Source organism: Solibacillus sp. FSL W7-1464, from assembly GCF_038004425.1.
Classification (GTDB): domain Bacteria; phylum Bacillota; class Bacilli; order Bacillales_A; family Planococcaceae; genus Solibacillus.
The window spans coordinates 686,371-744,041 of sequence record NZ_JBBORC010000001.1; the positions used below are offsets into that span (position 1 = coordinate 686,371).

Genomic DNA, 57,671 nt, shown 5'->3' on the forward strand with positions numbered 1-57,671 from the left:
CCTATATTTGGACTAGGAGATTGTAATGTTTTCGTTACGTAATATCATTAAATTAAAATACTTGTTTATTTCAGTCATTGCCCTTGCCTTTGTACTTTCAACGCTTATCAGTGTTTACAGCAGCTACAAAGGGAATATGAAGTTAATGCAAGAACAGACACTGGAAAATAATCGGGTATACGCGCTGAAATTAGCGGAAACAGTAGATAAGTTTATTATTAATTCAACAAACACGATGCGTTATAGTGCAGCTGAGCTTGCCTATGACTTTGATAATATAAACAAATTGCAGGAAACAGCAAACCGTCTGTATTTACAAGGGGATACATTTAGTTCTGTCCTCATCGTTGATACGGAAGGCAATATTATGGTGAATGCACCGGAATCACTCGGTGAAGCTGGAAAGAAGGTTCTCTCCACAAAGAGACTGGAAAATTATGATAAGCATGAACCTTTTATTTCGGACCCATATGTTTCGCCGACTGGACGTAAAGTAATTGTTATTTCCATGCCTATTTATGATGAACTGGGCGCATTTAAAGGGGTTTTAAGCGGCACTATCTACCTGTATGACTCCAATATTTTTGAATCGCTTCTAGGTGAACACCCCTATGAAAATGGGTCTTATGTGTATGTTGTCGATAACAAAGGGAAAATTATTTATCATCCTCAAAAAGAAAGATTGGGGGTAGATGCTTCCACAAGCGAGGTAGTTGTTCAATTATTAAAGGGAAAACATGGTGGGTTAGTAGCTGTTAATGCATTTGATCAGCCGATGCTCGCGGGTTATAGCCAAAGTGAAGCAACACGGTGGGGGATTATTGTCCAAACACCGTATGATGAAGCGCTTAGTATGGTAGGTCAACAAGTGGTAAGTATATTTAAAATTGGTTTGCCTTTCATTATATTCTCTACGATTTTCGTGTTTTTATTGGCCAGTCATATTGTTCGTCCCCTAGAAAAAATAGCGGAAATCTCGGAAAACAGTGTGAAAGATCAGGAGATGAAGAAGCTGAAGGGAATCCGGGCCTGGTATTACGAAGTGAATAAAATACAAGAAGCGCTCATCCATAGTTTTTCGGTTTTACATGGTAAAGTGAATACATTGAAGGAAGAGACATCAATCGATTCACTAACTAAGCTATTGAACCGCCATACTTTTGAAAAGAAAATGAAAGTGCTTACAGAGCAGCAACAAAACTATACACTCGTCATGTTGGACGTGGACTGGTTTAAATCTATTAATGACACATACGGGCATCTTGCAGGGGATGAAGTACTGCAAGTTTTAGCAAGCAAACTAAAAGAATCCTTACAGGAAGGAGATTTGGCTTGTCGTTACGGGGGAGAAGAATTTATTCTTGTCTATGCAGAAACAACAATTGAAGATGCTTATGAACGCGTTGAATCGCTTCGGAAAAATGTTCAGCAAATAATCAGTCCTGAAGGGAAAGCTCTCACATTTTCGGCTGGTGTTGCGCATTATCCGCTACATGGTGAAGAACTAAAAGATATTATTGCAAAAGCGGATGAAGCTTTATATAAAGCGAAAAAGAACGGGCGAAATCGTGTGGAAGTAACAAAGGCATAATTTAAAAATCCAGTCTCTCTTTATAATGAAGAGGGACTGGATTTATTACTTTAATAGAAATTAATCGTAAAGTAAGGACTCTTTCTGCTGCTGTACTCCAAACCGACTATGGCATGGTTATAAGCAGGCTGTAAAAGGTTATCGCGGTGTCCTTTACTATTCATGAAGCCTTCATGGGCATAAATTACATTGTAGTGACCATACGAAATATTTTCGCCCGATATTCTAAGTTCGGATTTACTCATACCGCCGCTGATCATACGGTCATATGGTGTAGTACCTGTAAGACTTGTATGAGAGAAATAATTATTGTCGATCATATCTTTACTATGTTTACGTGCGATCGCAGCCCATTGCGGTGAATGGGTAAGCGGATGAACACCTTCAGCAGCACGTGCCTGGTTCATCAGCTCGACCATCAGCTGTTCGGAATGTTTTTGCGTATCCGATATATCACCGTAAAAGCCATCTTTGTTCACTTCATAGTCTTTTTGGACATAAAGGATGGAGCGAATGACATTATTTTTATGAATATCATAGAAAAATGTTACGTAATAGTCACCTATTAAATAGAAATTATATTCTTTGGATGCTTGTGTATTGTATACAATATTTCCGCGACGTACATTGGCATTTTCCGTTCCGTACTTTGCTTTAACATCGTTTGCATTATTTTTGCCGATTTGCAGGTCTTGTGCACCGGAGAAGCTTTTTCCTTGTTTCGTCATGTACCGTGCGACAATCTTATTGTTATCGGCACCTTCTAATTCAAAATCAAGATTTTTTCCGGTCTGCTTCCAGGCAAAGTCATATTCACTATTATAGGTAGCCACTGCCGATTCAGGTGTTTCAACAGATGGTGGTGTTGGTTGGCTGCCGACTTCACCTGTGTTTTTATAATTCAGCGCACGGTAGATAAAAGTTGCCATTTCCGCACTTGTAACATTATTGTTCGGTAAAAACTGCTGGCGTTCATTGCCGATCGTAATACCGTAACTAGCTAATATATTGACATAGTCATAGTACCAGCTGGATTTTGAAACATCTTTAAAGTTGTATATTTTACTGCCTTTTAGTTTGAAGCTTTCTACTAGAATTTTAGCGAGATGCGAGCGTTTTACTGCTTCATTTGGATTGAAATTGCCGATATCATCACCGTCGAAAATACCGGTTTCATATGCCCATTTAATTTCCTTTGCAAATGGAGTTGAATTTGTTACATCTTTAAAGTTGCCGTTATATGTGCGTTCTTTTGGAATTGCTAAGCTCGAATCATTGGACAGTATAGTATGCAAAATTTTAGAAGCTTCTGCTCGGGGAACGGGTCTGCTGTAATTGAATTGATTGCCGGATTTATAGTCGTACACGTTTAAATCATTCAAATACTGGATGGCTCCTGTATGGGAATTGCGGCTATTTTCAACGTCATAAAATGTCTTTTTGGCAAAGACGTCATCACTCGCTATGAATAATGCGGAAGCGAACAAAGTGGTTGCAAGGAAACTTTTTGTTAATCTCTTTTTCAAGTGTTTCGACTCCTTTAATTATATTGTCCGTGACTTATTTTCTCGTTTTTGACTATACCCGCACAAAAAGGCATCAAAACACGTTATTAGTAAACAAAATAAAACGGCGGGAAATGATCTTTTCCCGCCGTTTATAATTTTCTATTTAATTAAATACCATAGAGCGTCTTTCCAAGTCGCATCAACATATTCCCATTCAAATGTGCGTAAAGGGTACGGTCTGAATGTTGGAGCGAACAAGTTTTTCTCATCGCCATCGATGAGAATTTGCTGTGGAGCGATTGGTGCTGTAAATACTGCCGCTTTTTCTAAATCTTCGTTCTTCTTCATGTCATTCTCTTTAGAATCTTCAAGTTGAACGGTTGTGAGGCGCGGTTCGGTAGGTACTGTTTCTTCTTCTACAATGTTTTCTTCAATCGGCTCTCCATACATGAATTCACTATGTACGATTTCCGCCTTATGCTTGAAAAGAAGATCCACTGGCTCTAACTTTGTTTTCCCGTTTTCATCTACTGTATAAATCAGATTTACTGACTCGTCATGCTCATATTTTACAAGCCACTCTTCATCTACCTGGAAGCTGCCATTCGCTTCAATTGTCGTAATTGTAGCTTGAGCAAGTGTACCGATCGGTGTTTCCATTAAGAAGTCGGCAGGTTCAATACTTACTTCATAAACAGTATCGTCCGGCTTTACTTTATCGTTCTTTTTCATTTCATTGAATGCGATGGAATCACGTGCTGGAATTTGCTGCTTTTCCAGTACATTTCCTTCGATAACAAGTTCGTCTTCTTTGCCCTCATTCAAAATCATAGAAGCAGGTTGACCAACTTCGATTTCTTTCCAGTCTTTATGTTCTACATACGTCACAAACTTCTTTTCAAGTGACTGAATTTGGAAGATGATCGAATCACCTTCAAGAATTACCTCTTTCACAATCCCGTCAACAGGTGTTGTTAATGAATTATTATTACTAAGCTGCGAAATCATACTGTCCAAAATGCTGATTTGACGTTCTGTTTCCGCAATCGAACGCTGAATAATAGCAATACCTTCAGCTGTTGGCGTATTTTGCTCAATACCAAGCTCCAGCGTTAAATTGATATTCCAAATGTCATTGTCACCCAGTGTTGTCGAATCGGTTGCTGTACTTGGTGAGGAAGTGCTGCCTTCGTCTTGTAAATCCGAAACAATTCTATCCAATTCAGAAAGCTCGTTTACATACGCATTGCGATCTGTTTCAAGGCGGGTAATTTCACGCTCCGCTTCTTCCGGCTTATAAATAGCCAGCTCTGTTAGAGTATTAACACTTTGCCCTTGTGTAACGAGGACTTCGCTAATGGACTGTACAGGAGCAGCGATGAAATGTTCGTATTTAGATGCGACCACTGCATCTGTTTCAAGCAATTTTTCATGATAATCGGCTTCTGCAAATTGCACATTATTAATATAGTACTTTTTTAGAATGATGTTATTATCTTTTAATAGTAGATAACCATTCACCAATACAAACAAAAAGGCAACTGCGCTAAAAATTTTCACTTTGTTCATCGTACGCATTATAGACCAAGCCACCCTTCGATCCATGTTAAAACAGGAAGAATGCTATAGAACGCAACAAGCGATGCCAATACAATCTGAATAAGGATTAACTTAAACAGCAAAGCTTTCGGCCGGTCTGTCCAATTCGATAAAAATATGTATTGAATCCATACCGCAATTATCGATGCGACTGTTAACTGGTTCAGGAAGAACAATAAATAGTCATGATAATATACGTATGCCATCATAGGTGCCAGCGAAAACATTGTGAATGGTGTAGAGAATCCTGCAATCGCAAAAATTATCACCGTCAGCAATTTTTCAAGAACAAAGAAAAAGATGACATAGAGCTGTATTTTCCGAATCCGGCCATAATCAATATTTGTCAGTAAATGAATCACATATGTAATGACATAATAATGAATTACAAAAAATAAAATGCCGGCTAAAATCGCACCGATTAAAGACATAAGACGTGCGAAACTATATAAATCTCCTTGGCCATTTACCAGCAGTGCTGTTAAATCGGCTGTATTCATCCCCCAGAAGTTACGCGCGATAAAAAACAGCAATGTAAAACCAAAAATAGCTAGCAAACTTCTACGATACCCTCTAAGCCTTTGATCTTCGCCACGTTCAAGATTATGTATGAGTTGCGATGGGTGCGAAAGATGATGCCAAAACTTGTACTCGAACATAAATTCACCTCAATAATTTTATTAACATATGAATAATACCCTAATTTGAAGAAAATAACACATATATTAACACAGTTTAATAGATATATAAATTTATTATAATCCTAATTGCAAAGTAAATGTAAAGAGTATGTAAAAAATAAGGAATAGTCTATTTGAGGCGAGAGAGAAGTGCTACTTTTAAGAAAGAAATTAAAATGGGTTAACACATTAAATATCTGTTAAGGAGTTTGCGATGAAATCAATAAAGAAAAATCGAATTGTAACACTTGCCGAAATATTTTTAGTCTCAACACGTTTAGGACTGACATCTTTTGGAGGGCCAACTGCTCATCTAGGTTATTTTCATGAAGAATATGTACGAAGAAGAAAATGGATGGATGAGAAAAGCTATGCAGATTTAGTTGCGCTGTGCCAGTTTCTTCCGGGACCGTCGAGCAGCCAAGTCGGAATTGGTATTGGGATTATGCGCGCCGGTTTATTGGGCGGCATTATATCCTTTATCGGGTTTACATTTCCTTCAGTAGTGGCGCTCATTGTATTTGCGTTATTGCTTACAGGGGGTGATATTGGAAGCGCCGGGTGGATTCATGGTTTGAAGATTGTAGCGGTGGCGATTGTCGCACATGCTATTATCGGGATGGCGAAAAGTCTGACGCCCGATTTGAAAAGAAAAGCCATTGCGATTTTTGCATTGCTTGTAACGCTTCTTTGGCAAACTGCTTTCAGTCAAATAGGGATTATTTTAATCGCCGCTTGCCTCGGCTACCTTTTGCTGAAGCAAGAAAAAAATGAGTCAGGAGTACAGTCGCGCTTTCCAATTACGAAATGGGTTGGGGGATTTTGTCTCCTATTGTTTTTCGGCTTATTGCTAGCTTTGCCAATCCTGACAATGGCGACAGGTTCTTATTGGATAGCGATGTTTGATAGTTTTTACCGCTCGGGTTCTTTCGTATTTGGCGGGGGACATGTTGTGTTGCCGTTACTGGAAAAGGAATTCGTCCCAACAGGCTGGATGAGTGAAGAAGCATTTTTAGCAGGATACGGTGTCACACAAGCAGTGCCAGGCCCTCTCTTCACATTTGCTGCTTACTTAGGAACAGTAATGAATGGCTGGCAAGGAGGAATCATTGCGACAATAGCAATATTTTTACCCGCGTTTCTTTTAGTAATCGGTTCATTGCCGTTTTGGGATCAATTACGGAATCAACCTGAAATTACAGGGGCTATTATGGGTGTGAATGCGGCTGTTATTGGTATTTTAATCGCTGCGTTATATTCTCCAATCTGGACAAGCTCCATTAAAGAAGCAAAGGATTTTGCATTAGTTGTGATTTTATTTAGCATGCTCGCTTACTGGAAAATACCGCCATGGATTGTTGTTGTTACCGGGGCTGTAGCAGGATTAGTATTTTTATAGAAAAGTGTAATTTGTTTCGTAAACGGCAATTGATCGAACTGCATGGTATTTCCGTAAACGTGTGGTAACTTACACCTGCAAAAACAAAATGTAGTAGAAGAACCTGTAGTGTTATGTCATGCATTATTTCATTTCCTTTTAAATAGAAGGAACTATAGAGAAAAATAATCTCCAATAACTAAACATTGACCAAATTATGGATGTAAGTGAATATAAAGTATTGATTTCCAAATAATAATGATAAAAATATAATAATTGTAATGTTTTTATCATAAAAAAGTAATATTAATAACATTCATTTCTATAAATGTATGTTATAATTTAAATTGAATTAAGAAATTCTACATAATAGATTCATAATTCAACTAAAAGACGCTATTCATATAAAAAATAGGGTAAGAGAAATTAAACCAGTTTTTAATTTGGTTTAATGGAGCCGTCCCGTAACGGTCACTAAAAGGTTTATCTTAGGAGGAAATAATAATGTCAAAACAAAATAAGTTTTTCGCAGTAGCAACAACAGCTGCATTAGTAGCTTCAGCAATCGTACCAGTAGCATCAGCTGCTGAATTCAAGGATGCTAATCAAATTGCACCTTGGGCAAAAGAAGCGGTAGAAACATTAGCTGATAAAGGTGTAATTGGTGGAAATCCAGATGGTTCATTTAATCCTAAAGGTAATGTAACACGTGCAGAAGCAGCGAAAATGTTTACAATGGCTTTAAATTTACCAGTTGTAGGAACTGAGTCATTTACAGATGTTAAAGACGGCCAATGGTTCCAAGATGTTATCATCGCAGTATCAAATGCAGGTATCGTTGATGGTATGGGTAACGGTCTATTCGTGCCAAATGGTAAATTAACACGTGCTGAAGCAGCGAAAATGATTGTGAAAGCTTACGGTTTCGAAGGTGAAGCAGATCTTTCTAAATTTGCAGATGCTAACGCAGTTGCTGGTAAATGGTTCGAAGCGCCACTTTCAACAGCAGTAGCAGCAGGTATTATTGCAGGTAAAGGTAACCTATTAGCGCCAAACGATTCAATTACTCGTCAAGAATTCGCAGTAATGTTAACTCGTGCTATCGATACGGCTCAAGAAGATAACGCTGAAGAATTATTAGCGGATGTAGAAAAAGCAACAACTGCTTTAGATACAGCAGTAAAAGCATTAAACACAGAAGTTAAAGCAGAAGAAGTTGATGCAGCTAAAGCAGAAGTGAAAACTGCTAAAGAAGCAGTTACTGCATTAGAAAAAGCTGTAGCGGATGCAAAAGATGTAATCACAACTGAAGCATCAGCAAAAGCAAAAGCTGCAATCGAAACGGCTAAAAAAGCAATCGCAACAACTGAAGCTGCTATTGAATTAACTTTAGCAGATCCAAAAGTATCATCAGTAGAAGCGATCAACGCTACACAAGTTGAAGTTAAATTCAACAAAGCGGTAGATGCAAAATCAGTATTCGCTGATGGAAAAAGTGGAGCATTCAAACAAGGTGTAATTACTATCCGTTCAATCGATTCAGTTACAGACGGTACTCTTTCAGGTGAGTTAAGTGCAGATGGAAAAGTATTAACTGTAACATCAACTCAATTATTGGAAAAACGCTATGATGTAGTTGTAGATAAATTAACTACAACTGCAGGTGAAACTGTTGAGAAATTCAACAAAATCATTTCTATTAATAAAGACGTAACTGCTCCTACAGTACTTGGTACTGAATTAGTAACTGCTAACCAACTGAAAATTAAGTTCTCTGAGCCAATGGCAAGCGCTGGTTCTACAACTTTCAAATTAGCAGATGGTACTGTAGTAACTGATATCACTGGTCAAGGAACTTTAGTTGACGGTGGTAAAGCAGTAATTCTTGACTTAAGTGATGTAGATGTACCGGTTTCTAAAGATATCACAGCTACAATTATTGGTGCTGCTGATAAAGCTGGTAACTTATTAAATCCTAACCCTGCTACAGTTACGTTCCAAAAAGGTGCGAAAGATGGAGTAGCTCCTACTGTATCTTCAGTATCACAAACTGGTGCAAAAACTTTTGAAATCAAATTCTCTGAAGCTGTTGTAGGAAAACCAACAGTAGCTATTGATAGCCAAACTATTAATGCCGCTAATGTTGTAATTGACCCTAAAGATGCTACTAAAGTAACGGTAACTACTGCTTCAGTTCTTGAAGGAGATAAAATTGTTACAATCTCTAACTTTGTTGATGGTTCTGGAGAAGTTGGAGCTGCAACTAACCGTGTAGTGAAATTTGTTAAAGATACTGCTGCACCACAACTTGTTTCAACTGCTGTTGTTACTGATGCAACTGATAAAGCTGAATACCTTGAATTCACTTTTGATAAAGATGTAGTTTTAACAAATGCAACTGTTGATGCAACAGGTTCATATGTTAAGAACTATGTTACTAATTCAATTAATGCTACAGACATCACAGCAACTGCTGTTAATTACAAAGATGCTGCTAGCAAAAAAGTTATCCGCGTGAAACTTGCTGATTTATTAGGTAATAAGAGTGTAGAAGGCGCACAATACTCTCTAGACTTAGCATTCTCAGGTGTTGCTAATGAAGCTGCTGTAGCAACTACAGCTGGTAAGACTACATTCACACGTGGAACAGATGGAACTCTAGCAAACACTGATGTGATTGCACTTGCTGCTGATAATGCAATCGTTCAATCAGCAACTGATAACAGCACATTAGTCGTTAATTTTGATAAAAATGTTGATGCTGCATCTGCAACTAATGTAGCTAACTATATTGTTGGCGGAGCAGTTGTTGAGTCTGCTACTGTTAGTGCTACAGACTTAACAAAAGTAACTCTAAAATTAAAAGCTGATTCAAACACATTTACAGGCGTACGTAATGTAACTGTACAAAATGTTAAAGCTGCTGGTTCAACTGTTGCTATGACTACAACTACGAAGATTATTGACCTTAAAGAAAACGTAGCTCCAACAGTTACTGCTCAACTTCAAGCAGACTTAAAAACGATTAAGCTTACATTCTCTGAAAATGTATTCCAAGCTTCAACAAACACTGCTGACTTTGGTGTATTCGTAGGTACTGACGCTTATAAGTGGGATAACGATTCAGTTGCAACTACTCCATTAGTAGCTTTTGAGACAGATTCAACTCTTACTACTGATGTAGCTCTAGCTGCTAATACAGTAAATATCGTATTACCAACTACAGTTACTGCTGAACAATTAAGCAAAGGTCTAACATTAAAAGCACTTGCTACAATGGATGTTAAAGATGCGGCAGGAAACAAATTAAATGTACCGGCTTCTCTTGTAGTTTCAAATAACTAATATCTTTTTGTTCTTAATACTGTACCTTTCACTCAATGAAATTTTTCGAAGATGAAAGGTTAAAAGAAAGCTTTGTAGAGAGAAATATCTCTACAAGGCTTTTCTTTACACTAAAAACAGATGAAAATAGGGGAATTGATAATTTATAAATAATTATCCTGAATAAATAAGGACAAGAAAAAACAATTTAAAAAAGAACTGGTTCTTGAAAATCAGTTTTACCAAATGGATTGGTGCAAGAGCAAAGAATCATTGAGCTTTAAGTAAATTTCTATTCAAAAGCTTTCTTGAAAATTACTTAAAAATATAAAAAATGGAAATAGTTCTACAATTTCTACGCATCTTTTAGTAAGAATATGCTATGATGGGGAAGTAATTTATAGAGTGAAGGGGCGTTACAATGAAAAAATGGTTTACAGTAGTATTATTAGCACTATTTTTAACAACTTCAATCAATACTGAACAATCGTTTGCAGCAACAAATAAAAATATCATCGAGCAAAATAAAGTGACGGTTGTAATTAACGGACGCGTAGTTACTTTTAAAGATCCTATATTAAATCATTCAGGCTCGCTGCTATTGCCGATGCGGGATTATTATGAAGAAATTGGCGCAGAGGTTAGCTGGGATGCGAAAGCTAAAAAGGCGGTTAGTGTAAGAAATGGTCAAGTAATTGAATTGACGATCAATTCTAAAACAGCACTTGTAAACGGTGCGCGTACCCAAATGTTAGCGGCACCGATCATTTATAAAGATCGTACATATATTCCAATGCGTTTTGTCAGTGAAAACTCTGACGGGAAAGTTTATTGGGATCAACAGAAAAAGCTTGTAGAAGTTGTATTAAACGAGCAAGTTCATGACGGTCAAAGTCCGGGAGCAGGTGAGGATGATCCAATTATTATTCCGCCTCTACCCGATTTAAAACATACGCTGTATATGAACAGTACGAAAATTACAATGAATCATGAAGTCATCACCAAAGATGGTCGGATGTATATCCCTTCTACGTATTTTACGGATTATTTACAGGGCACATCCCAATCATGGCTGGCGGAAGATCGTCTGGAACTTTCGGTATCAGGTTTAAACTTTGTTTTTACAGACAACAGCAATAATATTTTTGTCAATAATGAACTGTATAGTGGCAGTGAAAAACCATTTATTCGAGCAGGCGAAATGTATGTACCGGTGAAATTCATCGTAGACTCTTTTAGAAATGGTGGTTCACTTCGCTATATTAATGAGTCAAAAACAATTTATATTTCGTTATACGACTATATGATGACAAGTGATTTTTTACCGAAATCTTATGGGGCTTTAAATGTGCCTCAGTTAGTTGAAAATGCAAAATTAGATGGAAATCGCGAGCTTTTTGTGAGTGATAATCCAGAAGAGTTAATTCCGACAATTATTCAAAACAACAATGAAACATTGGCGGAATATAAAGTTTCCAATGTTACATCGGTTAAAGAGCATCGTGTATATGGCTGGCATATTAATAAGCTGGGTGAGCGTGCAACAATCGGTATTACGGTACAAAATACATCGAATTATTCGATCCGAGTAACAGGTTCAAAAGGAGCATCTCAAACATCAAGCAACAGCTGGAGCACTTTTGATGTTGGACTGCCATTATCGGATGCAGTATTGACAGGGACAATGCGTAATGCAAAAAATCCAACAATTACGATTGCCCCTGGTGAAACAGCGGTAGTTGAATCCTATTCAATCGGTAATAAATATTTATTAGGTTTCACACATGATCTTGATGTGCGTTCTGTAAGCGGACAACCAGTAAGCTATACGTTACGTACAGTTCTTAGCTTGGATGAAACGGCAAAATTAACAGCAATTCATTCACCAGCTGTTGCCATTAATCAATATGCAATGCATCCTCGCGGGGTTTGGCCAAGTTCATCAATTAAAGCAACGTTACCGGCTTATACAGTTGATAGCGCACAAGTTGGCTACAATATTTCGAACGGGAAAACGGATAACTTATTAACAGCAGAAAATTCGATTGATAAGATGAACGGCACAGTTGGCAATCCAGGGCATTTCGGAATGCTTTACAAAGTCGATGTTCCAATTGTGAATCCTGCAAATGAAATAAAAAATATTGCGATTAAAATTACAGGACGTGGCGGTTTATATAGTGGTGCCGTTAAAATGAACGGTCAATCCTATTTAATCCCTACATTAAAGCCTGGTCAAGAATATGTAGAATTACCTGTTTACCAAACGAGTGGCGCTAATGACGTCATTCATCTGGAAATTATCCATGCAGGTGGAAGTAACTTACCAGTAGCGATTTATGTAGAAACAAAATATTAGTTCCAAACAGGCGGGGAAGTTCCTCTGCCTGTTTTTGTTTGCACTTTTTAATAAAAGTCAGGTATTTATAGAAACTTCAACAATTTTTATTACACCTTTATTTCAAATCTCTGAAAATAAACTTTTACGTTTCATATTATGATATATTCGTGAAAGAAACGTAATGTTAAATAGTAGAGGAGCGAATAAAATTGTTAAAGAAGATAGTAGCCGCTAGTGCCGTGTTTGTAGGTATGCAGGGCGCAGCATATGTTGCAGAAACTTCAGCAGCATTCGATGAAAAAATAGAAAACAAGCAAACGAACGTATCTCCGGGTGTTTTATATACAAAAGAAAAATATGAATCAGCAAATACTACAGAAGCAGTAAATTTTTTAAGTATTGATTTGGCCAATAGTTATACGGCATTAGAAATAGGGATGCCGAATCCGATTAATTCATTAAAAACAACATCAGCGATTTCGAAAATACATAATTATGAAGGGCATCGTGTTGTCGGTGCAACGAATGCATCGTATTTCTTGGGAAATGGCTATCCAGCGAATTTACTTGTAAACAATAATGTCATTGTCAATTATGGTATTTTAGGAGAAAACAATAATAGTCCTACCCAAGAACCGGTTGCATTTGGTATTTCAAAATCGGGACAAGCGATTGCAGATTATTACAAAACGGATCTATCGTTTACTGTTGGAGGCCAAAAAGTAGCAATCGATCGAATCAATAATGAGCGTGCTACAGGTACAACGGTACTTTATACAGCGAGTCAAGCATCAACAAATACGAATAATTGGGGGCTTGAAATCGTCGTTACGGGTGCTTCAAAAGATACAAAGTCGCTCAGCTTCGGTGATTCAATTACAGGGACAGTTATGAGTGTTTCAGAATATGGTCAAGCCGGCAATTCCAGCGTTCCACAAGATGGCTTTGTCCTTTCCGTGCAAGATAAAGCGGTGGCGGAACAGTTGAAGGCATCAATTGAAATAGGTGCACCGGTTCAAGTGGATTTAAAGATCGATGAAAAATGGATGGATGCCAAGTTTATTTTAGCGGCAGGTCCGTTACTTGTAAAAGATGGCCAAGTTAATATTTCCATGCCTAACAATGCCTCATTTGCTACAACACGCAGTGACCGTACTGCAGTAGCAATCGATGCAACAGGGAAAAAGGTATTTCTGGTAACGGTAGACGGGCGACAAGAAGGTCATAGTAATGGCGCGACATTAAAGGATTTGGCGAATTATTTGATTTCAAAAGGAGCAAAATATGCGCTGAACTTAGATGGCGGAGGTTCGACGACTATGGTAGTACGTGAACCGGGTGGTGAGGCTCCAGTACTGGTAAATCGTCCTTCCGGCGGTAGTGAGCGCCGTGTTTCTGCAACATTGCAAGTAGTAAATACTGCTCCTGCTGGTCAATTAAAAGGGTTCTCCATTACAGGTTTACCTAGCTCGATGACAGTGGGGACTTCAGCTGCAGCCAATGTTTCACTAGCATACGATGAGTTTTTAAATCCGGCAGCAATTTCAGCGGCTGATGTAAAATGGTCCGTTGAAGGTGGTATCGGTCAATTTAATGGTTCCAACTTCACAACGACAAAAACCGGCTCAGGTAAAATTATTGCTACTTACAATGGCATTCGCTCAGAGTTTCCGATCCGCGTAACAAAAGAGCCGGAAGTTGTAGAGGTAATCGATTCGTTTGATATTACATCGGGTTGGGCTGTTTCAACAGCGAAGGCAAAGGCAACAATTAGTCAAGCTTCAAAAGCGGAGCCGTTCCGAGAAGGAGCATCATCGATAAAGTTGAACTATGACTTCACATCGAATGAAACAGGTACAAAGGCAGCCTATGTTGTAGCGCAAGCACCGAAAACAATGGAAGGCTTACCGAAGCAAATCGGTGTATGGGTATATGGCGATGCAGCGAAGCATTGGTTACGAGGGGTTATTATTGATGGTAATGGTGAAAACCATACGATTGATTTTACACAGCAAGGGCAATTAGACTGGACAGGGTGGAAGTATGTTACTGCAACAGTGCCGCAAACGTTATCATTACCAGTCAAATTTGACCGGATTTATGTAACGGAGCCAAATTCGAATAACAACAACAAAGGCATTTTATACTTCGACCAATTGCAGGCAGTTTATAAAGATGGTTATAAAGAGCCGATTTATACGGATTTAAAGCCGACACATTGGGCAAGTTCAACGATTGAATATTTAAATACTCGTGAATTAACAAAAGGTTATCCAAATGGTACATTCAAGCCGGAAAGTACGATCACACGTGCTGAGGCCGCAACGATTATTGCCCGTGCACTAGGAATTACAAAAACTAAAACACCTGCATTTACAGATGTAAAAGCAACACATTTCGCGTATGATGCGATTGCAGCTGTAGCTGAAAAAGGAATTTTGACTGGGCGAGAGGCAAATCAGTTTAGTCCGGACGGTCAATTAACACGTGCTGAAATGGCAACAATTTTAAAACGTGCGTACAATTTAACAGGAACAACTGAACTACCGTTTAAAGATGTCCCAGCATCACACTGGGCGTATGAAGCAATTCAGACGGTCTACCAAAATCAGCTGACAGGCGGCTATCCTGATAATACATTTAAGCCGAATAATCGCATTACCCGCGCTGAATTTGCAACATTCTTAACGAAAGTACTTCAAAAACAATAATCAAAAGGGGAGCAGTAGGGGGCGTTGAACAGAAAATTCTAACAACGCTCCTGCTTCTTGTTATTTAAGGACAACGAAGGGCAAGGAATTAACGGCATTTAGGGAGTATGCAACATTTTAACACGTAATTGGCGCATAGAATTATTACAAATGTAGTATATAATTTATTACATTTTTGCTAAAATGAAGCATATGAAGGCTGAAGGAGGATTAGAACGTGTTTATAAAAAAAATCAGCATACTAGTAGCAGTATTTCTCTTCTCGTTTTTAACAGTACAAAGCACACAAGCAGCAACAATTTCCTTTAAGGATCTTTCTTCCTCGCATCCGCAATATGAAGAAATCATGTATCTTGTTGAGCTTGGCGTGTTGGAGGGTTCAATGGAAAATGGGAAGCGTGTATTTAAAGCAAATGAGCAAATTACACGCGGACAAGCAGCAAAAATGGTTGTCATCGCCATGAAAAAAACGCCATTAGTTGTGCAAAAATCATCGTTTTCAGATATTGATTTGAAAACAAATGCAACATTGTCTGGATATGTGGAAAGAGCAGTCGCTTTAGGATATATGAGTGAATATTCTAAAGGAGAATTCCAACCGAAAACTGCGCTGACACGTAATGAAATGAGCGTTGTTCTATCAAAGGCATTTAATTTAGATGTTGAAAAAACAGCGAACTTACCGCTACCATTTTCCGATGTAGCAAAAACGGATCCCTACTATAAATATATTTCCGCTATCTACTATAACGGGATTACAAATGGAACAGTTGCCGGAAGTAAAGTTACATATAGTGCAAAGAGTCCTGTAACACGATCACAGTTTTCTTCGTTTGTTGCACGTGCAATTTCGGGGAAATACCGTTTAGCTTTACCGGAACAACCGGCTGCAGCAGTAAAGCCAAATGAAGCGGAAGCCATTGATAAAGTTATCGTAGCCGTCGACGGGTTAAACGTTCGATCAACAGCAAAGAGTGAAAGTCAAACTAATATTTTAGGTAAGCTGAATACAGGTAAGGAGCTTCCGGTATTCGAAGATCAGGGCTATTGGCTGAAAGTTGCCTATAATGGACAATTTGCTTTTGTAGCAAAGGAATATACGAAGAGTGCTACCGAAAATCAAGAAGTACCAACGCCTGAGGTTGAAAAACCAGCAGAGCAACCTGCACCGCCTGCAGAAACAGAAAAGCCGGCAGAGCAACCTCCTGTTATTGAAAAACCGGCAGCACCAGCTTCGACAGTCGGTATTGTAACGGTAAATAACTTAAATATTCGTGAAAAGAATTCAGCCAGCTCGAAGTCGCTTTTAAAAGTAAATCGTGGGACAGCGGTTGATGTGTTGTCAATTAACGGCTACTGGGTAGAAGTTTCATATAAAGGTACAGTAGGTTATGTGGACAAACGTTATTTACGTTTGAAAAATACGTCAGCCAATCCAGTGAAAAATCGTATTATCGTTCTGGATGCAGGGCATGGTGGAAAAGATCCCGGCGCAGTAAGCGGAAAAGCCATTGAGAAAGAAATTGTTTATAAAGTAACGCAATTAGTGAAACAAAAGCTTGGTGCAGATGGTGCCAAAGTACTTGTAACACGTGCAGGGGATACATACCCTTCATTAGATGATCGTGTCCGTTATACATCGAACAACTATGGGGAGATGTTCATTAGTATCCATGCAAATTCTTCAGTGAATACATCACCAAAAGGTACAGAAACGTTTTATAGTATTACGTCAAATGACAATGAGAAAGAAGATCTGATCCTTGCTACAAATATTAATAACCAAATTGTAAAAAATGCAGATATGAATAATCGTGGGGTTAAACGTCAAGATTTCAAAGTAATTAAAGGCTTGACGATACCGGCAGTTTTAGTTGAGCTGGGATTTGTAAGTAATGCAGAAGATCGGGCAAAATTATTAGATGATGGCTATATTGAACTCTATGCTCAATCGATTTACAACGGCATTGTGGAATATTATGCACAAAACTAGTAAACGATCATTTGTTTTTAGTAAGTTTTCTTGATTAGGAGAGATGGTGCATGAAACGATTATTGCTAGCAGGTGTAACAGTCGCCGCCCTCATGCTCCCTGTTTCTTCACTAACAAAAGTTATGGCAGCTCCGTTGTTTACGGATGTCCCTAAAACACATTGGGCAGCCACAACGATATATGATTATGCAAGTAAAGGGTATATGAAGGGTTATGAAGATGGCAAATTTAAGCCGAATCAGCCAACGACACGTGGAGAAGCGGCAGTTATTATGGCACGGACAATGGGGATAAAGTTGGTATCAACGAAACGTCCGGAATTTATAGATGTACCAGAAAATCATCCATATTATGCGGCAATCGCAAAATTAACGGAAATGGGTGTTTTGGAGGATGGCCCAAATTTTTACCCGAATGCGCCTTTAAAACGCTCTGAAATTTCCAAAATGATTGCTTTGGCATATGGGGTGGAAGTAGACAATCGGAATAAATCTAAATTCCATGATCTACAACAAGACTTTTGGGCAAAAAATTATATTGAATCTTTGGCAGATGCGAATATTGTAAAGGGTGTGACCGCCAAGGAGTTTGCGCCCAACCAGGATGTAACGCGTGCCCAGATTGCTTTGTTAACCAAGAGAGGGATGGCTTTTAAAAATCAAATTGACTCTTTTGAACAGGCTTATGATCTTTTACAAAAGGATTATATTTCAACGGTAAATACTCATAAGGGTGAAGAAAAAAAGATTTTAGAACTCGTAAATGAAATTCGGACAAAAAAAGATTTACAGCCGGTGGAACTCGATCCATTCTTAACACAACTTGCGATTATTAAAGCAAAGGATATGGTGAAGCACAATTATTTTGAACATTATTCTCCTGTTTATGGGTACCCGTGGGATTTGGCTACATTATTTGGTTATGAATATGTGAGTTTTGCGGAAAATATTGCCCGGAATTTTATAGGAACAGAAGAGGTAGTCAATGCTTGGATGGCATCACCAAAACATCGAGAAAATATATTGGATGCTAAGCATGCATATATGGGAATCGGATTCGAGAAGGCAAAAAATGGAAAGTTTTACATTGTTCAACATTTCGCAAGGAAATAGTTTGGAAAATATTAGTGATTAATATTACAAACATATTACGCATGTGAAGTGAAATGATAATTAATTGTCGATAAAACGCTAAAATTCTGTTTAAAAGCAGAATTCTAGCGTTTTATTTATTTAATAGAATCATTTAACTGTTACACAAGTGAAAAATCACAGGACATTACTTTATGGTACCCTATTTATAGGTTAAAGAAACATAAAAAAATCATTTTTATATTTTTGTTTCAGCTTTATTAGCGGATCTTTTAAAGATTCACGCAAAGAAATTAGCCCCGGCGAACTGTCACGGATTTTAATTATACATAAATTTGGACGCAAATGCGCAAAGGGATAATGGATTTAAGAGCAAGGCCTATTTTGAAGGGAGTTTCTATTCAAGTGAAGAAGAGATTTTTATTGCCGATTTTTGCGTCTTTCATGATCTTTACAGGCGTAACGACGGATACATATACAGCAGAAGCAGCATCCGTTTCAAATTTAACAGCAACAGCGTCTAAATATATTGGTGTACCATATGTCTATGGAGGTACATCTGCACGTGGACTTGATTGTTCAGGGTATACAAAATTAGTGTTTAAACAACTTGGCTATAGCTTGAACCGTACAGCAGCGGCTCAATACAAGCAGGGTACATCTATTGCTAAAGCAGATTTACAAGAAGGCGATCTAGTCTTCTTTAATACGACTGGCGGGGTTTCACATGTTGGAATTTCATTGGGCGGCAGCAAGTTTATTCATGCTGGGACAAGTACTGGAGTTACAACAGCTAACTTAAATTCATCTTATTGGGCAAAGAAATATGTTGGAGCAAAACGCATTGCCAACTTCAACTCAAATCAAGTAGTGGCATCGGTTAATAATGCAGAAGTAAAAGAAGCAGCAATCGATTTTTCAGTATATGCTTCACGCGGTGAAGTGGCAATTCAGTTAGCAGATGCTTTAGGTTTGGATACAACAGTTACGGACACACCGTTTCCTGACGTAAAATCAACTGCGAAATATGCTGGAGCTGCAAAGGCTTTAAATGAAATTGGTGTATTTGAAGGAGATGAAAACGGGAAGTTCAATCCTGGTTCTCCATTAACACGTGCAGAAATGGCTAAAGTTTTAACAACTGCATTTAATTTACAACAACAAGCAGCAGTAGCCCCATTCAACGATGTTCCATCATCACACTGGGCACATAACGATATTTCCATTTTAGCATCGAATGGTATTACTAGCGGTATTGGTGATGGTTTATTTGGAACTAATAACTATGTAAAACTTGTTGATTTAAGTGCATTTATTGACAGAGCTCAAAACTAATTACTTTAATATATATAATAAATGGACAATAGAATTGCACATTTAATAGAATTTAAACGTTACCCTATAGGATAGGCATTTTAAAAAGGCCATCTTATAGGGGATTTTTATTGGTTAAAACATCTATAAAAATATTTATTCTATAACTTAAAAAAAAGCAGGAGCTGTTTTCCGTATCCGGACAGCTCCTGCTTTCATTTAATTTGCTGTAAATTTCGTTACTAAGTCTGAGCGTACCCAAACATATTGGCTTGGTGGATTTGCGTCTGATAAAAGTTTGTACCACACATACCCGTCAGAAGCCGAAGTTTGGTCCACGATAACTACAGGATAGCCGAACGATTTTGTCTCACCGACATTTTTGGCTTTGTACGTAAATGCTTTTGCTGAAGCTGCTGTTGCATCGGTACGTGCATTGACAATACCGCCGTTATCAATGACAAATGCTAACTCAGCGCGTTTGTAATCTTTCATACCGAATCGGCTATCAAGACGGTACATATGCCCGGCGATTTTACTGCCCCAGAATGGATCTGATGCATAGTGTACGTTCAATCCGGAAGTTTTATTTCCCGGTGCCGCTCCTTTAGCATAACCGCCTGTTTGTGGCACATAGTTTAAGTTTACATATAAGTTTAGGAATGCTAAAACACTATCATCACGAGATGCAAATGCTGTCCCTAATGCCGTGTTAGAATCATAGACGCGAATGCCAAAAATATTATTTTTCTGTAAAGCATTTGCGCTAATACCGTAATCCCCTTCATGCATCGCTGCTGCTAAAATAAAGAGCGCATTTACATGATGAGAAGCTTCTACTTGCTTTAACAGTTTTCCCATACCGATTAAACGTGATTCTGTTGTAGCTTTCGCATAACGAGATAAACCTGTTGCCTGACGTTCCTCTAACATTGTCATAATAATTGAATCTAATTCTTCAGCTGTATAGTTGGATGGCTGACGGACAGAAGCAAATTGGAAATAAGAATAGTACGTTCCTGCTTTTGTTGTTAATAAAAAGTCGCTGTAAAAATTCACTCCATCTTGGCTGTAATAGTTCACACCAGATTTCATAAAGGATGGAGCAGCGCCGATAACATAATCCCCTACATATTTTTGCGTAATGTGATTGAATACTTTATGTGTTAAAAAACCGCCCGCTACATAATAATAGTTTTGCCCTGTCACAAGACTGGAAGGGGTAAGGGTCACTTCTTCGATTTTTGCATAGCCTTTCGTATCGGCCAAGCGTACTATCGCATATTTATCGTTACTAGAATAGTATTTAAACTCACTGCCTTCAGAGGCATAAGTAAGGGCCGTTCTAAAGTTGGAATCTGAATAAATTGTAACGGTATTACCAGGTGTATCTGCAGCGGATGCAATCCCGCTTGGCATTTGAATAATTTTATCGCCTTTAAAAATCAGATTAAGTGAAGCGGCATTTTTCGCTTTTTCAGCTTGATCATATGTCATATAAATCGTTGGGTTTTTTGTGATAACTCCATTTGAAATTTTACCAACATAATAACTTGATAAGTCGGGTGTAGGAGTCGGAGTTTCATTTTCATCTGACCCATCCAAGCTATATGTATCAATCGTTGTTTGCATACGATATAAAAAGGCTGCGGCTTGTGCGATTGTTGCAGGGTTTTTTGGTTCAAAATAAATCCCCTTCGCAGTTAAGGAACCGGCAATGATGTTGTAGTAAACATTCGCTGCAACTGAAACTTTAAATTCATTACGAATTTTATTGTTATCCTTGAATGTTAATGGTGCCCCGTTTAGAGGAACCTTTGCATACACAAGCGTTCGTTGCAGCATGGCAGCCATTTGCTCGCGTGTGATGCGGTCATTAGGACGGAAAGTACCATCTGGATAACCACCGATGATCCCGGCTTGTGCAGCTGCCTGAATTTCATTTGTGCTTTCGCCAGTTGCTTTTAAATCTTTAAATGTAACTGTAGTTGAAGGTGGTAAATTTAATGCACGTGTTAAATACGAAGCAAATTCGCCACGTGTAATAGCCCGGTCTGGATGGAAATTCCCATTTGCATCTGGGCGAATAACATCTAAATCAGACCAATATAAAACCCCATGTGATAGAGGGTGGTTCTTTAAATCATTGGCGTAAGACGTTGTTTGCGTAGTAATTAATAATGCCATTACTAAAGTAAATGTAAGGACCATCATTTTTTTTATCATATTTTCACTCTCCTCCTTTATTATTCTAGCAAGTAATGCAGCTAAATAATAGAAGAAATGTGTACTATTTCATAGATTTGGCATAATAGTTGTTAGAAATACAGCGATTTTTCCAATTACAGAATTTAAATTACTTATGAATAAAATAATCGAACTGCTAATAATGTGGGAAAATGTTATTTTTATAACAGAAACCTTTATTTTGGTATAATTATAATATATAATGGTGTGAATTAATTGGAAAATATTATCTTTATTCAGTCAAAACTATTTACTGAATGAGGATAAGGTCTCTGGCGGCGGATGTCACAGATTTCAAAGAGAATTCCTAAAGAGGAAATCAAGCCGAAACGTGTTGTGCCAGCTGGCAATGGCTCACTAGCTACGTTCGGTGGGATTTTGGAAATCTGGATCCAATTACGCCGAGGCGTAATTGATTAAAGTACTAAACATCTAAAATAGAGATAGGGTGGAGAAGTATGGCAAGAGGACGTCGAGTAAATTCTTGTGGAGAGAAAAGCAAAAAACTACTGTTGAAAAAAGCGATTGAGTTATTTTCAAAGCATGGCTATCATCAAACAAAAATTAGCGATATCGTAAAAGCGGCTAGTTTAACACAGCCAACTTTTTATTTATATTTTCAGAGCAAAGAATCATTATTTCATGATCTAAATGAAAAATTCCAAACCGATTTAGTTGAAATATTCACCAATGTCTCATACGAGAATGTAGATGCACAACAGGGGAATCAATTCATTCAAGAAAACCTTAAGCGAATTTTTGATTATTTTTTAGAGAACCCGCATTTAACAAAAATCGGATTTTACGATTCGGAGCAATCAACGGTAGTGAAGGAAATGCTTGTATCCAGAATAGTTCAACTTATTAATAAAAATTTGGAGGATTACCCTGTAGTGAAATATGTTGAAGCTACAGTACTTGCGGAGAGCTTAGTTGGTTCTTTGGAACGTTTAACATTAACGAATTTATTAACAAATAAATCTACTTCAGAAAAGTTGGCGCAAGACATTTGCATGATTTATTTTGCACCGGAACGTGTTTTAGTTCCCCAATAAATTACATAAAAAGAGACGGTCGGCAACGGATGACATTGCCGGTCGTCTCTTTATTTACAGCATCAATTCCGTGACAAGTTTACCCATGTGAAATTGAAAGTAAATAGTATTATTCTTTAGGGGTTACGTATAGATAGACGCCGGTATTCAATGTTTTCCCATTTGCTGATTGGACCTTTGGATGAACGATTAGTGCATATTCTTTTCCAGCTGTTAACGCTTGCTTTGGTGTGACAAATAATTGATGACCAGTCTGTTTAAAAGTTGTTTCAATGGCGTTTCCGCCTAGCTCAATTAATTCAATTTCAGACGTGCGGATGGAACTGGTAAGCTCGTTCGAAAACTTTACCGTAAACGTTTTATTCAATGGTACATTTTTTAGAGCAGTCATTTCTTTGTAATTTTTCAAGCCTGCCGTAATTGTATCGTAATGTGCTTGGAAGAGGGGATTACTTAACGTCTTTACATGTGGTTTAACCCCAACTTCATTTATCTTCGTACCATGTGGACCATAAAAATGGCCGACCGTTAATTTTAGAAAGCTGCCATCTTCCAGCTCATAAAATGCCTGCATCGAGCCTTTACCATATGTTGTTTCCCCGTAAAGCGTGACTGCTTTTTGATCGGCAAGTGCCGCTGCAGTCATTTCAGATGAACTGGCGCTATATCTATTTACAAGCATTTTTGTATTTCCGGGGAATGTTGTCGACTGTTTTATCGAACGTACTATAGATGTCCCCGAGGCTTCCTTCAGCTTGTAGGCATAGGTAGCTTTCGGGAACATACCGATAAGCTGTTCTGCTGCGGTTACATAGCCGCCCCCGTTATTTTGCAAATCGAAAATAAATGACTTGGCCCCTTTATTTTTCAAATCACGAATTGCTTTTGAAACGAGGCTCGCCGTGTCATTTGAAAAAGAATTCAATGAAATATAGCCCGTATTACCGTATAAGAGCTTTGTTTCCACATTCGGAAGCGAGAAAGCTTTACGTGTTAATTTTTTTGTTGAAATTGTGCCGTCTTCACGTGAAATTGTTAAAGAAACCGTTGTATTTTCTGCCCCTTTTATAAGTGAAGAAGCTTGATCGATTGTCAGCCCTGCAACCGGTTTTCCATCAATTTTTGTGATGATGTCGCCAACTTTCAGGCCGGCATTTTTTGCGTTGCCCCCATCGATCAGCTCGGAAATTTGAATACCGCTCTCAACCTTTTCGATGACAACGCCGATACCAACAGTGGTTAGGTCGACACCATTAAGAAACTCATCGAACTCTTCCGGCGTAAAGTAATCTGAGTACGGATCTAGCATTTCTGCCAGTTGTTCAATGCTTGTTGCACGGTTAATATCACCGTTAATATTTCCTACATAGTTTTCCTTAATAATCTGTTTTGCTTCATCTAAAGGAGCACCTAGTACCGTCAAAGGGACAGTCAGGCACATGATGAAAAACAGCATTGCTGACAACTGTTTTTTTAGCATGAGTCCACCTCGGTAATTTTATTTTTCTATAATGTAATACGTAATTCCATGAAAGTGTTATTACCATATTTTAGCATGAAAACTCCACGGATTCATTGGCAGGGTAAAAAATATTTTAAGCTATCATTAGTCAATAAAAGAGGGTAAGTTACAAGTTTTTACACTTATAACTTACCCTATTTATCTTCATTCAATAGTAGATGAACTTATTTTCGTTTTGCTATATACATGATGTAGCCGATGACACCACCGACTAATGCAGGGACAACCCATGCGATCCCTTGCTCATAAAACGGGAAGATTGATAAGAAGTTATCATATGCTTCTATTTCAAATCCGGCTTGTTTAATCCCGTCATAGATAGCGACAATACCTGTGAAAATTAAAGCCATACCATATACACTAGGTGCATGATTGAAAAGATTTCCGAATAGTGCAAAAATCATAAGTACGATTGCGAACGGATAAATTGCTACTAAAACAGGTAATGATAGATTAATTAAATCCGATAAACCAAAGTTTGATACTCCGAAGCTGAATAGTGCGAAAATGACTAAGTACACTTGGTAAGAAACCTTTGGGAAAATCTTATGGAAGAATGTTGCGTTTGCAGATAATAAACCTACAGATGTAGTTAAACAAGCTAAAATGATAACCGCTGATAATATGATCTTACCGGCTTGTCCATACAGTTGCTGTGATGCCAAAGAAATAATTGTGCCGCCATCATCATGGAAACCGATTGCCGATGTACTTGTGACACCAATATAACCTAATGATACATAGACAAATGCTAAACCGATTGCAGCAACAATACCTGCGAAAATTGTAATTTTTACTTGTCTTGCTCTTTCAGTTATGCCACGACCAACTAATGATTGAACAATAACAATCCCGAATACTAATGATGCGAGAACATCCATCGTCAAGTAACCTTGAATGAATGATTCACCGAAAGCGTTATTAATATATGGTCCCTGCGCTTCGCCAGTTTCACCTAGCGGAGTAACCACGGCTTTAATTGCAAGTAAACAAATCACGATTAAAAGAGCAGGTGTTAAAATTTTACCGACACGGTCGACGATTTTTGTCGGGTTATAAGCTAAATAGAATGTGATTCCGAAAAATATAAGTGTTGTAATAAATAATGGAACCCAACTGCCTCGTGTTGCTTCTGATAAAAACGGTTCCACACCGATTGAATAAGACACAGCACCAGTTCGAGGAATCGCAAAGAATGGTCCAATCGACAAGTAAATAATCGACGTGAAAATTATACCGAAATATGGATTAATTCGACCTGCCAATATTTCCAAGTCTCCGCCGTTTTTTGCGACGGCAATAATACCTAATAGAGGCAACCCGACTCCTGTTATTAGAAATCCGATCATGGATATGACAATATTTTCCCCCGCCATTTGACCTAACTGTGGTGGAAATATGATATTACCTGCACCTAGGAACAATGCAAATAACATAAAACCGACCGCGATATTCTCACGGAAAAAACTTGACTTGCTATTCATGTTGACTAAACTCCTTTAATTTGAAAATACTAAGTTTTCTAAAAATTTAAATCTTTTAACAAGAACTAATTCTATCATAAAATTATTAAAATACAAGCATATTTTCTGAAATCAATTTGCGTCAAGCCAGTGTCTATGAAATGTTAGTGAACTTCTAGTAAGTGATATTAATATTCGGATATAATAGTATTGAAAATATAGAACCAGTGGATGAATTTTCTTATTAAAAGAGGGTTGTATATTCTATTGGAAATTATGTAAAATAGAGTAAAAATAGGTTTATAGAGTGGGGGAGTTTTCATCTTGAGTAATAAATGGAAGATAATGCTGACAGGCGCAGCATTTTCACTTGCACTATTTGTCGCACCAGATGCAGAAGCAGCGTCTACCTATACGGTGAAGCAAGGCGATACGTTAACAAAAATTGCGAAAGCTCACAACACGACGATTAATGACCTACGAAAATGGAACAAGCTGTCACAAGACGGCATTTTTATTGCACAAAAACTGGTTGTTGCGCCAGCAAACAGTGCAGTAAGTACAGTGAGCAAATCGATTAACGCGACAGCATCATCAGTTGTAGAGGAGAAAGTCAAAAGCCCGCAAAATACAATCTCTCATACTGTTAGTAAAGGGGATAATTTAACAAAAATCGCCCAAAAATATAGTATATCGGTAGCAAGTATTAAACAACTGAACAATTTAGAATCCGATGCGATAAAAGTTGGCCAAAAACTGACAATCAGCCAGAAATCAACAAAAGATTCAGCAGTTGAAGCACCGACTGCCAAAACGGTTGAAGCAGAAATCACTTTTAATCAAACAGCAGATGAAGCAATTGAAAAACAGCTGAAGAAGGAGTCTGCAATGCCTGGGAAGGTTACGCAGCAAACAGAGCGTCTTTATGCACAAGCTATTCAAGCGGCTAACGCAGTAATAGGCACTCCTTATAAATATGGTGGAACGACAATTGACGGATTTGACTGTAGCGGATTTGTAAACTACATATTTAATTCTGTTGGTATCCAAATGGACCGTAAAAGCAGCCTTTTGTATTTCGAGCAAGATACGACTAAAGTAACTCAACCTGTGCCGGGCGATTTAGTTTTTTTCAAAAATACATTTATCCCAACAATCTCACATATGGGCATCTATATTGGAAACAATGAATTTATCCATGCAGGCTCAAAAGGGATTACGATTTCGAATGTACAAGAAAAGTATTGGGCAGAGCGCTTTGTCGCGTATAAACGCATTAATAATTTAAAGTAAAATGATGAAGAACTATTAAGTGATGTTGAAAGATCGCTTTTTAGTTCTTTTTTTGTTACATAAATTCGTGATAATGTTACAAATGTTACAAAAAAAGATTGAAATATTGGTTAATATTACAATTAATAACGGTAATTGTGTAGTTAATAGTTTGAAAATCCTAATTAAAATAGGTTCTTTGGCAATGTTTAAAACTATTTGATAACGGGTAAATGTAACTTTGTTGTTACATAACTGTAATGTTATTGAATATAATCTCGTGTTAACCTAATATCAGTTAAGTTATCAGAAAATTAATTGACTGGTTGGAGGAACACGATGGATTACTTGAAATTATTACGCAATACCGTACTTGTTTTGGCAGCTGCCTTCGTTATTTTCTTCGTACCGGTGAATGAAAATGAAGCTTCTGCAAAAACAGCATATTCGATTGAAGAATTAAAAGAAGTATCTTCTAAATATTTGGGTGTTCGCTATTCTTACGGCGGAACTTCAGCAAAGGGCTTTGATTGTTCAGGCTATGTACGTCATGTATTTAAAGAAATGGGTATTACATCATTAAAACGTACATCTTCAGAAATGTACAATCAAGGTACTAAAGTTAGTAAGGAAGATTTAGAGCCGGGCGATTTAGTATTTTTCAATACATCAGGCAAACGCATCTCTCATGTAGGGATTTACATTGGTTCAGGAAAATTCATCCATGCTTCAACAAGCAAGGGTGTTATAAAAACAAATATCAACGACAAATATTACTGGGGTAAAAAATATGTAGGTGCTAAACGTATTGCAAGCTTCTCTAAAGCAGAAGCAATCGTAGCAGTTGCTGATGATTCAGATGTAGACAATACTCCAGAAGCAGAATAATACATAGTTTATATACACTACTACATACTGCAAAATAAAAAATTCAAAACTCCAATCTCTCACCTTATTTAGGGTGGGAGATTTTTAATTTACTTTATTTATTTCAGAAAGCAGTTTTTTCTTCTAACTTCTCTTTAAAAAAACAAAAAACAGCATCCGGGAGCCATAATGACTCCCGGATGCTGCATGTACATATAAAAATCTATTGTGGTACGCGGGCTGTCCAGCGAGATAAGTCTGCGCCTTCAGCCGTTACTAATTCTTTAGGGAAGATGAATGTCCACGGTTTTGTCGTGTTAGGCTGTACTGTTAATACAGGGTCCAATTTAAACGATCCTTTAGCAACCAGGACATTGCGTGCATCCGTAATTTCAATTGGCAATTGCTCTAGGTTAATCGCCTTATCATGTCCGTTACGGATAAAAATCGATGCATGGAAGCTGCCGTCATCGTTTAATTTCGCTTGCAGTCCTGTGAAGTTCACTTCCGTTTTTCCTAACTTCGGTAATGTTTTCACGATTTCAGCTAGTTTTTCCTGCTGATCTTTCGGTAATTGTTTCTTCCACGTATCGTCCAAGTCTAATTGGTGACCGCGCAAGGAAAGGAGGTTGAAAGAAATTTTCCAGCCTTCCTCAGGCACTTCGTCTGCTGTAATCGAAGCAGCAGGGAATTTGAAAATCCATGGTCGTGCACTTTCCGCCGGAATCACGCCCAGCTCTTTAAAATCAAAGTAATGTGAAGCGATACGATTATCGTCTTTATCTAAAATTAATAATTCGATTTCGCCTAATTCAATCGCTTCGGATAATGAAGAACGGAAAAATGCTTTTACATTCCATGATCCATTTTCAAGTGAAGGTTCGATATTAATTGCTGACAATGATAACTGATTTGGCTTTAACGGCGCTAAATCATTTGCCAGGAAATTAAATACATATTTCTGTTCTTGTGGTACATCCCATTCAGGGTGGAACGATAATTTTGTAATAACATCACGATTGGCGCCTTTTTTGGAAGTATCACCGGATGTTTTCACGACTGATGATGAATCAACCGCACTGTCTTTACCTACTTTGTCGCCTTTTTTAAATAAATCAAATAAACCCATCTGCTATTCCTCCGTATTCAACCTTATATTTCTCATGAATGTTACAAGTTCTTCTACAATTTTACGACGAAGTTCCTGATAGTTTTTTCCGAACATTTCTAAACCTTCGCGTTGGTAAATACGCATTGGGTCTTCCTGTTGATAATGACGTAAGCCAATACCTTCTTTCAAGTGAGCCATTTGTTCTAAATGCTTCACCCACATTTGATCGATAAAGCTTAACATCACTTGAGGGATGATCCCCATGATCTGTTCGTTTTCTTCAAAGCCTTTTATAACTTGCGTCAATTCTTTTACAGAAGGTTCCATTGTGTCTAAAAGCTTTTTCAACTTTGTTTCTTCACGATTTACAGTAACAGGTGTTAAGAATAAAGAGTTTACAGTGCGTTCCATTTTATCGAAATCCCACTCAATCACATCTTTATCTTCCGGGGCGTTTTCACGAACCGCGAAATCAACTGTTTCCTGCATCATTGTTACTAGGTGGTCCAGAAGGTTTTCATTGCGTAATACTTTATCACGCAAATCATAGATAACGCGACGCTGATCATTAATCACATCGTCCAGTTTTAAGTTATATTCACGCATAGAGAAGTGTGCACCCTCAACAATACGCTGTGTACGTTCAATCAATTCCGTAACTTCTTTGTTTTGTATAAGGCCAAGTTCGTTCGTAGTCATTTTCTTGCGGAATTTCTCGACATCATCTTTTGCAAAACGCTTGAACATATCATCCTCAATTGAAAGGATAAATCGAGTTTCACCGACGTCACCTTGACGGCCGGAACGACCACGCAACTGGTTATCGACACGACGGCTTTCATGCTTTTCAGTACCGATTACAAATAGACCGCCAAGTTCTTCCACGCCATCACCCAGTACGATATCCGTACCGCGTCCTGCCATGTTTGTAGCGACTGTAATACGGTTCTTCTGTCCGGCTCCTGAAATTAATTCAACCTCTTGCTCCACTGTTTTCGCATTTAATAACTGGAACTGTAGGCCATGTTTTTTCAAGTAACTTGCTACTTTTTCAGATTGTAAAATAGATGTTGTACCGATCAATACCGGTTGTCCTTTTTCGTGACGGCGCAATGCTTCCTGTGCCACATATTCGTACTTTTGCTCGATTTTTTCGAATACGATATCTGGCTGGTCCAGGCGACGACGCGGACGGTTTGTCGGTATTTGAATAACACGCATACCGTAAACTTCTAAAATTTCTTTTTCCTGAGTTTTCGCTGTACCTGTCATCCCTGATAATTTCGGATACATACGGAAATAGTTTTGAATTGTTACTTGTGCCTGGGCTTTGTTTTCCTCAGTGATTGTCACGCCTTCTTTCGCTTCAATCGCCTGGTGTAAGCCGTCTGAAAGTGAACGGCCTTCCATAATACGGCCCGTAAACATATCAACTAATTCGATTTTGTCATCGCGTACGATGTAATCAACATCGTTCTCAAACATAACGTGTGCACGTACTGCCTGAATGACGTAATGGTACAATGTTTGGTGTTCCAAATCGTACAGGTTGTCGACACCGAATGCCGCTTCAACTTTCTCGATACCTTGATCTGTTAAAGAAGTCGCTTTTGTTTCATCATCGAAATCATAATCCTCTTCAACCTTGAAACGCTTTGCCAGCATTGCGGCAATGCGGTGCAGTTCTTCATTTGCTCCCATTTTACCTGCAATGATTAACGGTGTTTTCGCTTCGTCTATCAATACGGAATCCACTTCATCGATAATAGCAAAGTGATACGGACGTTGTACTTTTTCGGCAATTGTATGTGCCATGTTATCACGTAAGTAGTCGAAACCGAATTCTGTTCCGACACCATATGTAATATCCGCATTATATGCTTTCATTTTATCGGCAGGCTCCATCATTGGAACGTTCAGTCCAACTGTTAAGCCGAGGAAGCGGTGGATTTGACCGATTAATTCGAAGTCACGTTTTGCAAGGTAATCATTTACCGTAATAACGTGGACTCCTTTGCCTTCCAATGCACGAACATAAGAAGGGAGGGAAGCAACAAGTGTTTTACCTTCACCAGTCGGCATTTCGGCAATGTTACCTTCAGTCAGTACAAGACCGCCTATTAATTGTACATCGAAGTGGCGCATGTTTAATACGCGTTTAGAAGCTTCGCGAACAACAGCAAATGCATCAGGGATAATGTCGACCAGCTGTGTCCCGTTTTCTATACGTTCTTTAAATGTAAATGTCATATTACGAAGCTCTTCGTCAGACATTGGACTATATGTTGCTTCGAGGTTATTAATTTGCTCTACAGTTTTGTAGTATCTTTTAAGCTCTCGAGCACTAGTTTGCTCTTTATTGCGTTTGAAAATTGAGAACATTATTTTACTCTCCTTTGAAATTGGCTACTTTAATATAGTAGACACTCCGTTATTTTATCAAATAATACACAAAAAGACTACTGACCAAAAGGGAATTCATAGGAGTAAATATAAATAAAAAGATCGAGCCTCTCTTTTATCATGATAATTATTTGATAGGTTTTAAATCTACTAGAAAAATAATACATGTAAAAATTATGTGAGCTAATTAAATAGTGGAAGGAATTTGAGCTATATTTTATGAAATGTTCATGCTATACTTATGTTGAATAAAAATGTAGAGTTTTTAATGAATCTCCAATCGGTGATTTATTGTAATGCTTAATACTACAAAAATTAAGGAGGAGAGACATGATTTACGTGTCTTTAATCGTAGCATTTATTGCAGCGATCATACTTACTCCGCTTGTGAAGCGATTAGCGTTTCGTTTAGGCGCTGTAGATGCCCCGAACTACCGTAAAGTGCACGCTCGTATTATGCCGCGACTAGGTGGTTTAGCCATATATGCTGCATTTATTATTGGGGTTCTACTATTAAAATTAGTGACGAATTTCCAAAGTGATTATTTATATGCGATTTTACTTGCTGCAACAATTATTGTTGTGACAGGTATCATTGACGATATGCGAGAAATTTCTGCTAAGGCAAAATTATTAGGACAAATTGTTGCTGCCTGCATCGTCGTATTTGGTGGCGGCATCCAAATTGAGAATATTAATTTACCATTCGGTGGAGAACTGGAATTCGGCTGGTTAGGAATTCCATTCACAATTATTTGGATTGTTGGTATTACAAATGCGATTAACTTAATCGATGGGCTTGATGGACTAGCTGCAGGTGTATCAACAATTGCTTTAATGACATTAGCAGTAATGGCAATGCTTATGGGTAATGGTATTGTTATCGCATTGGCTGCAATTTTGGCTGCTGCAACAATCGGATTCCTATTCTTCAACTTCCACCCGGCAAAAATCTTTATGGGGGATACAGGTGCATTGTTTTTAGGATTTATGATTTCCGTGCTTGCATTATTAGGTTTTAAAAACGTAGCAGTTATTTCATTCGTTATCCCGGTTATTATGCTGGGCGTTCCGATTTCCGATACATTCTTCGCAATTGTGCGTCGTTTACGCAGCGGTAAGAAGTGGTCAGATCCGGATAAATCACATTTACACCACCGTTTATTGGATTTAGGATTCTCACATCGTCAAACGGTGATGATTATTTATGCGATGGCTGCAATGTTTGGTCTCGCTGCTGTTATATTCTCAATGGCAAAAGTTTGGGGTGCTATTTTACTAATTGCTGTTATTTTAGTGGCAATCGAACTTTTTGTAGAAATTATCGGCCTGGCCGGCAAAAACTATAAACCATTGCTCAACTTAGTACGTATTTTTAACAAATGAAAAGATTTTCTGAACAAGTAAATGGACTAGTTCCATTTGCTTGTTTTTTTTATGAAAAAAAACCAACCTCACAGCAATTAGCGAGGTTGGTCAGTTTTATTCTGTATCCGAATAAGATTTCGTTGTATAAGCGGAGTCTGTTTGTGAACTTGCACTTGAGAGGTTTGTTGATTCAGGACTTAGCCCTAAATGACTTTGTAAAACATGACTTACTTCGTCAAGTGCTTCTTCATTTAATTTGTAGTAATAGATACCGGTCGACATATCATCATAACCTTCTAAAGTTAATGTATCGATGCGCGGCATTCCATTTGTTAAATAGCTGAAGAACGATTTCATCTCAGTGAAACTCATATCAGTTTTCATATTGTCGCTCACTGCTGAAAGGAGATCATCATATTTAGTAATGGATTTAAATGAAGCTGCTTCGGTAGCGATCGCTTTAATAATTTCCTGTTGGCGTTTTCCGCGTTCTATGTCATTGTCTTGCTTACGTGTACGGGCTAACGCAAGCGCTTCACGTCCGTTCAAGGTTTGCAAGCCTGGTTCTAAGTTGATTGTTTTACGGTCGAATTCATCCATTTCAAGCATAGCATACGGAACTTCGGCTTCAATACCGCCCAATGCATCGATAATCTCGATGAAGGCATTAAAGTTCAGACGCACATAGTAATCGATTGGTATATCGAATAATTCTTCAACCGTTTCAATAGTAGCGAGCGTGCCACCGCGCGCATGGGCGTGATTGATTTTATCTCTGTAACCGATGTGTGGAATATATACATAAGAATCACGTGGGATACTTACTAGTTTTACCGTTTTCGATTTATTGTTTAAAGTAGCAAGCAATAGGGCGTCTGTACGGGAATTATCTGCACCTTGATCGCGCTTTTCACTATCATCGACACCTAAAATTAAAATGGATACATTGTCTGTTGCCGGCTCAACTTTTACTTCTCTTTGTTCGGAAATTTTACGGTCCTCGATTTCTTCAAATGCATTGTTTGCAGCATGTTCGGCTTGCTTTGTCAAATAGACACCGTATGCTGTTGCACAAATTACAAGAGAAAGAGTCAGAAGCGTTGTAACTTTAAGAAACAACCTGAATTTCGAAGAGCCTTTCTTTTTATTTTGCCTTGTTTTCATAAAAATTCTCCTCTAGGTTAGGGATAGGTTACTATATTTAATTGTTTATTATAGTTTGTATTGAATCTTATCTAATATACTACAATCTACTATTGTCGTAAAGTGACGAGAATATATATATTTATGACGTATATTCGACATTAATCCTTTAAAAATTCGATAAAAAGCGCATCTTTTTGTGTAATTACCGCCTGGCCGTTTGTCAGTTCTGTCATCCAGTCCATAAAAATTTGCTTTTCTTCCTTTAATACATGTACATAAATTTCTACATTTTCGGCATACTGAATATCATGTAGAGGGTAGTGGGAACCGCGTATCTCATTTTCTATTTTCCCCAACCACACATAATCAATCGCAATTTCCATTAAATAATGCAATTTTCGCTCGACAACTTGTGCAGCGGCGATTCCTTCTGTTGTGGCTTTGCTATAGGCACGAATTAAACCGCCGCCACCAAGTTTAATCCCGCCGAAATAGCGAGTGACGACAACAACCGTATCTTTTAAACCTTGTTTTTTTAGAACTTCTAACATAGGGACGCCTGCTGTACCACTTGGTTCCCCGTCATCATTCGCTTTTTGGATCTGGTCATGCTCCCCGATCATATAGCAGGAGCAGTTATGGGTTGCCGATGCATGCAGTTTTTTTATTTTATCTATAAAGAGAATCGCTTCTTCTTCTGTCTCAGCGCGTTCTACATAAGTTAAAAAACGTGATTTAGATAGAATGATTTCCGATTCTCCGTAACCTTTTACTGTAATGTAGTTATTTCTCATTAACGATTCTCCTTAATATTACAATTTGATTTCAAATTTGTGGTTATAATTTAACTTAAAAAATGATTTACTCATGATATAATATATATGTACTATATTAGTAGGTTGCAAAGCAAAAAGATAGAGTAGTTCGCATTCTGACTAAGTAAGGTGGGGAAAAAGTGCTAGAAAACAATCAAATAGACATCGCCTCGCTTGATGTAATATTTAATCGAATGTTGGAAACTATTACAAGTTCGAAAGATGATGTATTTATTATAAGCGAACAAAGCCGCAGAAACTTTGAAGAGATGCAACAAGAGCTGGAAGTTGTGCGTCATGAAATAAAGATTATAATAGATGAAAGCGATAACTTGGAAAAGTTGCTTCAATTATCAAGACAGCGATTAGTCGTTGTAAGTAAAAGTTTCAATAATCATTCAGAAGAGCAAATACGTGCCGCTTATGAAAATACAAGTAATTTACAATTAAAGGTCTCCCTTTGCCGGGAGCGTGAAAAGCAGCTAAGAGATAAGCGTGACGATTTGGAAAGACGCCTGCGCACACTTTATGATACGATTGAAAGAGCGGATCATATCGTAAACCAAGTGAATGTTGTGATCAATTTTTTGACGACCGATCTGAAAAATGTCGGGGCAGCACTGGAACAGGCAAAAATCAAACAGGATTTTGGCATACGGATTATCGCGGCCCAGGAAGAAGAAAGAAAACGATTATCGCGTGAAATTCATGATGGGCCAGCACAAATGATGGCGAATGTGCTGATGCGTTCGAATTTAATTGACCGCACTTTCCGGGAAAAAGGAGCCGACGCCGCTTTAAAAGAAATACATGACTTGAAAATAAGCGTTCGCAATGCCTTATCCGAAGTACGCCGCATTATTTACGATTTACGTCCAATGGCACTCGATGATTTAGGTATTGATCCGACATTGAAAAAGTATTTATCCACGATTATGGAATATAATCCAGGTGTTGAGATACAGTTCCTTTCATACAATAACGAGCGCAGAATCCCTTCAGATTATGAGGTGGCCGTTTTCCGATTAGTGCAGGAAAGTGTAAACAATGCACTGAAACACGGAAAACCGAATTTGATTATTGTTAAACTGGAGTGGTTATGTGACGAAATTAATGTTGTGATAAAAGATAATGGGGTTGGATTTGATACAGAAAGCGTTCGTGAAGGGTCATTCGGTATTATGGGAATGAGAGAAAGAATCGATCTGCTGAAAGGTTCTTTGAAGATTAGCAGCAGCATTGGTAAAGGCACAACGATTTTAATGAAAATTCCATTGCCGACAAAAGATGAAGAGATAAGATAGCAGAATTCCAGGGGGTTTCGAAATGACAAAAATTATTATTGTAGATGATCACCAATTATTCCGTGAAGGGGTAAAACGTATTTTAGATTTTGAAGACACATTTGAAGTTGTTGCTGAAGGTGATGACGGCACAGCTATTTTGGATTTATATGAACAAAACGAACCGGATGTCGTGTTAATGGATATTAATATGCCGGGCAAAAACGGTGTGGAAGCGACAGCTGATCTAATCGCTGTATATCCGGATGCAAAAGTAATGGTTTTATCAATCCATGATGATGAGTCGTATGTAACTCACGCATTAAAATCAGGTGCACTTGGCTATATGCTGAAAGAAATGGATGCCGATGAAATTGTTGAAGCAATCAAAGTTGTTTCCAACGGTGGCTCTTACCTGCACCCGAAAGTAACGAAAAATCTAGTTGCGGAATTCCGTCGTCTATCAGAGCATGAAAATAAAGGTAATTTCCATCAAACAGAAATTCGCCGTCCATTCCACTTATTAACGAAGCGTGAATGTGAAGTGCTTCAATTATTAACGGATGGCCAATCGAACCGTACAATCGGCGAGACATTATTCATCTCGGAAAAAACGGTTAAAAACCATGTATCAAGTATTCTGCAGAAAATGAATGTTAATGACCGTACACAAGCAGTTGTAACAGCAATCAAAAACGGCTGGGTAGAAGTACGTTAATTACATATTAAACGGTAAAACAAGGATGCGATAGTTGTATCCTTGTTTTTATTTTTGCATATTATTGCCGATTAATAAATAGTTTTAACGGTGTATTCTATGAAACATCTGTGAACAAGTTTCGTCCTAATGTTTTGAAGGTGTAAGCGAATAACTCGCACATCGAACTTTTATGCGGTTAAAGCTGCAATGGGTCGGCATAAAAAACATCATCTCGTGCTATTTGGCACAAGATGTGTTTTTCTAATATTGTGTGCTAAAATGTTTTGCGGGAGGTTGTAAATTATGAAAAAATGGTTGGTAGCTGTACTTGCGGTTTTTGTACTGGCAGCTTGCGGGAATGAACAAGAAGCTTCACCTGAAAATCTGCAGAAAACAATCGACGAAGGTACTGTAGGCTTTGAAATGATGGGTGATTCAATTCAGGAAGAGGCAGATGTCCCGGAGGAAGAAAAAAATAATATTATCACTGCTTTTAATGAATATATTGCAGCCTTTAATGAAAAAGATTTAGAACGTTATAAAAATATAATTTCAAAAAACGCGACAGGTTTTAATTACGAAGAAGATATTGCAGCGGTTTCCGACGTCTTCAATCAGTATGATGTGAAACGCACGGCCGATGACATTACGATTGTAAAATACAGTGGTGATGAAGCCCAAGTATTTTCCAATTTAAAGACAGAAACGAAAGAAATCGATACAGGAACAGAACTATCCGGTGTCGGCCGCCAAGTAACAGTATTGAAAAAGGAAGACGGCTGGAAAGTTTCGAGTATCTATTATATCGGCAGCGAATAATAACCTGTCTTCTATAATATATATAGTAAAAACATCTTGAGGATTGATGCGAGGGCACAGAAGGAGAAAAAACATTCTTTTAATAAGACACTCCAGTTGATTGGAATGGAGGCGGCGACTCCTGCGGGAACAGCACGTGCGGAAAATCCAATGATCTGCCCCTCCGTTTAGGCGCAGATCATTTAGTTGGAGCCGTGCCCGCGGAAAGCGTCCGCCGCAATGGAAATCAACGGCATCGAAGAAAAGGGCATGTTGGAACGAATTTTCGTTCCAACATGCCCTTCCTTATAATTGAATGACTTTTTCAGTGTCCTCGATTGATGCGGAGATGTTTTTTTATATAGCACCGAGTTTCTAAAAGTGGGAAGTCCCTATAAGAAAGGCAAATTACCGTTCACAATTATAGTGAGTTCATGTAAACTAGTGAACATAGGAGAGTGGGAGAGCGATGAAAACAGCAATTGTTACAGATAGTACAGCCTATTTAACACTTGAAGAACGAAATTCGTACAATGTCCATATGATTCCTCTAAGTGTTAACATTGAAGGAACATTTTACGATGAAGAAATTGATATTACAGCTTCGGAATTTTACGACCGTGTTCGCGGTGCAGCGGAGTTTCCAAAAACAACGCAGCCATCTGTCGGAAAATTTGTCGAGCTTTATGAAAATTTAGGAAAAGATTATGATGAAATTGTAACGATTCACTTATCAAGCGGAATTAGCGGAACGTTCCAAGGTGCTGTCCAAGCGGGCGCAATGGTGGAAGGTGTCAACGTTCACGCATTTGATTCGGAAGTTGCAGCCTACCTGCAGGGTTTGTATGTGAAAGAAGCCGCAAAGCTGGCGTTGGATGGCGCATCTGGCGAACAGATAATGGCCCATTTAAATGAATTAAAGGAAACGCGGGATGTCTATATTATTGTCGATGACTTGCAACACTTGCAACGTGGCGGCAGACTTTCTGCAGCCGCAGCATTAATCGGCGGACTGCTGCAAGTTAAACCGATCTTGACGTTCCAGAATAAAGTAATTGTTCCGTTCGAAAAAATCCGTACACGCAAAAAAGCACTACGCCGAGTGGAAGAACAGCTTGCTTCAGCAGTCGAAAAGCATGGCGCTCTTCAGGCAACCGTCATTCACGGTAATTGCGAAGAAGAAGCAAGTGAATGGATGAATTCTTTAGCAGCCGCTTACCCGACAGTTGATTTCACGCTAAGCTATTTCGGACCGGTAATCGGTACACACTTAGGTGAAGGTTCAATGGGAATCGGTTGGATTAAGAAATGATGATTTAGGCTAACAGTCACTACTTCTAAGGGAGAGTGGCTGTTTTTGTTTGTGGTTGGAAAGTAGAAGAGAAAGACTAAAACGAAATAAAGGAGCGAAAATTATGTTAACAACATCAGCAAAAAAACGTTATCGACTACTCAAACCATACTGTATTTCAAGCAAACAAAATCACCCAATCCATACGAGTTATTTTGGTTTTATCCCTGAACCTGCAATGGTAAATTTCTTCACAGGTCGAATATGGCCGCGCAACTACACACCATTTCCTCATGAAAAAATCGAAACCTATACCGGTCGTGGCTATTTTGAAACGGTCCCCGCTGTCATGACAAAACCTAAACTGATTTGCCGTCGTTGTCTAAATGAACAAGCACATAAATTCATTTCTTTTCACTGTGCGAAGTGTCAAAAAATCTGCCATTATTGCCGGCACTGTATTACGATGGGGCGAATGTGCAGCTGCGATGAACTGATTCTGTGGAAAGGGGCGGAAAACAGGAAGCGGAAGACGCAAGTTCAGTTTGCCTGGAGCGGCAATCTGACAGCACACCAGAAAAAAGCGGCAGATGAACTTGCCCAAAGTATTTCACAAAACAGAAATCACCTATTGGAAGCGGTTTGCGGTGCAGGAAAAACCGAGATTCTTTTTGCTGCAATATACGATTCACTGAAAGCAGGAAAAAGAGTTTGTGTGGCCACACCAAGAACGGATGTCGTCTTGGAGCTGTATCCTCGTTTTCAGCAGGTGTTCCGAAATATTACGATTCACGCGCTATACGGAGGTGCAGAAATCAGCACACAGTTTGCCCCGCTTATTCTGGCGACAACACACCAGCTGTACCGGTTTGAGCATGCATTTGACGTCATGATCGTTGATGAAGCAGATGCGTTTCCGTACACGTATGATGAGGCACTGCAGCGTGCGGTACTAAAAGCGAAAAAACCGGATGCCCCGATTGCATTCGTGACAGCAACTCCGTCAAACAAATTGCTCCTTCAGCAAAGAAAAGAAAACTGGGGCTGCTCATTTATCGCAAGAAGATTCCATGGTCATCCTTTACCAGTCCCGAGGTTCCAGTCGCTTTGGAATTACGAAAAAGCATTTCAGAAAAATAAAATCCCCCAAAAGCTTCAAGCTTGGGTCAAGCAAAGGCTCCAGAAAAACGAGCCATTTCTCATCTTCTTTCCGACAATTGAACTTATGGAACAAGTTACACCCCTATTCCAAAAATTAGAACCTACTATTGAAAGTGTCCATTCCGAAGACGCTGACCGGAAAGAAAAAGTCCTGCAACTGCGCAATGAAGAGCGGAAAGGTTTGTTGACGACTACGATATTGGAGCGCGGTATCACAATTAAAAATGTCCAGGTCGCAGTAGTTGGTGCGGAAAATCCGTTCTTCACATCCAGTGCGCTTATCCAAATTAGCGGAAGGGTTGGACGAAATGTGCAGTATCCTACGGGGGATATCGTATTTTTCCACCATGGCATCACGATAGAAATGGACCGGGCACGCAATAAAATAGTGGAGATGAACCGCCATGAATAAACAAATTCTCAATTGTCTCTTATGTGATCGCGAACTTCAGCAAAGCATTGGCTGGAAAGAACTGCTCCTGAATACACTGCCTCAAACGATTTGTCCCCGCTGTGAACAACGCTTTCAACGAATCGAGCAGCAACAGGAAGATGGAGTGGTATCATTATTCCATTATAATGAAGCAATGAAAGATTATTTGCATCGCTATAAATTTCTGCACGATGTCATTCTTGCAAAGGTATTCAACAAAATCCTCAACGAACAGCTCAAAAACGAAACCCGGCTCATTATTCCGATTCCGATGCATCCCGAAAACTTGAAACTAAGAACGTTTCCCCATATCGATGAATTGTTGAAAGCGGCGGATATCTCGTTTGCCCACCATTTAACAAAGCTTTCTACTGGGCAGCAATCACTTAAAACGAGAGAAGAGCGACTAAATACGCCGCAACTTTTTGAAGTCACCGATCCTTCTGCAATAAAAGATAAAAATTTACTCGTTGTTGACGATATTTATACTACAGGGACAACATTAAACCATGCAAAAAAGGCGCTGCTCGAAGCCGGTGCGAAAACAGTGGACGGATTTACATTAATCCGTGGGTGAAATTAGAACCTATTAAGATGTTGGGAAGTTGTCAACAAAGTTATCGAATTTATTTGTATAATAAACGGAAGTAGATTTTAAGAGAAGGAGGGCTTGGAATGGCGGAATTAAGAAATTGTCCGGAATGTAATGCTTTTTTTAACTATACTGGCGTGAGGGATGTTTGCCATAACTGTGCACAAAAAGAAGAGGATTTGTATCAGGAGGTATATCGTTTTCTTCGTAAGCGTGAAAACCGTGCAGCAAATGTTGACCGCATTGTAGAGGCAACAGGAGTTCAGCGTGACTTGCTTTATAAATGGGTGCGAAAAGGGCGTTTACACCCGGCGATGTTTCCGAACCTTGGATATCCATGTGATAACTGCGGAAAGATCACAAATTCGGGGAAGCTGTGTGAAAAATGTCAAAATGAGCTAAAATCCGAGTTGCGAACATTTGATGCCGCAAAAGAGTTTCGCGATGATATTGAACGCCGTGAACGTGCAACATACCTTTCCGATAAAAAATAATTGTCTAAAACGGAGTCGTTTAAATAGGACTTCGTTTTTATTTTCAGTAAAATGAGCATAATAATATACTACATTAGTCTGGTTTTTTCCGATTATGCTTAAACATCAGCTAAATCAGTCGAAATATAATGTAGACGAAGCTTTTAACTTTATTCAGCTGAAGGAAGTTTTAGCCCCGGACGGAAGTCGAAGGTTAGGCAGGGATTTATTTATATAAAAGAAGTCATCCTAAAACCGTCGCATCGCGCGATAAAGGATGACTTATCCACCTTGTGTGGACCTGAAGCCGAATCGAGACGTAACTGATTTTAAGAGGAGGTCTATAAATATGAAGATTAATCCAATAGGTTTACAAGCGATCAATAATTACAATAAGCAAGCACGTCCTGTGAAAACTACAGAAACTCCAAAAACATTTGCAGACCAGATCGAAATTTCAACAAAAGCAAAAGAAATGCAGGCAAACTCGACCTATGCAAATGAACGTGCCGAACGTGTGAAAAAAATCAAGGAAGATATTGACTCAGGAAATTATAAAGTAGACGCAAAGCAGATTGCTGAAGACATGCTTAAATTCTACAAAGGCTAATCACATAAATTTTATGAGCAAGGGAGGGCTTACTACATGTCAATTGCCAATATTGTCGTCACGCTGGAAAAGCTAGAAAAAATGCATAAAAGTCTGCTCGAACTAGCACTTGCGAAAACAGAATACATTAAGCAAGGTGATATGGAAAAGCTTGATCAGCTCATCAAAAATGAGCAGTCACATGTAGCGGCGATTAACACAATTGAGCAACAGCGTCAGGTGATGGTAACGGATTACCTCCGAGCAAAAGGAATTGCTCTCACTGACACACCATCTGTTGCCGATGTAATAACGGCCGCTGAAAACAGCGAATCTACTCAAAGCTTGGTCAGCGTACGCGAACGTTTAGTCGAGTTGCTGAACCAATTAAAGATGCAAAACGATTTGAATCAGAAACTGGTCATGAATTCACTGCAGTTTATTAACATTACATTGGATGCAATGCGCCCGCAGCAAACAGAGCAGTTCAATTATTCCGGTGCGCAAATACGCGGGAATACAGAAGTGGCGAAACGGTCATTCAATGAATTTAAAGCCTAATCGCATGTAAGCTTCCGCATGCTGCGGAGGCTTACATGCGATTTTTTATAGGAAGAATAATCTGGATTCTATCATCTGGGTGAAAGCAGATACTTAAGCAAATTTTGTTATAACATACTAAAAGGGAGGTCCTGCAATGCGTTCAACATTTATGGGACTTGAAGCAAGCAAGCGCGGTCTTTTTACACAGCAATCAGCACTTTATACAACGGGACACAATATCTCAAATGCCAATACAGATGGCTATTCGCGTCAGCGCGTTAATATGGAAACAACTCCAGGATTCCCGAGTCCGGGTTTAAATACAGGTAAAACAGCGGGGCATATCGGAACAGGGGTACAGGCACATTCTGTCCAGCGAATTCGAGACAGTTTCGTAGATCAGCAATACAGACAGGAAACGCATAAACTTGGATACTGGCAGACAAGATCGCATTCTATCAGTCAGCTAGAAGATGTGTTGAATGAACCATCTGACTACGGGTTGGCTGAATCAATGAATGAGTTATGGAATTCCCTGCAGGATCTGAATGTCCGTCCGGAAAATGGCGGAACGCGTGCAGTTGTCGTACAGCGAGGAATTGCAGTAGCAGATTCTTTCCATTACATGTTTAACTCGATTAAAAAAATCCAGGACAATGCAGGTGCGGAAATCGGCATTCAATTAAGAGATGCGAACTCGATATTGAAACAAATTGGCGATTTAAACGCCCAAATCCAAACAATCGAACCGAATGGCTATATGCCCAATGATTTATATGATGCTCGTGACAGTTTAATAGATGAGCTTGCGACACATTTCCCGATTGAAGTAAAACGTTCGGAAAAAGGCTCAGGCGGGAATGCGCTGGCAATTGCAGAAGGTCCGATTAATGTGAATCTATTATTGAAGGATGGCACGAAAGTAAACTTGGTGAACGGCAAAAATTATGCGCAGTTCCAAACGACAGGTGCAGCAGATGGCGTGACACCTGTAGGAAATATGACAGCTATTTCTGTCGGTGGTACTTCGATTAATGTAAATAATCTAAGCGATCTCGGAAAATTCAAATCGCTTGTCAATTCCTATGGCTACAAAGACTCAAATGGCGTTGAAGCAGGTATGTTCCCGGAAATGATCGACAAATTGAATGACATGGCGAAAGCTTTTGCGGATGAGTTCAATGCTATTCATAAATCAGGAACAGATTTAGCTGGAGCTCAGGGAGTCGACTTCTTTGTACAAAAAGGGACACTGAATCCGAATGATATTACAGCAGCTAATATCTATGTATCAGAAACGATCACGAAAGATCCGAACAAAATTGCTGCATCCGATTCACCGGAAGTCATCGATCCGGCAACGGGGCTTCCTGATCCAACTAAGGCGGAAGCGGGTAACGGTAAAAACGCCCTGCTGCTTGCTAACATGAAGTTCAAAACATTAGGTGATCTTGACAATTTAAGTGTTCAAACATACTTCGAAGGTTTAATCGGCCAGCTCGGTGTAGACGGTCAACAGGCAACGCGTCTTGAATATAATGCAGGGACACTTCAGCAGGCGGTGAAAGAACGCCGTGACTCGGTAAGTTCTGTATCGCTCGATGAAGAAATGACAAATATGATCACATTCCAGCAGGCATACAATGCCAATGCCCGCATGATTACCGTAATCGATGAAACACTCGATAAAATCATCAACGGCATGGGCCGCGCCGGATTATAGGAGGTAGACCGAAATGCGTGTGACACAATCAATGCTTTCAGGCAATATGCTGCGTAATTTATCAAACAGCTATGAAAAAATGGGAAAACTGCAGGAGCAGGTGAACACAGGAAAAAAGGTGAACCGTCCATCAGATGACCCCGTTACTGCTATGAAAGGTATCAACTACCGTGCTGAGCTGAATAATGTGGAGCAATTTGCCCGCAATATCGGTGAAGCACATAACTGGCTTGATACGACAGATGATACATTCGATAAAATAGGTTCAACGATCCAACGTGCTAATGAACTGATGGTACAAGCTTCATCTGATACGATGACAGCAGACGACCGTAAGAAAATCGACAGTGAGCTACAGCAGATAAGAGAACACATTCAAAACTTGGCGAACACTAAAATCGGCGACCGCTATATTTTCAGCGGGACAAAAACAACGACTCCACCCTTTGATGGCGAAAATTTTGTAGACGATCCAGCTTTTACAAAACCGATAGAAATTGAAGTGTTTAGCGGAATTATGCTGCCGATTAATAGTACTCCCATCGATGTATTTAAAGATATTGATAAAATGTTGGAAGATATCAGTACAGCGATTCAAGTTGGTGCATCTGGTAGCGAACTAGGAGCACATTTATCGACAATTGATACCAACATGAACAAGCTCCTTGAAACAAGAGCAGGAATCGGTGCACTTCAAAACCGTGTAGAATTAATGGACACACGCCTGCAGTCGCAGGAAGTAATCGCAACAAAGCGCATGTCGGAAAATGAAGACATCGACTATGAAAAAACGATTACGCAAATGATTACCCAGGAATCGATTCACCGTGCCGCCTTATCGGTAGGGGCAAAAATTATTCAACCAACATTAGCAGACTTTTTAAGATAATGAAAAAGCGTTTGGACACATTGTGCCAAACGCTTTCTTTAAAGGGAGGGACAATATGAATATCCCGCAAATACAATTACAGACAACAAGAGGACAAATAGGACTGACAACACAAAGAGCGGTCCAGCAAATCGAACAGCCAAAAGCCGATTTGGATCTTCAGCAGCCGAAAGCTGAAATGTCAATTCGTACAACGAAATCGGAGCTATCCATTGATTCGGTTGAAATGCGAGAAAGCCTTGATTTAATGAGTTCACGCAGCCGAACAGCCGAAGTTGCCCAATACAGTAAGCAAACGGCAATGGAAGGATTGGCAAGAAGAGTACAAGAAGGCATCGAGCTCATGAAAATTGAAAACGGTAGGAACCCGCTTGCAGAACAGGCAAAAAGAACCGGAAGACAGCCGTATTCCGGCTTAGGAATTAAATTTATCCCGCAAGCCGATAGCGTAAAAATAAATTTTACACCCAGTTCAGCAGATATTCAGGTGGAGCCGCAAAAAGTGATTAATAATACAAAAATAAACAAGCCAATCCATAACTACACACCGGGGAAAGTGAATGTGGAAATGCAGCAATACCCGTCCTTAAAAATTGATTGGCTTGTATAAAGGAGAATACGATGAAAATTACAACTGCTTATATTGGTGAAGTCGAAATCAACCCATCCCAAATCATTAAATTTGAGCATGGTTTACCTGGTTTTGAAGAAGAAAAGGAATTTATTCAGCTACCATTGTCAGAGGGGAACGTGTTCCAGGCGTTGCAGTCCCTAAAAACCCAAGAACTGGCATTTATTATTACAACACCGTATGCAACCGTAGCTGATTACAGCTTTGAACTAGACGAAGCTGTCATTAAAGCGCTGGATATTAAAAGCAGTGAAAAAGTTGCTGTGTTTGTCCTTGTATCACTAAAGGACTCACTTAACACCTCAACAGTAAATTTAAAGGCGCCGATTATTTTAAATATTGAAAACCGAAAAGCAAAGCAGATTATTCTGGAAGAAGACTATGCCATCCGACACCGGTTAGTCGCAGAAAAAAAGGAGGGATGAACACATGCTCGTACTAACACGAAAAGTAGGCGAAACAATCTGGATTGATGAAGAGATTGAAATCATTATTACGGAAGTCAAGGGCGACCAGGTGAAGGTAGGCATCCGGGCACCCCGGCATGTGGACATCATCCGAGGGGAGCTAAGGAAGGATATTTCCGATTCGAATACGGAGGCAGCGGTGAAGGATTTATCGCTGCTTGATAAGTTGAAATAAAAAAGCAAAAAATTTAAAAAAGCTATTAAACAAATTATAGTTTGACCGATATTAATAGTGTCAGCAAGAGAAGCCAGACCGGCCGGCTAACTTCTCTTCTACATAAACAAAATTTGCCCACAAGGAAGTGGGTCAAACATTCCAGGGAGGAAATCATAATGAGAATTAATCACAACATTGCAGCACTAAATACACACCGTCAATTAAACACGGCGTCTACTGCTCAATCTAAATCAATGGAGAAATTATCTTCGGGCTTACGTATTAACAAAGCTGGAGATGACGCTGCAGGTTTAGCAATTTCAGAAAAAATGCGTGGACAAATCCGCGGTTTAGATATGGCTTCTAAAAATGCTCAAGATGGTATCTCTTTAATTCAAACTGCTGAAGGTGCATTAAACGAAACACATGATATTCTTCAACGTATGCGTGAATTAGCAGTTCAGTCTTCAAATGATACCAATACAGATACAGACCGTGATGAGCTTCAAAAAGAAGTAGACCAGTTAGCTAATGAAATTACACGTATTGCAGAAAATACTGAATTTAATACGCAAAATTTATTAGGTGGTAGCTTCGAAAACAAAGTATTCCATATCGGGGCAAATGACGGACAAAATATTAAATTGTCAATTGGAGAAATGTCTGCCCATGCATTAGGAGTTTCAGGTAAGGTAGAAGGTTTAACAGCATCAACTGCTGCAGCGGATATTGCCTTATTTAAATCAACTGCTAATGCAGATATAAGTGCTACTGCAGTATTAAAAGATGAACATGGGAATATTCATGCAGTAAGTTTAGATGGTAATGATAAGGATGCTACATGGTATCGTTTAAGTGATATCCGTGTAAATACTACTGATGATGATTTAGAAGCAAAACCAGGTGCAACAGCATTAACTGCTTCTGAAAATGCTGATGATACTGATTTAATTGATCTTGACAGCGGTAAAGCAGGTATTGACATTTCTACTCAAGGATCTGCGGATGCTGCAATGAAATTAATTAATGATGCAATTGAAACAGTATCAGCTGAACGCTCTAAACTCGGCGCAACTCAAAACCGTTTAGAGCATACAATCAACAACTTAAACACATCTTCTGAAAACCTAACTGCTGCGGAATCTCGTATCCGTGACGTAGATTATGCTTTAGCTGCCTAGGCAGTGACAAGCACAGTCGTCCTAGCTGGTAACGGCTAGCGATTATTATCGGGTGAATTGCTGGAAACCCCTTAGAGCTTTTCTTACCACAACGTAGTTGGAAACGACAGGCGTGAAGGTTTGAAAAAAGAAAAGATTGGGCAATCAGCAGCCAAGCTCCTGTCTCAAAAGAGTGGAGAAGGTTCAACGACTAGGATAGACCATCTAAAAGCATAGCTCATGATGATGAAATCCATAGGTGATACAATGTCCATCAGCATTGTGAATCCGAAGTGCCCGACCCCTACTAGATTGCTAGAGGGTGAAGATATAGTCTGGTCATTTATGAAAGTAAATGTTCGCACGATGGCGAAAGAAATGATGGAACAAACTAAGAATTCAATTCTTTCTCAAGCTGCACAAGCAATGTTGGCTCAATCGAATCAGATGCCTCAAGGAGTTTTACAACTTTTGAGATAATGATGAGAAGGGCGTCTTACTTGGTAACGGGTAAGATCATCACTGGGTGAATTGCTGGAACTTCCTAAAGCTTGATCAACTACAACGTAACTGGAAACGGTCAGCGTGAATGTTTGAAAATGATTGAGATCTAACAATGGATAATCAGCAGCCAAGCTCCTGTAAGGAAACTTTGGAGAAGGTTCAACGACTAGGATATACGGTCTAAGGCATTTGCTATGACAATGAAATCCGTAGGGCAGCAACAGCTGTTCGAAGTGCCCAGCCCCTAAACATTTAGGGTGAAGATATAGTCTATTCTGTACTCGAAAGATACAGTCGCAAAGCAAGCGAACCAACAACCACAAGGCGTATTACAATTATTACGTTAATTTTCATAACAAAAAAGACTCTAGCCATGCTAGGGTCTTTTTTTAATAGATAAAAGTAAAACTGGAAAATTATAGTAAGTTATTTTTCCGGAGTTCTTTGATTTTATAAACGACTGACCAATACGATCGACCTAAGGCATTAGCAATTGATTGCTGTGTCTTTTTTTCATGAACCAAAGAAATAATCTTAGCGATTTCATCGTCACTATAATTTCTGAATCTTTCGTGGCTTGATGTGCGTACTTCATAATGGGGGTATATTTTAGAGAGCAATTCTGTTTCTTGCTGTAAACGCCACATCCAATCGAGTTTATATTCCATGCCATTACAAGATTTTACATATGGCTTTATTAGGTTCAAAAAATGAAAAGTTTTTTCAACAGATGTAAAACGCAAAATAAAACCATGACCGTCTTTCCGTTTATTAATTGAGAAGTCGAGATGAAATCGTTGGGTAAAATGTTGTTGCAATTGTTCAAGCTGCTCTTTTGGATAATTTTGTAGATACAGAAAAATATGAGGGGTTAAATAAATTAGTTTCTTATTATGATTAATACGTTTAGAAATTGATAAAGAGCCGTCATCCAGGTAAAGAACAGCCAAAAATAAGGGGTGTGTACAATAAGTTAATAGTTCTGTAGGGATTTTTTTTGACCCCGTTGCGTCATAAAAATATGGATATAATTTTGTGAACATAGGAAGAGATGCAGACCGTAAAGTTTGACTTTTAGGAGTGATATAAAAAATTTCAGGTAACAAAGATTGCTTCCAATATCTATAAGGTTCCTGCGTTTTACCATAGTGTTCCCTATAGCTATTATTTTTCCGTCTTGTGCCAGGGTAGCATTTCGTTATTTCCCCATCAGCTATGATACTAGCTATTAAAACATTGCGCTGTATATCAGTAAGTGCTTCAAGCCACTTCATGGAAACTACCTCCCAATTATATCAATTAAACGAGAACGTGTATTCTATTATATAATATGCGTAAAGGTTAATCTAATAAAGATAGTAGGAATGTTGGGATTTCCTGCACCGGGTGCATACACAATAAAATTTCATTCTTCAATGGGGGAGATGAGCGCATTATCCAAACGATTATGAAGGAGCTGAAGGAATTATGAAACAGGATTTTACGAATTGAAGCGTTGACGGAACAAGTTCGTCAATTAACGAAAGTCTTATGCGGCTCTAATCCTCCAGCTAATTTAGCTTGTGATTGTTGTCTCAGTGAAATGGTAGAATTCAGTTCAACGATGGTACGTGAAGAAGCGAAATTTATTCCAGCGACGTTGAAACATGTACAACATTTTGAACATGCTTATGAGTTCAAAGCGCACATGTGCAAAATAGCCAGTTAACCGAAAAAATTTCAGCTAACTGGCTATTCGTCAAGCGTACCGTAAAGGGGCACTCTTTTTATATTTTAGGCTTACGTTATTTATTCGTAATAACCTTCAGTTGATTTAATAAGTGTTTTAAATTGATCGGAGTCATGTCCAAACCAGATTTCAGAGTTATTTTCATTTACGAATGAGCGAATACGTTCAACTGTATGGTTATAAATCTTCTGCACCGGGTGCACACACAATTCACTACAATTTATAAATATACACTAAAAAAACTAGAATACGCTTATTTTCACTAGCCTCCCATTAAAATAATCCAAAGTGTTCTATTAAACTGGATTTTCTGCACCGGGTGTACAAATATTTTGAGGTGAAGTTGCATATTAGCCCAATTTGTAATTGCTGTATCACATAATACAATAACAATATGCCGATGAGTTTTGCATTACAGTCTGCTCGGTTTTGCCCATGTTTTTGGCGAAAAATGTCTATGTCCCTACATACGAAGGAAGTCCCCTCTCTATACACTAAAACAATATTCCACCGAATTTCCTACACCGGGTGCACACACAATTCACTACAATTTATAAATATACACTAAAAAATCTAGAATACGCTTATTTTCACTAGCCTCCCATTAAAATAATCCAAAGTGTTCTATTAAACTGGATTTTCTGCACCGGGTGTACAAATATTTTGAGGTGAAGTTGCATATTAGCCCCATTTGTAATTACTGTATCACATAATACAATAACAATATGCCGATGAGTTTTGCATTACAGTCTGCTCGGTTTTGCCTATGTTTTTGGCGAAAAATGTCTATGTCCCTACATACGAAGGAAGTCCCCTCTCTATACACTAAAACAATATTCCACCAACTTACTAACAGTCAGCCCCGATTGCTGGCGTATCGTGGCAAGTGTATATCTATGATTTTCCTCAATGATAATCTGATAGCTTTTCATAGGTTGTTCCGTACTCCGAAAGGTTTTAAAGGTATCAAAAATGAAATCATTGCAAATGCTGCCCGTTTCATCAATTAGTAGGGTATTCAATTTATGGAGCTGCTCATTAATTTCATAAGTTGGGTTAATAAGTTTGATTTTTTCAGGCAAGTAAATGGAAGTTCTTTTGGCAATTGCTTTAATGGGTTGTGCCGCCAGTGCTTTTCTGTTCATGGATTCATGTAGCCAAGGGGAAATAAGGTGCAGAAAATAAAAAATTTGAAATTGATCATACAGAATAAGACGGTTTTGGCCGTCTCTATGAAACCGTAAGTGAAACTTATTAAACAAATAGTGTAAAAGCCATGTATTTTCATCTTCTGAAAAACTGTCGGTAGATAAAATAATTTTTTGTGCAACATTATTCACGATTTTCAAATGGCCATCATCCTGATACCACCAGGCAAGCGCCTGTTCGTTCAGATAGTGTTCGAGAAAATTGAGAGGCAACTTCTTATTTCCGTTAGGGTACCATCGCTCGTATAATTCTGAAATCACAGGGCTCGTTCTGGACTGCACAAAGAAGCTTTCAGAATACCCTTTTTTAAGTCGTGAATCATTTACTTTTTTGTAGACAGGCGGATTAAGCGGTAAGAAAGGCTTTAGCAGTTCATAGCAATGATTTGTCCACTCTAAATCCTCAGCTCTGTGCATAAATTGGAATCTTGCTTTCCTGTTTCCTTGTTTTGTCATCGAACCATCTCCTAATAATTTGCCGCAAATAAAATGGAAGAAGTCATTTTCCTCTCTCATAGTTTTCACCCCTTATAAAATAAGAACGTATATTCTATATTGTAGCATGGTTGCCTAATATACTGCATTTAATATTCACTTAACTAAAAACGAAATGGGGTTTTCAATTAACATAATATAAATAAACTTTCATAGCTAAGGATCAATAACATCTGGATTATTATTGTTTTTTGATTTTCCTGCCCCCGGTAAAAAACAGATTGCTTGGGAATTACTGTGGTATTTATGTCAGAAAATTGCTATAATATAATTGCCTACTATTTAAGATGATAGGGAATAATGTTTGAAATTTGCTATTAATAAGTTTGAGAAGCTTAGAGCGAATAGACTAAGTAAAGTCTGAATAAGACAGCTTAGAAAACACTGCGAATATGCTATCTCAAATGAGAATTGTATGGAAATTTGCACGATAATTCCTCCATTCAGATTTAATAGATATTCAATTCCATTATAACAAATCAGTTTTTTCCCAGCGGTTCATTGAAGAAAAAATGGTCATATTCTTTGAACCTATGACCGAAGCGCAGAAAAGCAGTTTTACAAGAGCTGGATTGTTGCTTTATCTGCTCTGAGAAAAAGGATGGTTATATGACTAAAAAAGATAAATTTAAGGCAAAAAAATATCTCCACTTTGACAATAGAATTGAATTTAAAAATGTTGAAAGCTATGTTACGAATCAGAATAAGATATCGAAACATAGCTTTTTTCCATTAATTCACTATACGATTGAATATGAAATGTATAATGAAGATTATATAGATGCAAGAGACGACAAACGACCAATAAAAGAAAAGACACGGGATATCATGTATGCATCGCACTTAGATAATTTTATTTATAAATATTATGGTGAAGAACTTAATAAACAATATAATGAGTGGTCAGCCAGGCATTTAATAGATGATTGCTCAATCGCATATCGAGATAATAAATTAAGGAAGAGTAATATTGATTTTGCTGCAGAAGTAATCAATATGATTCGAATGTTTAAAGATTGTTTTATAATGGTTGGTGATTTCGAAAAATTCTTTGACCGTTTAGATCATGCTTTTTTAAAAGAAAGAATAATGGACGTATTAGACGTGAAATTACTTTCAGAGGATTGGTATAAAGTTTTCAAGTCCATTACTCAATATAGTTATATTGAGAAAGATTTTTTAAATTTGAAATTAGGTACTGATCGAGAAATCAAAGCTAAGCGTCAATTTAAATATTTTGAAACATTTAAGGATTTCCGTAATTTCAAAAAAGAACATAGATGCGTTAAAAGGAATATAAATAATTTTGGAATACCTCAAGGGAGTGCAATCAGTGCAGTATTTGCAAATGTTTATACAACGATATTTGATAAAAAGGTTAAAACTTTAGTAGATAAATACAGTGGTATTTATAGACGTTACTCAGACGACTTCATATTGATAGTACCCAAAGATATCTGTGGGAAACGTATTGATGTAGATGAATTTATGAAAATCGTAGAAAAAACCTATCAATTTATTATAGAGGAAAAATTGCATATTCAAGAGGAAAAGACACAACTATTTGAAATTAATGCCTCAAATATTATTAATTTAAGTGATAAAACAAACTGTAAAATCGATTATTTGGGTTTTGTATATGATGGGGAAAATGTTGCTATGCGGAGCAAGAGCCCATATAAATTTTATAGGAAAGCATACAAATTGATTGATCAAGCAAAAAAAATTAAAGCAAAAAAGGGACTTAAGCGAATTCCGTATAAAAGAGATATTTATCGATTATATACAGATTTGGGCGTGAATTGCGGGGATTATGGGAATTTTATAACGTATGCAAAAAATTCACAAAAAATATTTAACGAAGTTTCACCTACTACAAATAACCTAATGCTACAGCAGATTAAAAACAGGAAAGGAAAATAGAAAAAAGAATGGGCTATAGATTGCATGTTAAGAGAAACTCATAAAAACAAATGCCATAATATGCGTATACTGCACGGGTGCACAAACAATTTAGGGGAAGAGGAAAAAGGGCATTCATAATTACATGCAGCAAGGTTCCTTAATTCATCAATTGTTCTAAGTTGATGGAGTGCAAATGCAGAGTTGAGCATAGGTACAGCGTTTTATAGTAATCCAAATTTGAAGGAGGATTTTATGAATAACGAAGAAGAGCGGGCATTTTTGGAAGCCCAGCTGCAGTGGATCAAACAGCGAGATGCGGTGCTTGCGCAAATTGAAAAGAAATTGTATGAAATGAAACATATCGCCGAACAAGTAGCAGCAGATGAAACAGCTTTGCTTGAAAGTCAAAAGCATCGATTAAACGAACGTTTTTTGCAACTGAAGGATGAGGTAGCTGAACTGGAAAATCAGCTGCGAATTTTTTACAATTGAGGAACGCTAGTAAAATTATTTCATCAACTGTCAAACGCCCTAAAAAAAACGAATTTCCAGCCGATAAAATACATAACAAGGAAAGTCAACGGGAGGGGTACAAATGCGAATTGATGGAACGAGTATTTCAATGCCGAACACGACACAGCAGTCGGGAGAAGGACAACCACCGCGTCCTGTACAGACGGATATCATTACCCAGCAAAGTCAACCAACAGTAGAGAAAATAGACACGAAAGAAAAACTGAATCAGGCGATTGATTCAATGAATGAGTTTTTTACAATTAATAATAGTGAATTGAAGTTTGTTTTTCATGAAGGATTGGATACGTATTATGCACAGCTTATAAATACAGAAACTGAAGAGGTTATCCGCGAAATTCCCTCTAAAAAAGTGCTGGATGTGTTTTATGAAATGCAAAAGCTCGTAGGAATGATAGTCGATAAAAAAATTTAGTGCCGGCCGTAATATTGCCAGGCAAAATGGATGGATAAGTAGTTTGGAGGAGATTATATGTCAACGATGCGTATTGGCGGTCTGGCATCAGGTATGGATATAGATAGTATTGTAGAAAAATTGATGGTCGCTGAGCGAATGCCGATGGACAAGCTCGAGCAGCAAAAGCAAATTTACGAATGGCAGCGCGATGCCTACCGTGACGTCAATAAAAAAATGACGACATTGGATACGTACATTGCGGATAATTTCATTTTAAAAAGCTTAAATACAAAGACGGCAACAAGTTCGAATTCGGATTTAGTGTCGGCGGTAGCGACTGGTTCGGCTTCTGGTTCATTAACTCTAGAAAGTGTTTCGCAATTAGCTAAAGCTGCAAGGGGGATTGGTACGCCAATTAACCACACGAGCAGTACAAAGTTAAAAGATTTATTTAAAGAGCCCGGAGAAACGTTGCCAACGAATTTTACTCTAAGCGCAATTAATACTCAAGGGAAATTGGGCGAAGAAATATCAATCGTAATTGATGAGAATATAACTATAGGTGAGTTAATTACAAAAATAAATGGCAGTAATGCAGGGGTTTCTGTTTTATTTGAAAATGGACAGGTGTCGATTACTGCTAAAAACACTGGTAAGGTAGTTGAAGAGGACGGTGTGGGGCTTAAAGATGCGATAACAACAAATTCAGAGGGCACGAAGTTATTTGCAAAATTAGGCTTAGAAAAATTGGTAACGGAAAAAGGCCAAAATGCAGAGTTTCAAGTGAACGGTATCACAACAGAGCGCACGTCAAATTCCTTTTCGATTAACGGCTATAATGTTACATTAAAAGCGAAATTTTCAGAAAACCCAGTAACAATGTCTTCTTCCACAAACGTCGACGAAATCATGACCAAAGTAAAAGAGTTCGTTTCAACATACAATGGCTTCATCAAGGATTTAACGGATCAGACAAAACAGCCTAAATACCGCGATTATCAGCCATTGACAGAGCTACAAAAGAAAGAGATGGATACAAAAGATATCGAGAATTGGGAAACTCGTGCGAAAAGCGGTTTGTTGCGCAATGATTCGATTATTACGAGCGGACTTTCATCACTTCGCGGTCTTGTTTACGAAACAAACCATGCAGTAACAAATCAAAAGTACAATGCCCTGTACACAATCGGAATAGGCACTTCGAAAGATTACATGAGTGGTGGTACACTTGAAATTGATGAAACGAAATTGCGTAAAGCATTGGAAGAAGATCCGGATGCAGTTGTGCAATTACTGACGATGAACGGCGAGAAATCTGCATCAATTACAAAAGCTGATGGGTCAACAGGAACGGGTGATACACGAGGTTTCATGCGTAAGATCCGTGATGAAATGGATGTAATCGAGAAGAAAATCGATGAGCGTGCAGGTCGTGGCTCGATGACGGAAACTCAGTATACTTTAGGGAAATACTTGCGTAACGTGAATCAAAGTCTTGATGCGTGGAAAGACAAGCTGATCAAGATTGAAGACCGTTACTGGAAGCAGTTCGGTGCGATGGAAGCGATGATTAACAAGGCAAACAGTCAATCAGCGTCATTAATGAGTCAGTATTACTAAAAGAGCGGAGGCGAAAACATGGCGGTAGAACAACAATTACTTCAAGTTTCCGCAAAGCTCTTTAAACAGCTTGGGGAAGTAGGGCAAACGGAAGACCGTGATGCGCTTTTAAAAACGGTTGATGAGCTGCTGGAAGAGCGCGGGCAGCTCATTGCCTCCCTTCAACAGGAAAATATTCAGCTTTCTAAAACAAACCCGCAGCATGCGCTGTTACAAGAGCTCGACAAAGGGATACAGGAACGTCTGGCATCAATTATGGGCGAAATCAGACAGGATATGAAAAACGTCCAGACAGCAAAGAAAAGCGAAGTGCAGTATAATAACCCGTATGCGTCCGTTCGTGTCATGGACGGGAAGTACTACGATCAGAAGAAATAACAACGTGCCAGTATGCGCGTTTTAACTATAGAGGAGTGTGTATAATGACAGTTCAAACAGCAGCTGCTTTTAATGCATATAAACAAAACAGTGTGACAACGGCGTCACCGGGTGAGCTTACATTGATGCTATACAATGGCTGCCTGAAGTTTTTAACGAGAGCCAAAAAAGCGATTGAAGAAAAAAACATCGAAGAAAAAAACACAAACATCCAAAAGGCACAGGCAATTATTTCGGAACTGATGTCTACTTTAAATGCAGATTTTGATGTATCCAAGCAAATGATTCCATTATACGACTATATGAACCGCCGTTTAATGGAAGCGAATATCAACAACGACTCTACAATTATCGTAGAAGTCGAAGGCCTAGTAACAGAATTCCGCGACACATGGAAAGAAGTAATCAAAATTACACGCCAGCAGCAATATGGTACAGCCGGACAAGTTTAAAATTTAGAAGCCGATGTGAGAAGACTGCTATCTTCTCACATCGGCTTTTTCAAATGTAACTTTCCTCTGAAATATCAACTTCACTATTTACAAAATTTAAAATAGTCAAAATACTATTGATTATATTGTACTATTTTGTATAATGTAAATAATTAGCAAATTTAATCAAAAAAGCATCTAATTTGGAATAAAACCCTGCACTGAGTACATCCTGTAAACATCAGCATCAAAAAATTAATATTTGCCTCTTAGTAAGTAGAAAACGGTAATATTAAACCCCAAGATGCCACTACATCCCACGAATCCGAAATTTCGTCCGTTTTCCCAATACATAATCAATCGGTTAAATATCTATCACAATTCTGTTCCATCGCGGTATTATTTTTGGCTGGAAAAATTCTATTACTATTATTCATCAAAGAAAGCGGTTACCAAGCAAGGTTAACCGGCAAAGGGGGTGAGTGAGTATGTGAAATGGCAAAATAAAAAACCCCAGGTGAAGATCCTGCATAGACATCACCTGAGGTTTGAAAGCCGGGGTATACCGACATATAGTAAGTATACTCCTTTTTACTGAAAATAATAACAATAAATTGGAAGGAGTATAGAAAATGTATAGAAATTCCTTATATGATGCTTGTGTACTAATACCTAAATTTGATCAGCTCAATAATCTTTATACGCTACTGAAAACTCCGAATGGTTATAAAAAGGTCCCGTTCACACCGATGCAATTGCTGGATATGGAATTGAAACAACA

The 57,671-nt window shown here is 38.4% G+C and carries 48 protein-coding genes and 1 pseudogene (1 of these 49 running past the window's edge); 36 read left to right on the forward strand and 13 right to left on the reverse strand.

The features are described from left to right. Positions 1 to 25 precede the first annotated feature (25 nt). Positions 26 to 1,591, forward strand: coding sequence for a sensor domain-containing diguanylate cyclase (locus tag MKZ25_RS03275; protein ID WP_340800120.1), 1,566 nt, complete (start codon positions 26 to 28; stop codon positions 1,589 to 1,591). Between the two features lie 50 nt (positions 1,592 to 1,641). Here MKZ25_RS03275 and MKZ25_RS03280 read toward each other — a convergent pair whose 3' ends face one another. The 3 genes from MKZ25_RS03280 to MKZ25_RS03290 form a co-directional block, all read right to left on the reverse strand. Next, positions 1,642 to 3,117 carry an S-layer homology domain-containing protein gene (locus MKZ25_RS03280; protein WP_340800121.1) on the reverse strand — a complete coding sequence of 492 codons (1,476 nt, stop codon included), beginning with the start codon at positions 3,115 to 3,117 and terminating at the stop codon, positions 1,642 to 1,644. A gap of 141 nt (positions 3,118 to 3,258) precedes the next feature. Next, entirely contained in the window at positions 3,259 to 4,677 is a 1,419-nt protein-coding gene (locus MKZ25_RS03285; RefSeq protein WP_340800122.1) for an HlyD family secretion protein, read from the reverse strand. Continuing rightward, entirely contained in the window at positions 4,677 to 5,357 is a 681-nt protein-coding gene (locus MKZ25_RS03290; RefSeq protein WP_340800123.1) for an amino acid transporter, read from the reverse strand. Before MKZ25_RS03290 ends, MKZ25_RS03285 begins: the two co-directional genes overlap by 1 nt. A 235-nt stretch (positions 5,358 to 5,592) precedes the next feature. Here MKZ25_RS03290 and MKZ25_RS03295 point away from each other — a divergent pair, with 235 nt between their 5' ends. The 7 genes from MKZ25_RS03295 (at position 5,593) to MKZ25_RS03325 (ending at position 19,551) form a co-directional block, all read left to right on the forward strand. Continuing rightward, entirely contained in the window at positions 5,593 to 6,777 is a 1,185-nt protein-coding gene (locus MKZ25_RS03295) for a chromate transporter (protein ID WP_340800124.1), read from the forward strand. A 483-nt stretch (positions 6,778 to 7,260) separates the two neighbouring features. Next, on the forward strand, positions 7,261 to 10,101 hold the full coding sequence (locus MKZ25_RS03300) for an S-layer homology domain-containing protein (RefSeq protein WP_340800125.1): 2,841 nt from the start codon (positions 7,261 to 7,263) through the stop codon (positions 10,099 to 10,101). Between the two features lie 400 nt (positions 10,102 to 10,501). Further along, positions 10,502 to 12,439 carry a stalk domain-containing protein gene (locus tag MKZ25_RS03305; RefSeq protein WP_340800126.1) on the forward strand — a complete coding sequence of 646 codons (1,938 nt, stop codon included), beginning with the start codon at positions 10,502 to 10,504 and terminating at the stop codon, positions 12,437 to 12,439. Between the two features lie 191 nt (positions 12,440 to 12,630). Beyond that, a complete protein-coding gene (locus MKZ25_RS03310; protein WP_340800127.1) occupies positions 12,631 to 15,132 on the forward strand; it encodes an S-layer homology domain-containing protein in 2,502 nt (833 codons plus the stop codon). Positions 15,133 to 15,349: 217 nt separating this feature from the next. Next, the gene (locus tag MKZ25_RS03315) at positions 15,350 to 17,125 is read left to right on the forward strand and encodes an N-acetylmuramoyl-L-alanine amidase (RefSeq protein ID WP_340800128.1); all 1,776 of its coding nucleotides are present in this window, start codon (positions 15,350 to 15,352) and stop codon (positions 17,123 to 17,125) included. A 50-nt stretch (positions 17,126 to 17,175) separates the two neighbouring features. After that, positions 17,176 to 18,237: a CAP and S-layer homology domain-containing protein gene (locus tag MKZ25_RS03320; protein WP_340800129.1), complete on the forward strand. Its 1,062-nt coding sequence runs from the start codon at positions 17,176 to 17,178 to the stop codon at positions 18,235 to 18,237. A 384-nt stretch (positions 18,238 to 18,621) separates the two neighbouring features. Beyond that, complete coding sequence (locus MKZ25_RS03325) at positions 18,622 to 19,551, forward strand: C40 family peptidase (protein WP_340800130.1); 930 nt, start codon at positions 18,622 to 18,624, stop codon at positions 19,549 to 19,551. Between the two features lie 198 nt (positions 19,552 to 19,749). On the opposite strand, the gene MKZ25_RS03330 is transcribed toward MKZ25_RS03325, so the two are convergent. Next, on the reverse strand, positions 19,750 to 21,756 hold the full coding sequence (locus tag MKZ25_RS03330) for an S-layer homology domain-containing protein (protein WP_340800131.1): 2,007 nt from the start codon (positions 21,754 to 21,756) through the stop codon (positions 19,750 to 19,752). Between the two features lie 303 nt (positions 21,757 to 22,059). On the opposite strand from MKZ25_RS03330, the gene MKZ25_RS03335 reads away from it, so the two are divergent. Together MKZ25_RS03335 and MKZ25_RS03340 are read left to right on the forward strand one after the other, a co-directional pair. Continuing rightward, complete coding sequence (locus MKZ25_RS03335; protein WP_340800132.1) at positions 22,060 to 22,197, forward strand: hypothetical protein; 138 nt, start codon at positions 22,060 to 22,062, stop codon at positions 22,195 to 22,197. Positions 22,198 to 22,235: 38 nt separating this feature from the next. Next, entirely contained in the window at positions 22,236 to 22,832 is a 597-nt protein-coding gene (locus MKZ25_RS03340) for a TetR/AcrR family transcriptional regulator (protein ID WP_340800133.1), read from the forward strand. 109 nt (positions 22,833 to 22,941) lie between these two features. On the opposite strand, the gene MKZ25_RS03345 is transcribed toward MKZ25_RS03340, so the two are convergent. Together MKZ25_RS03345 and brnQ are read right to left on the reverse strand one after the other, a co-directional pair. Beyond that, complete coding sequence (locus tag MKZ25_RS03345; RefSeq protein ID WP_340800134.1) at positions 22,942 to 24,312, reverse strand: S41 family peptidase; 1,371 nt, start codon at positions 24,310 to 24,312, stop codon at positions 22,942 to 22,944. A 206-nt stretch (positions 24,313 to 24,518) separates the two neighbouring features. Next, entirely contained in the window at positions 24,519 to 25,838 is a 1,320-nt protein-coding gene (gene brnQ, locus MKZ25_RS03350; RefSeq protein ID WP_340800135.1) for a branched-chain amino acid transport system II carrier protein, read from the reverse strand. 303 nt (positions 25,839 to 26,141) lie between these two features. Between brnQ and MKZ25_RS03355 the strand changes: the two genes are divergently transcribed. Both MKZ25_RS03355 and MKZ25_RS03360 read left to right on the forward strand, forming a co-directional pair. Continuing rightward, positions 26,142 to 27,110: a C40 family peptidase gene (locus MKZ25_RS03355; RefSeq protein ID WP_340800136.1), complete on the forward strand. Its 969-nt coding sequence runs from the start codon at positions 26,142 to 26,144 to the stop codon at positions 27,108 to 27,110. A gap of 318 nt (positions 27,111 to 27,428) precedes the next feature. Beyond that, complete coding sequence (locus MKZ25_RS03360) at positions 27,429 to 27,977, forward strand: C40 family peptidase (protein WP_340800137.1); 549 nt, start codon at positions 27,429 to 27,431, stop codon at positions 27,975 to 27,977. Positions 27,978 to 28,179: 202 nt separating this feature from the next. On the opposite strand, the gene MKZ25_RS03365 is transcribed toward MKZ25_RS03360, so the two are convergent. Both MKZ25_RS03365 and secA2 read right to left on the reverse strand, forming a co-directional pair. Beyond that, the gene (locus MKZ25_RS03365; RefSeq protein WP_340800138.1) at positions 28,180 to 29,085 is read right to left on the reverse strand and encodes an accessory Sec system S-layer assembly protein; all 906 of its coding nucleotides are present in this window, start codon (positions 29,083 to 29,085) and stop codon (positions 28,180 to 28,182) included. Between the two features lie 3 nt (positions 29,086 to 29,088). Next, entirely contained in the window at positions 29,089 to 31,449 is a 2,361-nt protein-coding gene (secA2, locus tag MKZ25_RS03370; protein WP_340800139.1) for an accessory Sec system translocase SecA2, read from the reverse strand. 351 nt (positions 31,450 to 31,800) lie between these two features. Here secA2 and MKZ25_RS03375 point away from each other — a divergent pair, with 351 nt between their 5' ends. Continuing rightward, positions 31,801 to 32,856 carry a glycosyltransferase family 4 protein gene (locus MKZ25_RS03375; RefSeq protein ID WP_340800140.1) on the forward strand — a complete coding sequence of 352 codons (1,056 nt, stop codon included), beginning with the start codon at positions 31,801 to 31,803 and terminating at the stop codon, positions 32,854 to 32,856. Between the two features lie 96 nt (positions 32,857 to 32,952). Here MKZ25_RS03375 and MKZ25_RS03380 read toward each other — a convergent pair whose 3' ends face one another. Next, the gene (locus MKZ25_RS03380) at positions 32,953 to 34,002 is read right to left on the reverse strand and encodes an LCP family protein (RefSeq protein WP_340800141.1); all 1,050 of its coding nucleotides are present in this window, start codon (positions 34,000 to 34,002) and stop codon (positions 32,953 to 32,955) included. Positions 34,003 to 34,142: 140 nt separating this feature from the next. Beyond that, positions 34,143 to 34,778 carry a YigZ family protein gene (locus MKZ25_RS03385; protein WP_340800142.1) on the reverse strand — a complete coding sequence of 212 codons (636 nt, stop codon included), beginning with the start codon at positions 34,776 to 34,778 and terminating at the stop codon, positions 34,143 to 34,145. A gap of 161 nt (positions 34,779 to 34,939) precedes the next feature. On the opposite strand from MKZ25_RS03385, the gene MKZ25_RS03390 reads away from it, so the two are divergent. The 16 genes from MKZ25_RS03390 to MKZ25_RS19845 all read left to right on the forward strand — a co-directional run bounded on the left by MKZ25_RS03390 (position 34,940) and on the right by MKZ25_RS19845 (position 48,169). Further along, positions 34,940 to 36,103: a sensor histidine kinase gene (locus MKZ25_RS03390; protein ID WP_340800143.1), complete on the forward strand. Its 1,164-nt coding sequence runs from the start codon at positions 34,940 to 34,942 to the stop codon at positions 36,101 to 36,103. A gap of 22 nt (positions 36,104 to 36,125) precedes the next feature. After that, positions 36,126 to 36,800 carry a response regulator transcription factor gene (locus MKZ25_RS03395; RefSeq protein ID WP_340800144.1) on the forward strand — a complete coding sequence of 225 codons (675 nt, stop codon included), beginning with the start codon at positions 36,126 to 36,128 and terminating at the stop codon, positions 36,798 to 36,800. Between the two features lie 285 nt (positions 36,801 to 37,085). Then, positions 37,086 to 37,601 carry a nuclear transport factor 2 family protein gene (locus MKZ25_RS03400; RefSeq protein WP_340800145.1) on the forward strand — a complete coding sequence of 172 codons (516 nt, stop codon included), beginning with the start codon at positions 37,086 to 37,088 and terminating at the stop codon, positions 37,599 to 37,601. A gap of 448 nt (positions 37,602 to 38,049) precedes the next feature. Beyond that, complete coding sequence (locus MKZ25_RS03405; RefSeq protein ID WP_340800146.1) at positions 38,050 to 38,892, forward strand: DegV family protein; 843 nt, start codon at positions 38,050 to 38,052, stop codon at positions 38,890 to 38,892. A 100-nt stretch (positions 38,893 to 38,992) separates the two neighbouring features. Next, positions 38,993 to 40,444: a DEAD/DEAH box helicase gene (locus MKZ25_RS03410; protein ID WP_340802964.1), complete on the forward strand. Its 1,452-nt coding sequence runs from the start codon at positions 38,993 to 38,995 to the stop codon at positions 40,442 to 40,444. Then, positions 40,437 to 41,042, forward strand: a complete 606-nt coding sequence (locus MKZ25_RS03415) for a ComF family protein (RefSeq protein ID WP_340800147.1) — start codon at positions 40,437 to 40,439, stop codon at positions 41,040 to 41,042. Before MKZ25_RS03410 ends, MKZ25_RS03415 begins: the two co-directional genes overlap by 8 nt. Positions 41,043 to 41,140: 98 nt before the next feature. Then, positions 41,141 to 41,551: a TIGR03826 family flagellar region protein gene (locus tag MKZ25_RS03420; protein WP_340800148.1), complete on the forward strand. Its 411-nt coding sequence runs from the start codon at positions 41,141 to 41,143 to the stop codon at positions 41,549 to 41,551. A 328-nt stretch (positions 41,552 to 41,879) separates the two neighbouring features. Beyond that, positions 41,880 to 42,140: a flagellar biosynthesis anti-sigma factor FlgM gene (gene flgM / locus MKZ25_RS03425; RefSeq protein WP_340800149.1), complete on the forward strand. Its 261-nt coding sequence runs from the start codon at positions 41,880 to 41,882 to the stop codon at positions 42,138 to 42,140. A gap of 36 nt (positions 42,141 to 42,176) precedes the next feature. Next, positions 42,177 to 42,680: a flagellar protein FlgN gene (locus MKZ25_RS03430; protein WP_340800150.1), complete on the forward strand. Its 504-nt coding sequence runs from the start codon at positions 42,177 to 42,179 to the stop codon at positions 42,678 to 42,680. Between the two features lie 136 nt (positions 42,681 to 42,816). After that, on the forward strand, positions 42,817 to 44,385 hold the full coding sequence (gene flgK / locus MKZ25_RS03435; RefSeq protein ID WP_340800151.1) for a flagellar hook-associated protein FlgK: 1,569 nt from the start codon (positions 42,817 to 42,819) through the stop codon (positions 44,383 to 44,385). Between the two features lie 13 nt (positions 44,386 to 44,398). Beyond that, on the forward strand, positions 44,399 to 45,274 hold the full coding sequence (flgL, locus tag MKZ25_RS03440) for a flagellar hook-associated protein FlgL (RefSeq protein ID WP_340800152.1): 876 nt from the start codon (positions 44,399 to 44,401) through the stop codon (positions 45,272 to 45,274). Between the two features lie 55 nt (positions 45,275 to 45,329). Beyond that, entirely contained in the window at positions 45,330 to 45,884 is a 555-nt protein-coding gene (locus MKZ25_RS03445) for a DUF6470 family protein (RefSeq protein WP_340800153.1), read from the forward strand. An 11-nt stretch (positions 45,885 to 45,895) separates the two neighbouring features. Continuing rightward, positions 45,896 to 46,330 carry a flagellar assembly protein FliW gene (gene fliW / locus MKZ25_RS03450; RefSeq protein WP_340800154.1) on the forward strand — a complete coding sequence of 145 codons (435 nt, stop codon included), beginning with the start codon at positions 45,896 to 45,898 and terminating at the stop codon, positions 46,328 to 46,330. A gap of 4 nt (positions 46,331 to 46,334) precedes the next feature. Then, positions 46,335 to 46,547, forward strand: coding sequence for a carbon storage regulator CsrA (gene csrA, locus MKZ25_RS03455; RefSeq protein WP_340800155.1), 213 nt, complete (start codon positions 46,335 to 46,337; stop codon positions 46,545 to 46,547). A gap of 158 nt (positions 46,548 to 46,705) precedes the next feature. Continuing rightward, a complete protein-coding gene (locus MKZ25_RS03460) occupies positions 46,706 to 47,710 on the forward strand; it encodes a flagellin N-terminal helical domain-containing protein (RefSeq protein ID WP_340800156.1) in 1,005 nt (334 codons plus the stop codon). Positions 47,711 to 47,929: 219 nt separating this feature from the next. After that, positions 47,930 to 48,169 (forward strand): flagellin, encoded by a 240-nt coding sequence (locus MKZ25_RS19845; RefSeq protein ID WP_445326850.1) that lies wholly within the window; start codon positions 47,930 to 47,932, stop codon positions 48,167 to 48,169. 440 nt (positions 48,170 to 48,609) lie between these two features. Here the strand turns inward: MKZ25_RS19845 and MKZ25_RS03470 are convergent, their stop codons facing one another. The 3 genes and pseudogenes from MKZ25_RS03470 to MKZ25_RS03480 all read right to left on the reverse strand — a co-directional run bounded on the left by MKZ25_RS03470 (position 48,610) and on the right by MKZ25_RS03480 (position 51,646). Further along, entirely contained in the window at positions 48,610 to 49,467 is an 858-nt protein-coding gene (locus tag MKZ25_RS03470) for a DNA endonuclease (RefSeq protein WP_340800157.1), read from the reverse strand. A 514-nt stretch (positions 49,468 to 49,981) separates the two neighbouring features. Beyond that, positions 49,982 to 50,104: pseudogene (locus tag MKZ25_RS03475) on the reverse strand (N-acyl homoserine lactonase family protein); the annotation flags it as partial. Between the two features lie 636 nt (positions 50,105 to 50,740). Then, complete coding sequence (locus MKZ25_RS03480; protein WP_340800158.1) at positions 50,741 to 51,646, reverse strand: endonuclease; 906 nt, start codon at positions 51,644 to 51,646, stop codon at positions 50,741 to 50,743. A 588-nt stretch (positions 51,647 to 52,234) separates the two neighbouring features. On the opposite strand from MKZ25_RS03480, the gene MKZ25_RS03485 reads away from it, so the two are divergent. The 7 genes from MKZ25_RS03485 to MKZ25_RS03515 all read left to right on the forward strand — a co-directional run. Then, positions 52,235 to 53,548 carry a reverse transcriptase domain-containing protein gene (locus MKZ25_RS03485; RefSeq protein ID WP_340800159.1) on the forward strand — a complete coding sequence of 438 codons (1,314 nt, stop codon included), beginning with the start codon at positions 52,235 to 52,237 and terminating at the stop codon, positions 53,546 to 53,548. A 234-nt stretch (positions 53,549 to 53,782) separates the two neighbouring features. Then, positions 53,783 to 54,022: a hypothetical protein gene (locus tag MKZ25_RS03490; protein WP_340800160.1), complete on the forward strand. Its 240-nt coding sequence runs from the start codon at positions 53,783 to 53,785 to the stop codon at positions 54,020 to 54,022. Positions 54,023 to 54,125: 103 nt separating this feature from the next. Next, on the forward strand, positions 54,126 to 54,479 hold the full coding sequence (locus MKZ25_RS03495) for a flagellar protein FlaG (protein WP_340800161.1): 354 nt from the start codon (positions 54,126 to 54,128) through the stop codon (positions 54,477 to 54,479). Between the two features lie 57 nt (positions 54,480 to 54,536). Further along, on the forward strand, positions 54,537 to 56,081 hold the full coding sequence (gene fliD, locus MKZ25_RS03500; RefSeq protein ID WP_340800162.1) for a flagellar filament capping protein FliD: 1,545 nt from the start codon (positions 54,537 to 54,539) through the stop codon (positions 56,079 to 56,081). Between the two features lie 18 nt (positions 56,082 to 56,099). Continuing rightward, positions 56,100 to 56,459, forward strand: a complete 360-nt coding sequence (locus MKZ25_RS03505; RefSeq protein ID WP_340800163.1) for a flagellar protein FliT — start codon at positions 56,100 to 56,102, stop codon at positions 56,457 to 56,459. A 44-nt stretch (positions 56,460 to 56,503) separates the two neighbouring features. Next, positions 56,504 to 56,911 (forward strand): flagellar export chaperone FliS, encoded by a 408-nt coding sequence (gene fliS / locus MKZ25_RS03510; RefSeq protein WP_340800164.1) that lies wholly within the window; start codon positions 56,504 to 56,506, stop codon positions 56,909 to 56,911. Positions 56,912 to 57,522: 611 nt separating this feature from the next. After that, positions 57,523 to 57,671, forward strand: partial view of a competence protein ComK gene (locus MKZ25_RS03515; RefSeq protein WP_340800165.1) — the beginning only. It continues 394 nt past the right edge of the window; only the first 149 of its 543 coding nucleotides appear in the window; the start codon lies at positions 57,523 to 57,525; its stop codon lies beyond the right edge, outside the window.

Coding starts and splice junctions, on each gene's coding strand:
- MKZ25_RS03275 (WP_340800120.1), top strand. CDS start 26: ATGTTTTCGTTACGTAATATCATTAAATTAAAATACTTGTTTATTTCA.
- MKZ25_RS03285 (WP_340800122.1), bottom strand. CDS start 4,677: ATGCGTACGATGAACAAAGTGAAAATTTTTAGCGCAGTTGCCTTTTTG.
- MKZ25_RS03290 (WP_340800123.1), bottom strand. CDS start 5,357: ATGTTCGAGTACAAGTTTTGGCATCATCTTTCGCACCCATCGCAACTC.
- MKZ25_RS03295 (WP_340800124.1), top strand. CDS start 5,593: ATGAAATCAATAAAGAAAAATCGAATTGTAACACTTGCCGAAATATTT.
- MKZ25_RS03300 (WP_340800125.1), top strand. CDS start 7,261: ATGTCAAAACAAAATAAGTTTTTCGCAGTAGCAACAACAGCTGCATTA.
- MKZ25_RS03305 (WP_340800126.1), top strand. CDS start 10,502: ATGAAAAAATGGTTTACAGTAGTATTATTAGCACTATTTTTAACAACT.
- MKZ25_RS03320 (WP_340800129.1), top strand. CDS start 17,176: ATGAAACGATTATTGCTAGCAGGTGTAACAGTCGCCGCCCTCATGCTC.
- MKZ25_RS03330 (WP_340800131.1), bottom strand. CDS start 21,756: ATGATAAAAAAAATGATGGTCCTTACATTTACTTTAGTAATGGCATTA.
- MKZ25_RS03335 (WP_340800132.1), top strand. CDS start 22,060: ATGTCACAGATTTCAAAGAGAATTCCTAAAGAGGAAATCAAGCCGAAA.
- MKZ25_RS03340 (WP_340800133.1), top strand. CDS start 22,236: ATGGCAAGAGGACGTCGAGTAAATTCTTGTGGAGAGAAAAGCAAAAAA.
- MKZ25_RS03345 (WP_340800134.1), bottom strand. CDS start 24,312: ATGCTAAAAAAACAGTTGTCAGCAATGCTGTTTTTCATCATGTGCCTG.
- brnQ (WP_340800135.1), bottom strand. CDS start 25,838: ATGAATAGCAAGTCAAGTTTTTTCCGTGAGAATATCGCGGTCGGTTTT.
- MKZ25_RS03360 (WP_340800137.1), top strand. CDS start 27,429: ATGGATTACTTGAAATTATTACGCAATACCGTACTTGTTTTGGCAGCT.
- MKZ25_RS03365 (WP_340800138.1), bottom strand. CDS start 29,085: ATGGGTTTATTTGATTTATTTAAAAAAGGCGACAAAGTAGGTAAAGAC.
- secA2 (WP_340800139.1), bottom strand. CDS start 31,449: ATGTTCTCAATTTTCAAACGCAATAAAGAGCAAACTAGTGCTCGAGAG.
- MKZ25_RS03375 (WP_340800140.1), top strand. CDS start 31,801: ATGATTTACGTGTCTTTAATCGTAGCATTTATTGCAGCGATCATACTT.
- MKZ25_RS03380 (WP_340800141.1), bottom strand. CDS start 34,002: ATGAAAACAAGGCAAAATAAAAAGAAAGGCTCTTCGAAATTCAGGTTG.
- MKZ25_RS03385 (WP_340800142.1), bottom strand. CDS start 34,778: ATGAGAAATAACTACATTACAGTAAAAGGTTACGGAGAATCGGAAATC.
- MKZ25_RS03395 (WP_340800144.1), top strand. CDS start 36,126: ATGACAAAAATTATTATTGTAGATGATCACCAATTATTCCGTGAAGGG.
- MKZ25_RS03400 (WP_340800145.1), top strand. CDS start 37,086: ATGAAAAAATGGTTGGTAGCTGTACTTGCGGTTTTTGTACTGGCAGCT.
- MKZ25_RS03405 (WP_340800146.1), top strand. CDS start 38,050: ATGAAAACAGCAATTGTTACAGATAGTACAGCCTATTTAACACTTGAA.
- MKZ25_RS03415 (WP_340800147.1), top strand. CDS start 40,437: ATGAATAAACAAATTCTCAATTGTCTCTTATGTGATCGCGAACTTCAG.
- MKZ25_RS03420 (WP_340800148.1), top strand. CDS start 41,141: ATGGCGGAATTAAGAAATTGTCCGGAATGTAATGCTTTTTTTAACTAT.
- flgM (WP_340800149.1), top strand. CDS start 41,880: ATGAAGATTAATCCAATAGGTTTACAAGCGATCAATAATTACAATAAG.
- MKZ25_RS03430 (WP_340800150.1), top strand. CDS start 42,177: ATGTCAATTGCCAATATTGTCGTCACGCTGGAAAAGCTAGAAAAAATG.
- flgK (WP_340800151.1), top strand. CDS start 42,817: ATGCGTTCAACATTTATGGGACTTGAAGCAAGCAAGCGCGGTCTTTTT.
- flgL (WP_340800152.1), top strand. CDS start 44,399: ATGCGTGTGACACAATCAATGCTTTCAGGCAATATGCTGCGTAATTTA.
- MKZ25_RS03445 (WP_340800153.1), top strand. CDS start 45,330: ATGAATATCCCGCAAATACAATTACAGACAACAAGAGGACAAATAGGA.
- fliW (WP_340800154.1), top strand. CDS start 45,896: ATGAAAATTACAACTGCTTATATTGGTGAAGTCGAAATCAACCCATCC.
- csrA (WP_340800155.1), top strand. CDS start 46,335: ATGCTCGTACTAACACGAAAAGTAGGCGAAACAATCTGGATTGATGAA.
- MKZ25_RS03460 (WP_340800156.1), top strand. CDS start 46,706: ATGAGAATTAATCACAACATTGCAGCACTAAATACACACCGTCAATTA.
- MKZ25_RS19845 (WP_445326850.1), top strand. CDS start 47,930: ATGATGATGAAATCCATAGGTGATACAATGTCCATCAGCATTGTGAAT.
- MKZ25_RS03470 (WP_340800157.1), bottom strand. CDS start 49,467: ATGAAGTGGCTTGAAGCACTTACTGATATACAGCGCAATGTTTTAATA.
- MKZ25_RS03480 (WP_340800158.1), bottom strand. CDS start 51,646: ATGAGAGAGGAAAATGACTTCTTCCATTTTATTTGCGGCAAATTATTA.
- MKZ25_RS03485 (WP_340800159.1), top strand. CDS start 52,235: ATGACTAAAAAAGATAAATTTAAGGCAAAAAAATATCTCCACTTTGAC.
- MKZ25_RS03490 (WP_340800160.1), top strand. CDS start 53,783: ATGAATAACGAAGAAGAGCGGGCATTTTTGGAAGCCCAGCTGCAGTGG.
- MKZ25_RS03495 (WP_340800161.1), top strand. CDS start 54,126: ATGCGAATTGATGGAACGAGTATTTCAATGCCGAACACGACACAGCAG.
- fliD (WP_340800162.1), top strand. CDS start 54,537: ATGTCAACGATGCGTATTGGCGGTCTGGCATCAGGTATGGATATAGAT.
- MKZ25_RS03505 (WP_340800163.1), top strand. CDS start 56,100: ATGGCGGTAGAACAACAATTACTTCAAGTTTCCGCAAAGCTCTTTAAA.
- fliS (WP_340800164.1), top strand. CDS start 56,504: ATGACAGTTCAAACAGCAGCTGCTTTTAATGCATATAAACAAAACAGT.